Genomic DNA, 57,671 nt, shown 5'->3' with positions numbered 1-57,671 from the left:
CTCCGCCGCGAGGGCCGCGAGCGGGCCGGGCAGCTGCGGCGTCGTGCCGACGCCGAGGACGACGTGGCGCGCGCGGTACGTCTCGACCCCGCCGTCCGCGAGGCGGGCGGTGACCACCAGGTCGCCGGACGTCTCGTCCCGCTCCACCGCGGTGACGTCGCGGCCCCAGCGCAAGGTGCCCAGCCGGTCGGCCGCCCAGCGGCAGTACTCGTCGTACTCGGCCCGCAGCGGGTAGAAGGACTCGCGGATGTAGAACGGGTACAGCCGGCCGACGTCCTTGAGGAAGGCGAGGAACGAGAACGGCGACGTCGGGTCGGCCATGGTCACCAGGTCGGCGAGGAACGGCACCTGGATCGTGGCGCCCTCGAGCATCATGCCGGGGTGCCAGGAGAACCCGTCGCGGCGGTCGAGGAACACCGCGTCGACGTCGTCGAGCGGGTCGGCCAGGGCCGCGAGGCCCAGGTTGAACGGGCCGATGCCCACGCCCAGGACGTCGTACGTGCGGTCGGGGGCGGGAGCGGTGGGGCGGGTCATCGGGACGCCCCCTCGAGCTCGGCGTCGGCCTGCGGGGCCGTGCGCTCCAGCCGCGGGTGCACGCCGCGGCACGGCGGCGCGTCGTCGGCGAGCAGCTCCTGTCCGGCGAGCAGCCCGTGCGCGGTGGCGCGCACCAGGTCCAGCACGCCGCGGACGTCGTCGAGCGTGGCGTCCGGGTTGAGGAGCGTGAGCTTGAGGCAGGGGCGCCCGTCGACCACCGTCTTCGCGACGAGCGCGCGCCCGGAGTCGAACAGCACGCGCCGCACGCGCGGCACGAGGGCGTCCGCCCGTTCGTCGTCGACGCCGTCGGGCTGGTACCGGAACAGCACGGTGGACAGGTCCGTCGGGGCGAGGAGGCGCAGCTCGGGGTCGCCGGCGAGGTCGGCGTGCACGGCCGCGGCGAGGTCACACACGGCGTCGACCATCGCGCCGACCCCGTCGGCGCCCACGGCGCGCAGGGTGGCCCACAGCTTGAGGGCGTCGAACCGGCGCGTGGTCTGCAGCGACCGGTCCACGAGGTTGAGGTCGGGGTTCGGCTCCCCCGACTCCTCGGCGGGGTTGAGGTAGTCCGCGTGCCAGGCGGCGCGCGCCAGGTCCGCGGCCTCGCGGACCACCAGGGCGCTGGACGACACCGGCTGGAAGAACGTCTTGTGGAAGTCGACGGTGACGCTGCGCGCCCGCTCGATGCCGTCCAGCAGGGCGCGGCGCCGGGCGGAGACCAGCAGCCCGCCGCCGTACGCGGCGTCCACGTGCAGCCAGGCGCCGACGGCGTCGCACAGGTCGGCGACCGGGGCGATCGGGTCGACGCAGCCGCGGTCGGTGGTCCCGGCGGTGACGACGACGGCCATGACGACGTCGCCCGACCGCTCGACGTCGACCAGGGCCCGGGCCAGGGCGCCGGGGTCGAGCCGGCCCTCGGCGTCGGTCCCGACGGCGATCACGGCGTCGTCGTCGAGGCCGAGCAGCAGCGCGGAGCGGGCCACGCTGAAGTGCCCGGCGGCCGTGGCCAGCACCCGCAGGCGGCCGAGCCGCTCACGCCGTGCCGCGCCGCCGAGCCGGACGCCGCCGGGCCCGGTGAGCGCGGCCTCCCGCGCCAGCAGCAGCGCCTGCAGGTTGGACTGCGTGCCGCCCGAGGTGAAGACGCCGTCGCTCCCGGCGGGGAACCCGATGCGGCCCGCGGTCCACTCGACCAGCCGCTGCTCCATGAGGGTCGCGACCGTCGACTGGTCGTACGTGTCGACCGACGTGTTGATCGCGGCGAGCATCGCCTCCGCGCCGACGGCCGGCAGCGCCACCGGGCAGTTGAGGTGCGCGGCGTACGCCGGGTGGTGGAACCAGACCGCGTGCGAGGCGTAGAGGTCGGCGGTCTCGCGCAGGGCGTCGGACGTGCCGACCGGCGGTCCGTCGAGGTCGACGGCGTCGACGAGCGCCTGCAGCTCGCGGCGGCTCGCGCCGCAGAACGGCTGCCGGGCGGTCTCGACACGGGCGGCCACGTCGTCCACGACGGCGTGCAGCGCGCCGGCGTAGTCGGCCGCGGTGGCGGCTCCCAGCAGGGCGGAGGACTTCGTCACGGGTCTCCTCGGGATCGGTTCAAAGTGAGGTCAGCCTGGCCTAACTTAGGGTCGCCTCGCCCAGATGCCAACCGCTGCGACGGAGATCACACCGCCCGCGGCGGGCACGTTGCCCGAGCGGGCTCCAGCCGGTACTGTCCACCGGCTCCCACCCACCCCTTTGCCCTGGAGGCCAGCCGTGCCCGCTGTGTCCGACGCCGAGCTCGACCGGGAGCGCGCGCACCTCGAACGGGCGCGCGAGGAGCTCGCCCGGATGCGCGCGCGCACGGCGGGGCTGACCGCTCACGCCGGCGACCGGATCAGCGCCGAGGCGCTGGAGCTCACGTTGGCGCGGCGCCTGGCGCAGCTCGCCGACGACCCCCACGTGCCGCTCTTCTTCGGCCGGCTGGACCACGACGCGCCGTCGGGGGGCGAGGTCTTCCACATCGGGCGGCGGCACGTGTCGGACACGGCCGGCGACCCGCTGGTCGTGGACTGGCGCGCCCCCGTGAGCGCCGCGTTCTACCGCGCCACGCGGGACGACCCGATGGGCGTCGCGTCCCGGCGCCGGTACGGCTTCGCGCGGGGCGTCCTGACCGGTTTCGAGGACGAGGTGCTGTCCGGCGCCACCGTGACCGCCGCGGAGCACTCGGCGATCCTCGAGCAGGAGATCGAGCGCCCGCGCACCGGGCCGATGCGAGACATCGTGGCGACGATCCAGCCCGAGCAGGACGTCATCGTCCGCAGCGGCCTCGAGGGCACCGTCGTCGTGCAGGGCGCGCCGGGCACAGGAAAGACGGCCGTGGGCCTGCACCGCGCGGCCTACCTGCTGTACGCCCACCGGGAGCAGGTCACCCGGCGGGGCATGACCGTCGTCGGGCCGAACTCGAGCTTCCTGCGGTACATCCGGGACGTGCTGCCGGCCCTCGGCGAGGTCGACGCCACGCAGACGACGGTCGAGGAGGTCGTCGCCGTGCACGGCCGCCTGCGGGCGACGGAGCCGGCCGAGGTCGCACGCCTCAAGGGCGACGCCCGGATGGCCCGGGTGCTGCGCCGAGCCGTCTGGTCGCACCTCGGCGAGCCCGCGGAGGCCCTCGTGCTGCCGCGCGGCTCCCGCCGCTGGCGCGTGCCCGCGCACGAGGCCCGCGACGCCGTCGCGCACGTGGTGGGCCGCGACCTGCGCTACGACGCCGGGCGCGAGCAGCTGCGGTACGCGCTGGCGCACCGAATCCTGCAGCAGATCGAGGCGGCCGGCGACGCGCTCGACGAGCGGGCGTGGGACGCCCTGGCGCGCACCAAGCCCGTCAAGGAGTATGCCGCCGCCCTGTGGCCGGCGCTGACCCCCTCCCGGCTGCTCCATCGCCTGCTCGCCGACGCGGCGTTCCTCGCCGAGATGTCCGACGGCATCCTCTCCCCCGCCGAGCAGCGGTCCCTCACGTGGGCGGCCGCGCCGCGGAGCGCGGGCGCCGCCCGGTGGACCCTCGCCGACCTCGTGCTGCTCGACGAGCTCGCCGACCTCCTCGAGCGGGCGCCCTCCGTGGCGCACGTCGTCGTGGACGAGGCCCAGGACCTGTCGCCCATGATGCTGCGCACCCTCGGCCGCCGGGCCCGCACCGGCTCGCTGACCGTGCTCGGCGACCTCGCGCAGGCGACGACGCCGTGGGCCGTGCGCTCCTGGGCGGACGCCCTCGATCACCTCGGCAAGCCCGACGGCCACGTCGAGCAGCTCACGGCCGGCTTCCGTGTTCCCGGCGACGTGATCGAGTTCGCGGCGCGCCTCCTGCCGACGATCGCCCCCGAGCTGGCGCCGCCGGTGGCGGTACGGCGGGCCCGCGGCGAGCTCCTGCTCACCACGGCGCCGACGGAGGACCTGGTGCGGGCCGCGCTCGCCCGCGACGGCTCGGTGGGGCTGATCGTGCCCGACGCCGGCATGGTGGCCGCCCGCGGCCGCCTCGCCGCCGCCGGGCTGGAGTTCGCCGTCGTCGGCGAGGAGGACGCGACGGCGAGCGACGCCGCCGCAGCGCCGGACGCCCCCGGCGACCGGGCCACCGAGTTCGACGCACGGCTCGACCTGGTCCCGGCCTCCCTGGCCAAGGGCCTGGAGTTCGACCACGTCGTCCTCGACGACCCGACGGGGATCGTGGCCGGGGAGGCCGACCGCGAGTCCGGGCTACGCCGTCTGTACGTCTGCCTGACCCGGGCGGTGACGTCGCTCGCGGTGCGCCACGACGACGACCTGCCGGCCGAGCTCGTCGCCTGAGCGCTCCCCCGGCCCGGAGGGGCCGCAGCCCGAGATCCGCAAGGTCGTGACACGCGCCACGGATTCTGGGAAAGTCTTTGCCAACGGGCGGTGGAACCGTCCCCCGCCCCCGTCCCCGGGGAGGGACCCGTGAGAGGCACGGCACGAAGGAGCTGGATGCGAGCGACGACGGCGGCACTGGCGGCCGGGGCGGTGATCGCGCCGACGGCGGGCGCGGCCGGCGCCGCCCCCGCGGACCAGCCGGAGCCGACCGGCAACAAGATCACCACCACGCATTGGCAAGGCATCGACGACCTGCGACAGGGCGAGTGGGAGAACCTGCGCCCCGGGGCGCACGGCACGCTGGGCGTGCGCGACGCCGGGGGCCCGACCACGGCGTACACCGACCCGTTCGGCGACGGCACGGCCGTGGACTACGAGACGGGGACATGGACGTCCCCGGTCGTCGAGACCGGGTACGCCGTCGACGAGTCCCTGACGTCGTGGAACGCCACGACCCCGACCGGCACGTGGGTCGAGGTCGAGTTCCGCGGCCGCAAGGCGGACGGCGCCTGGACCAAGTGGTTCGTCATGGGCCGGTGGGCGTCCGGCGCCGACTTCGCGCCCGCGGACGGGTCGGTGGGCGACATCCACCGCACGTCGGTGGACGGGCAGAACGACGCCGACGCCGCCCTGTACACCGACACGTTCGTGGCGCGCACGGGCCACGAGCCCGAGGCGTTCCAGACGCGCGTGACGCTCTACCGGCCGGCCGGGTCGACGGCGACCCCCCGGCTGTCGGGCGTGACGACGATGACCAACGAGTACCTGCCCGACTCCGCGTACGCCGGCACCAGCGACTTCACGCTGGGGCGGCACGTGGAGCTCGACGTGCCCGGCTACTCCCAGCTGATCCACATCGGCGAGTACCCCGAGTTCGGGGGTGGCGGGCAGGTGTGGTGCTCCCCGACGTCGACCACGATGATCCAGTACTCCTACGGCGCGAAGCACCAGGTGCCGGCGTCGGAGCTCGCGGGCATCGTGGCGCCGCACGGCGACCCGCAGGTCGCCTACGCCGCCATCAACACCTGGGACTACACCTACGAGGGGTCCGGCAACTGGCCGTTCAACACGGCCTACGCGCACCGCTTCGGGCTGGAGTCGTTCGTGACCCGGCTGCGCTCGCTCGCCGAGGCGGAGCGCTTCGTCGCCGCGGGCATCCCGCTGGTCGTGTCGATCAACTTCGCCAAGGAGGAGATGCCCGAGGCGGGGTACGGCACCAACGGGCACCTCGTCACCATCGTGGGCTTCACCGCCGACGGCGACCCGGTCGTCAACGACCCCAACAAGGCGACGGACGCCGACGTGCGGAGCGTCTACACCCGCGAGAACTTCGAGCGCGTGTGGCAGACCTCCACCGACGGCATCGCGTACGTCATCCACCCGCACCAGGTGAAGCTGCCCCGCAACGTCCCGGGCGCCACCCCCAACTGGTGAGGTAGTTCCGATCTCGCCGAGGTAGTTCCGATCTCGCCGAGGTAGTCCGAGCCTCGCCGAGGTAGTGGTCTAGTCCACTACCTCGGCGAGATCGGAACTACCTCGGCACGATGGCGCGGTGCCGACGCGACGGCGTCAGTGCGGGCGCACCGGGCCGACGGCGTCGGACGTGAACGTCGCCGGGGCGTAGCCGGGCGCCGAGACGGTCACCTCGACCGACAGCTCCGCACCGCGGTCCCGCCCAGTGACGTGGTACCGCGTCCCGTCGGCCCCGCGCACGGGCACGCCGTCGCGCAGCCACTGGACCTCGACGTCGACGCCGTCGCCGGGCAGGTACTCCCCCGGGTCGACGGTCAGCTTCGCGCCGATCGTCGGCCGGCCCTCGATGCTCGGACCGGTGACGTCGGTGACCACCGGGTCGTGCAGGGTCACGTCGGCGGCGCGGGTGAACACCTGCCGGTGCGCGTACCAGAGCTGGTAGTACACGTCCTCGCCGCGCACGTCCGTGCGGTCGTCGGGGATCGAGCCGTCGAACGACTTCGCGTTGTAGTAGTCGGTGGTCACCGTGTCGTCGGAGACCACGTAGGCCTGGTCGACGCCGATCGTGTACTCGATCGGGGTGACCGCCTGCTCGGCGATCCCCGGGTACGGCGCGTACGCGGCGCCCTCCGGGTAGGCGCGGCCGTAGATCGCGGCCGCCTCGCCCCCGCTCACCGTCACGGTCTTCCCGGTGCTCGGCACCACGACCGGCCGTTCGGCGGGGTTGTGGAGCCAGGCGAGCGAGCCGGCCCACCACACGCCCAGCCACTCGCCCTGCACCTGCGCGACGACGAGCTTGTGGCCCGAGAGTACGCGCGCGCTGATGTCGCTGGCGTAGGTCGTGCCGTCGGCGCCGTTCGGCTTCCAGCCCGGGTCGCGGGCGTACGGCGCGTCGAGCGAGGGGGCCTGGTACGCGAGGGCGAAGTTCGTCCCCGCGCCCTCGACGCAGTCGCCCGAACCGGGCGACGCCTGCTCGCACCCCGTGATGGGGTTGGCGTTGTCGTCGTAGCCGGCGACCACCTCGACGACGTCGCCGGGCGCGACGTCCGTCGTCGTGTCGAGCCCGCCGCCGATCGGCGCGCCGAGCAGGTCGAAGTAGTGCTCCCAGTCCCAGTACGGGCCCGGGTCCCAGTGCACGTTCTTGGTGGAGCCGGGCAGGATGCCAGGGATCTGGTCGTGCCCGATGACGTGCGCCCGGTCGAGGGGGACGTCGTACCGCTCCGCCAGGTAGCGCACCAGCTCGGCGGACGACTGGTACATCGCCTCGGTGAACCAGCCGGACGTACCGGCCCAGCCCTCGTGCTCCAGGCCGATCGAGTGCATGTTCATGTACCAGTTGCCGGCGTGCCAGCCGACGTCGGCGGGCTCGAGGTGGTTCGCGACGTGCCCGTCGGAGGACCGCAGCGTGTAGTTCCACGCCAGGTAGGTCGGGTCGGTGACCAGGCGGACGCTCGGCTCGTACGCCGTCTCGGTGTCGTGGATGACGATGTAGTCGATCGACGGGCCTCCCTCGCCCGTGCGGTCGGCCTGGTCGTGGTTGCCGTAGTTCCCGGTGTCGTCCGGGAGGTCGGCGCTGCCCTTCTCGTAGGGCGCCGGCAGCCACTCGCAGCCCAGGTCGGGCGGGCAGTCGGCGGCCGGGTCGCTCGCAGCCGCGGTGACCGCGTCGGGCAGGACGGCGTCGGTCCGGGCGGTGAGCGTCACCCGTCCGCCGTCGTCGGTGCTGCGCGCCTGCCCCTGGCGCAGGGTGGCGAACACTCGGTCGGCGAACGCCGGGGAGTCGCTCATCCGCGCGACGGCGGTGCCCCAGGACGCGAGGTCGCCGGCGCCCTGGCCGGCGCTGCGGTGGAAGGAGGCGAGGAGCGCCGCGCCGCCGCAGGTGTTGGCGCCGGCGTCGGACCTCAGGTCCGCGACGGGGAGCCCGGTGAGCGCGGAGGCGCGGTCGAGCTCGCTCACGGCGGCCCGGGGGCCGGCGTCCTTGCCCGCCCCGTCGGGCGCCTCGGCCGCGTGGTCGAGCAGGTTGAACAGACCGTAGCCACCGTCGGCGCTCGGGGCGCCGGCGTGCTGGTCCCAGCGGGACTCCATGTAGGAGACCGCCTTGAGCAGGTCGGCGGGGACGCCGGTCGCGTCGCTCGCGGCCGCGAAGGCCGACTCCCGGTCGGGGGCGGCGACGACGGCGTCGCAGGTCACCTCGGACGTGGGGGCGGCGGACGGCCCGGCCCCCGCGGTGACCGCGGGGATCGTGACCAGGGGGACGAGGAGGCCGGCGGCGGCCAGCCCGGTGGTGCGTCGTCGTACGGATCTCACGGGGAGTGCTCCTCTCGAGGACGGTGTGCGCTCGGGGCGCACCACGTCATCGAACCGTGAAATCCTGTTTCATGGGAAGTGATAGACACAAAAAATCTCGTCGCGCGGGTGCGCGACGAGATCGGGTGCGGACGCCGGGGCGGCCGGGTGGGGTCAGGAGAGGCGGACGGTCGCCTGCGATCGGCCGAGCACCTTGGCGCCGTCGTGGGTGACGGTGAGGTCGACGCGCACCGTGCCGGCGTCGGCGTCGATCGCGCCGACGGCCGCGGAGACCTCGACGACGGCCGTGCCGTCGTGCGGCACCGGGACCGGCTTCGTGAAGCGGGTCTGGTAGGCGATCACGGCGCCCGGGTCCCCCGCCCAGTCGGCGACGACGCCGACGACGGAGCCCATCGTGAGCATGCCGTGGGCGATGACGTCGGGCAGCCCGACCCCGGTGGCGAAGGCCTCGTCCCAGTGGATTCGGTTGAAGTCTCCGCTGGCGCCGGCGTAGCGCACGAGGCGGGCGCGGTCGAGCTCGACCGAACCGGTCGCGACGACGTCGCCGACGGTGAGGTCCGCGAGCACGGGGCGGGTCATCAGGAGCCCTCCCCACGGATGACGAGACTGGAGGAGACCGTCGCGACATGCTCGCGCGCGTCGTCGGCCAGGTCGGCCACGTCACTCCCGGCGGCGAAGATCTCGCAGCGCGTGGTCACCATCGCGATGCCGGCCCGCTCGGTCACGGAGTCCACGTGGAGCACGGTGACCAGCTCGTCGCCCGCGACGATGGGCCGGTGGTGCGTGAACTTCTCGTCCGCGTGCACGACGCGCGAGAAGTCGATCCCGGCATCCGGGTCCTGGACGTACTGCGCCTCGGCCCGCTGTGCGACGACGACGGCGAACGTGGGGGGCGCGACGAGGTCCGGATAGCCGAGACCCCGCGCCGCCACGAGGTCGTGGTGCGCGGGGTGGGCGGCACCGACGGCGGAGGCGAACTCACGGAGCTTCTCGCGCCCCACGGAGTAGGGGGCGGTGGCCGGGTACTCGCGGCCAGCGAAGTCGGGGTTCGCCACGTCGGTGCGGTGATCCGTCGAGAGCTGTGTCAGCGGGTCTCGCGGTGCGACGTGTGCTTGCCGCAGCGCGGGCAGAACTTCGCCAGCTCGAGACGGTCGGGGTCGTTGCGGCGGTTCTTCTTCGTGATGTAGTTCCGCTCCTTGCAGTCCACGCAGGCCAGCGTGATCTTCGGGCGGACGTCCGCGCTCTTGGCAGCCATGGTGTGTCACCTCTCGCGCCCCCGGAAGGCGCCACGTGAATCAAGGAACAGGCCGGTCCGACGCCGGCCGTCGAACCGTGATGGTGTCGGTAGCGAGGGCGGGGCTCGAACCCGCGACCTCACGATTATGAGTCGTGCGCTCTGACCAGCTGAGCTACCCCGCCGCGCGTGACTGGACGCGAGACCGCCGTCCGTTTCCGGATGACGGCCCCGCGCCGTGTCACAGAGCCCCGAAAGGGAATCGAACCCTTGACCTTCTCCTTACCATGGAGACGCTCTGCCGACTGAGCTATCGGGGCAGCGGAGAAGACTCTACACGGCTCGCCGCACCTGGTGAAATCCACGGGATGCCCGTTCGATCACAGCGTGCGACGGGGCCGTGCGGCCCCTCCAGACGTCGGACGAGGCGCCTCCCGAGGGGGGCGCCCCGTCCGTCGCGGTGGCAGGTGAGGGATTCGAACCCCCGAAGGCTGAGCCGTCTGATTTACAGTCAGATCCCTTTGGCCGCTCGGGCAACCTGCCGTGCGGGCTCGCGGACGAGCTCGCGGGTAGAACCATAGCGCCCCGAAGGGCCCCGGCGGAAATCGTCCCGCCGTGGCCCCGGTCACGGCCGCCCACGGCGGGCGCCGGGACCCGCGCCGCCCCTGCGTCGACGCCCCGGAGCTTCTCGCGTCCGCCCCCGGGCCGGATCAGCTCGGGTCCGCTCGGCACTGCTCGGCACTGCTCGGGTCTACCTCGGATCTACATTGAGGCGGTGACGTCGCCCTCCTCCCCCGACCGCTGGGGACTGCCGCTCGGCCTCTCCGCGTTCGTCCTGTGGGGCGCCATGCCCCTGTTCTTCCCGCTGCTCGAGCCCGCCGGCCCCGTCGAGATCATCGCGCACCGCGTGGTGTGGAGCCTCGTGTTCTGCGTGGTGCTCCTGCTCGTCACGCGCACCTTCGGGTCGTTCGTCGCCGTGCTGCGCAACCGGCGCGCCATGGGCGCGCTCGCCGTCGCCTCGGTGCTGATCGTCGCGAACTGGACCACGTACGTGTACGCGGTGCTCTCGGGCCACGTGCTGGACGCCGCCCTCGGGTACTTCATCAACCCGCTGCTGACCGTGCTGCTCGGCGTGCTCGTGCTGCGCGAGCGCCTGCGCGTGGCCCAGTGGGTGGCGCTCGGCTTCGGTGCCGCGGCCGTCGTGGTGATCTCCACCGGCGTGGGCGGGCTGCCGTGGATCGCGCTCGTCCTCGCGGGCGCCTTCGGGCTCTACTCCCTGGTGAAGAACCGGGTGGGGCGCGACGTCGGCGCGCTGCCCGGCCTGGCCGCCGAGACGGCCGTCGCCACCCCGTTCGCCCTGGCCTACCTCGTGGTGCTCGGCGCCACCGGGGCCGGCACCTTCGCCACCGAGGGGGCGGGTCACGCACTCCTGCTCGCCGCGTGCGGCGTCATCACGGGGCTGCCCCTGCTCCTCTTCTCGGCGGCCGCGCGCAGGCTCCCGCTGTCCGTGGTGGGCATGCTGCAGTACCTCACCCCGGTGCTGCAGTTCCTGCTGGGCCTGCTGGTGTTCGGCGAGCACATGCCGCCCACCCGGTGGGCCGGGTTCGTGCTCGTGTGGGTGGCGCTCGTGATCCTCAGCGTCGACGGCACGCGTCAGGCCCGCAGCGCCCGTCTGGCGGCGCGCGCACGGACTACGGTGGTCACCGAACCCTGACCCCTGACCGAAGGAGCCCGTCATGGCCGACTCGTCGTTCGACATCGTCAGCAAGGTGGACCGCCAGGAGGTGGACAACGCCCTCAACCAGGCCGCCAAGGAGATCTCCCAGCGGTACGACTTCAAGGGCGTGGGCGCGTCCATCACGTGGAGCGGCCAGGACACCGTCGTCTTCGAGGCGAACTCCGCCGAGCGCGTGCTCGCCGCCCTCGACGTCTTCCAGACCAAGCTCGTCAAGCGAGGCGTGTCGCTCAAGGCCCTCGACACGGGCGAGAACGAGCCCCAGTCCTCCGGCAAGGTCTACCGGCTCGCCGGCTCGCTCAAGGAGGGCCTCGCCGGCGAGAACGCCAAGAAGGTCACCAAGCTCATCCGGGACGAGGGCCCCAAGGGCGTCAAGACGCAGATCACGGGCGACGAGGTGCGCGTGACGAGCAAGTCCCGCGACGACCTGCAGGCCGTGATCGCGCTCCTCAAGGGCGCGGACCTCGACTTCGCGGTCCAGTTCGTCAACTACCGGTGACGGCGGGGGCGGGCGGCGTGGGCCCCGGGCTGCCGCGGGTCGTGGCCACGGACCTCGACGGCACGCTGCTGCGCTCCGACGGCTCCGTCTCGGCGCGGACCCGTCGCGCGCTGCGGACCGTGGAGGAGGCCGGCACCGAGGTCGTCTTCGTCACCGCCCGCCCGCCCCGCTGGCTGGACGACCTGGCCGACCTGGTCGGCGGTCACGGGCGGGTGATCGCCCTCGGCGGCGCCGCCGTGTGGGACCTGGGCTCGCGCCGCGCGCTGGACGCCTGCGGGTTCGACGAGGACGTGGTGCGCGACCTGGTCGCCGGGCTCCGCGAGGCGGTGCCCGGGGTGGGTCTGGCCGTCGAGACCGTGCGCGGCCCCGCCTTCGACCCCTGGTTCCCGGACGGCGAGCCCGGGCTCGACCGCGGCCTGCGCGCTGCCCCGGTCGAGGACGCGCTGCGCGGCGGGACCGACGCCGTCGCCAAGCTCCTCGCCGTCCGACCCGGCACGCCCACGCAGGGCTTCGGCGTCGTGCAGCGCGGCGCCGTGCGGGACGACGCGCAGGAGGCCTTCTTCGAACGGGTGCGCCGCGTCGTCGGCGGCCGCGCCGAGCTGCACTACTCGGGGGCGGCGGGGCTGGCCGAGCTGCTGCCGCCCGGCGTGACGAAGGACGTCGCGCTCGCGCGGTGGTGCCGCCGTCTCGGTGTCGACGCCCGCGACGTGTGGGCCTTCGGCGACATGCCGAACGACCTGCCGATGCTGCGCTGGGCCGGCCGTGGGCACGCCGTCGCCAACGCGCACCCGGACGTGCTCGGTTGCGCGGACGCCGTCGTGCCCGGCAACGACGACGACGGTGTCGCCGCCGCGCTGGAGGCCGCGCTCGACGTGGCCCGGCCCGCGGACGACTACTCCGCCGAGCCGCTCTCGCCCTGACCCCGCGCACGCTGCCGGTCGGCGACGATCTGGGCGCGCAGCTCCTGCACCTCCGCGACGAGCAGGGCCACCTGGGCCTGGCTGACCATGCCGACGGGCGCCTCCCCCGCGGGGCCTCCCAGGCCGCCGCCCCTCGCGCCCGGAGGGCCGTCCGGCGACGAGGTGTCGGTCACCCGCTCCACCAGCCACGACGACAGCGTGGCCGTCACGACGCCCAGCAGAGCGATGCCACCGAGCATGAGGCAGACGGCGATGACGCGGCCGGTGGGCGAGACCGGCGCGAAGTCGCCGTAGCCGACGGTCGTGATGGTCACCATGGCCCACCAGAAGCCGTCGCCGAGGTTGACGATGTCGGCCCCGGGCACCCCGCGCTCCGCCTGGGTCACGGTCAGCGCGCCCACGGTCACCAGGAGGGCGGTGCCCGCCGCGGCGAACCGCACCACCCGGCCGCGCAGCCGCACGGCGTTGACCCTGTTGAGCCGCACGACCACGGAGACCAGCAGCAGCGGGCGCAGCACGGGCAGCACGACCACGGCGAGCTCGAGCGGGTGCCGGCGGACGTAACGCCACGGGTGCGGGGCCAGCCGGGCACGCACCAGGTAGTCCAGGACGAAGAGCGCCCACGTCACCGCGAGCACGAAGGAGCAGGCGGCCCGGACGTCCGGCGAGACCTCCGGGCGCGCGATCGGGATCGCGTACGCGACCAGGAACAGCAGGGAGATCGCCGTGAGGGGCCACTCGGTGGCTGCCTGCCAGCGGCGCAGGCGCGCGTGACCGGCGTCCGGGTGCGGCGACGGCGGGCGCTCGCGCGGGCCGGGCCCGGCCGCGTCGTCCCGGCCGCCCGGCGAGGGTGCGGTCATCGCAGGTCAGCCTGGCAGACCGGCGTCGCGCACGCCCCCCGAGGGCGACCGGCGAGGGGTCAGTAGCGGGTGATTCCGCCCGGGCCGAAGCCGGTGCCGCCGGCCATCTTCTCCAGGCGCGCGATGCGGTCGGCCATCGGCGGGTGGGTGGCGAACAGCTTGGCCATGCCGGCACCGCGGAACGGGTTGGCGAGCATGAGGTGAGAGACGTTCTGCAGCTCGCGGGTCTGCGGCAGCGGCGCCTTCGCGGTGCCCGACTCCAGCTTGCGCAGCGCCGACGCGAGGGCCATCGGGTCCCCGGTGAGCTTGGCGCCGTCCTCGTCCGCGTCGTACTCGCGGGTCCGCGAGATGGCCATCTGGATCAGCATCGCCGCGAACGGCGCGAGGATCGCCATCGCCAGCGCGGCGAGCGGGTTGCCGCCCTCGCGCCGGTCGCCGCCGCCGAAGATCAGCAAGAACTGCGCCAGCGAGGTGATGACGCCCGCCATCGCGGACGCGACCGACGACGTGAGGATGTCGCGGTTGTACACATGCATGAGCTCGTGCCCGAGCACCCCGCGCAGCTCCCGCTCGTCGAGCAGCCGCAGGATGCCCTCGGTGCAGCACACCGCCGCGTTCTTCGGGTTGCGCCCGGTCGCGAAGGCGTTCGGCGCCTGGGTGGGCGAGATGAACAGGCGCGGCATGGGCTGGCGGGCCTCGGTGGAGAGCTCCCGGACGATGCGGTACATCTCCGGGGCCTCGAGCTCCGTCACCGGGTACGCGTGCATGGCGCGGATCGCGATCTTGTCGGAGTTCCAGTAGCCGACGAAGGTCGTGATCAGCCCGATCCCGACGAAGACGACGAGCATGCCCGCGCTGCCGCGGAAGAACAGCGCCCACAGGCCGAGGACCACGGCCCACATGACGCCGAAGAGCGCCGCCGTCTTGAGACCGTTGAAGTGCTGGTGGCCCATGTGTTCTGCCGTCTCCTTCCGTGCGCCCTGCCCGCGCAGGTGCGCCGGCAGGATCCCACGGGGTGAACGCACCGAGGGCCCGGGCGGTTCCCGCCCGGGCCCTCGTGCCGAATCCGTCAGGAGGACGCGCGCCCCTTGGCGATGTCGAGCATCTCGTCGCGCGGCACGACCTTGATCCGCTCGCGGCCGTGCGGCTCGCCCAGCGCCTTCTCGTGCTCGTCCAGGAGCACGAAGTCGTCCCACTCGACGACGTCGACGCCGCGGTCCGCGAGGAAGTCGAGCACGGCCTGCGGGTCGGACTGCGTGGCGGTGCGCCCGCCAGCGAGGTCGCCGGTGGCGACGTCGCCGCCGTCACCGACGCCCGTGACGTCCTCCACGAGGTGGCGGATCGTCTCCGACGCGTCCGACTTGGTGTGCCCGATGAGGCCCACGGGGCCGCGCTTGATCCAGCCGGTGGCGTACACGCCGGGCAGGTGCTCGCCGTCGAGGTCGACGACGCGGCCCTCACGGTTGGAGATGACGCCCTTGAGCTCGTCGAACGGGATCTCCGGCAGCGGCGACCCGAAGTAGCCGACCGCGCGGTAGACGGCCTGCACGGGCCAGTCGTGGAGCTCGCCGGTGCCCTTGACCGTGCCGTCGCCCTGGAGGGCGGTGCGCTCGGTGCGCAGCGCGACGACCTTGCCGTCCTCACCCACGAGCTCCGCCGGGGCGTGCAGGAAGTGCAGGTGCAGGCGACGCGACGCCTTCTGCGTCGAGGGGTCGACGAGCGTCCAGTCGGTGAGCGTCTTGACGACCTGCTTCGTCTGGTTGGACGACTCGACGGCGGCCATCGAGCCCTCGTCGAAGTCGTAGTCCTCGGGGTAGACGACGATGTCGACGTCCGGCACGTGGCCGAGCTCGCGGAGCTCGAGCGGCGAGAACTTCACCTGGGCGGGGCCGCGGCGGGCGAAGACGTGCACGTCGGTGACGGGCGACGCCTTGAGGGTGTCGTAGACGTTGGCCGGGATCTCGGTGGGCAGCAGGTCGTCCGCGTGCTTGGCGAGGATGCGGGCCACGTCGAGGGCGACGTTCCCGGCGCCGAGCACGGCGACCTCCTTGGCCTCGAGCGGCCAGGTGCGCGGCACGTCGGGGTGGCCGTCGTACCAGGAGACGAAGTCGGCGGCGCCGTAGGAGCCCTCGAGGTCGATGCCGGGCACCGGCAGCGCGGAGTCCTTGATCGCGCCGGTGGAGAAGATCACGGCGTCGTAGAACTGGCGCAGGTCGTCGAGCTTGAGGTCGACGCCGTAGTCCACGTTGGCCAGCAGCCGGACGTCGCCGCGGCTCAGCACGCGGTGCAGGGCCGTGATGATCTGCTTGATGCGCGGGTGGTCCGGGGCGACGCCGTAGCGGACGAGACCGAACGGCGCGGGCAGGCGCTCGAAGAGGTCGATGCTCACGTCGAGGTCGGTCTTCGACAGGATGTCCGCGGCGTAGATGCCGGCGGGGCCTGCGCCGACGATCGCGACGCGCAGAGGTCGGATGCTGCTCACTGCGGGGTACGCCTTCCGGATCGGGGATGCGTGGCGTTCGATTCTAGGAGGATTCTCCTGGGAACGGGTGAGGCTTACCTCACCTGTCAGGGTCCAGCCTTACCCAGGATGCCACAAGCGTCTCACGCTGCGAACGAGTTGTCTCACACACCGGTCTTTGGTGCCTCGGACACCAGTTTTGGCCGTCACGCCGATGTCTCAGGGCGCCAAGGACACCTCACGCACCGCGTGCGCCACGTCGTCCCGCGCCAGACCACCCGCCGCCCGCAGCGGGTGGTACGCGGGCACCACGGTCACCGTCGCACCGCCGTCGGCCACCCGCAGCGCCGGCGTCTCGCGCGTGCCGTAGACGGCCCCGACCTGCGTCGTCCCGCCCGGCGCCCGCCGCACCGCCCAGCGCGGGCCCGGCTCGCGACGCACCCACACCTCGACCCGGTCGCCGACGACGGCGAGGGCCGCCGGGCTGCCGCCCATCGGGGCGATCCCCCGCGTGGACGCGCCGGCGGCCCGCGCCTCGTCGAGCGTCTCCGACGTGGTGAACGCCGGGACGACGACGGCACCCGGCCGCTGCCGCGCGACGTGGCCGGCCACCGCCCCCGCGCGGCGCACGACCACCGCGAGCGTGACGACGACGACCAGCGCCACCACCAGCAGCGCGATCCACAGCGTGGCGTCCTCGACGCCGTCGCGCTGGATCGTGCGCGCGAGGCGCACCGCCGAGAGCGCGAAGAACAGCACGAGCACCGCGGTGTAGAGCCAGCGACGGGAGCGGGCGTTCATCTCAGCCTCCGGTTCGAGTGACGGATCTGACGACGGACCGGCGCCGGGCCGGCAGACGTCGAGGGGCGGCCCGGAAGACCCGGACCGCCCCTCGACCCTGCCTGGACCGGGCTGAATCAGCCGCGGATACCCTGCGCCAGCTGCGAGTCCGCGTCCGACAGCGTCTGCGCCGCCTGCTCCAGGAACGACGCCATACCCTCCAGACCCTCGATGGCCTGCGTCGTACCCGTCGTGAACTCCTCGTACGACGTCTGGAACGCACCCGACGCCTGATCGGTCACGAAGCCCGACGACACCAGGTTGTTCACCTGCGTCTGCAGGTTGTGCAGGATGTCCGTCAGCTGCTGCTGACCGTTACGCAGCTGACCCGCCTGCGACCGCAGCTCGTCGTACGTGACGTTCATGTTCGCCATGAGAAGCTCCTCGACTCATCAATGGTCGGCCGGCCCCCTAGCGGCCGATCCGTCGTCCGGTGACGACCCTAGCGGGCGCCCCGAGCAGCGGTCGATGGGGACTCCTCCCCATCCGCCCGAGCCGTCGTCAGCGGCGGCCGCGGCGCAGGCGGGCGCGCCGCTCCTTCTCGACCCGCGCCCGCCGGGCACGGCGCTCGTCGGCGGAGAGTGCGGAGAGCGGCGTCTCCCCCGCCGAGGATGCAGCGCCCTCGGGGCCGAACCGGCGGCGGAAGGCCTGCCGCCCCAGCACGGCCGACGTGACGAGCAGGGCGACCGCGAGCACCCCCGCGACCACGTGCGCCGCGCCCGAGACGCCCGGGACCAGCGCCGCGACGGCCAGCGGCCAGGCCAGCCCGGCCGGCAGCATCGCGAGGATCGTCCGACCGTCCAACGTCCATCCCGCCACGTACCACCGCAGGACCCGGTCGGTGAACGGGGTCGAGCGCACGGGCTGGAGCGACAACGCCACGCCGCTCACCGTCGGCGGCCCGAACGTGCTGCCCCGGGGCGCACGCGCGGTGAACGAGAGCCTCTCACCGGCGTAGCTCCGGGAGAGCGCGCGCCCGGCGTAGACGAACGAGAGCACGGCCAACGGCCACGAGGCCGTCAGCACGTGCCAGCCGCCCGGCCCGATGGCCAGCGCCAGCACCGGCAGCGCCACCAGCACGAAGGCGATCGCCTCGACAGGGTTGGCGAACCGCTCTCCGACGCCGCTCACGAGGTCGGACGAGTCGACATAGGCGAGATAGGGCACCGAGCCCACGAGGAGCAGCACCGCCACGAGCCAGATCACCGACCACACCACGCCGATCAGGAGGTAGCCCGCGGGCCGGAGCGCGAGCGCTACCCGCCCCGGCGCCTCGTCCTGTCCCCCCGGCAGCTCCATCGCCCGGCCGCAGCGGTCCTGGCGCGGAAGGTCGCCGAGCTGGAGGCCGACGTCCGGCGGTCCCAGGCCGGCGACAAGGCTTGACGAGCGCCTCCCTCCCACTCGGACGAGCGCAGGGGGTCTGCGGCGTGCCCTCGAGGAGGGGCTGCGTCCAGGAGCGAGCCACAGCCTGCCCCAAGCGGCGCGGCCGGTCGGCGAACCACGTAGGGTGCGAGCGTCGTCGCCCACGACGACTGTCGCCGGCAGAACGAGGAGAAGCGCTCATGCCCACGCCCACCCACGGGTCGAACCCCGTGCGCAGGAAGAAGATCGAGACCCCGATCCTCGTCGCGATGTTCGTCTGCCTGATCCTCGTGTGCCTCGGAGCGTTCGCCGGGTTCGAGGTGCTCGGCGGGCTCGGGCCCGTCCCGGTCCTCGTCGTCGTGATCGTGGCCGTCTTCGTCGTCGGCGCCGTCATGACCGCGCGGCGGATCGGCGCCCTCCGGGCGGCGTCCACCGGCGGTGCGAAGAGCTGAGACGCTCAGCCCCGGGAGGACCGGCGCTGCCGCGCCTCGCGACGTGAGTTCAGCTCGGCGAGCCGCGCCCGACGCTCGCCCGGGCTCAGGTCACTGACCGACCCCGCCCTCGCGGGCGCCGTCGCGCCGTCGAACCGGCGCCGCCAGGCGCGCCGCCCCAGGACGACGCTCCACACGACGAGCGCCGCCGCCGCGACCAGGAGGGCCACCCGGGCCGGACCCGGGACGTCGCGCGCCAGTCCCACGACGGCGAGCAACCAGCCGCCCCCTGCCGGCAGCATCGCCAGGAACATGTGCCCGTCAGGCAGCCAGCCCGACACGTAGAACCGCATCAGGAAGCGCGTGAGCGCGGTGTCGCGCACGGGTTGGAGCGACAACGCGACCCCGCCGACGGTCGGCAGACCGATCGTCCGTCCCCGCCCGACCCGCGTCGTGCGGGACAACCGCTCTCCCGCGTACGCCGGGTTCAGGGACCGGGCGACGTACACGAAGGACAGCAGCGCCAGCGGCCAGCTCGCGGACGGCAGGTACCACAGCACCCCCGGCCCCCAGAGCACCACGAGCAGCGGGACGACCAGGCAGAAGGCGACCATCTCCGACGGTTGCGCCACCAGGTCGGCCCAGATCCCGCCCAGCTCCATCGTGCCGTCGACCGCGAGGTACACGAGGATCCCGGGCCCGAGCCCGAGGACCACCAGGGCGAGGGCCGTCCACACCAGGCCCACCAGGAGGTATCCGACGGGCCGCAGAGCGCGCGCCACCGGGCTCGGCGGGCGTGTCGTCGTCCGTTCCGTCTGCGGGCTCGAGGTCAACGCGCGGCCTGTTCCGACGACGCCCCGTCGGGCGTCGCCTCGCTCGTCCCGACCCGCACCGCGGTCGGGTCCTCCTCGGCCGCCTCCATGAAGGTCAGCGAGTCGAGGATCTCGTCGAACAACGTGGCGAAAGGCTCGGCCGACGGGATCCCCGGGACGTTCACCCGTGCCAGCAGGAGCCTCGAGCCGTCCGGGTAGGGGATGTGGTACTCGAGCCGCATGGTCAGCACCGTGTCGCCCTCGTCGGTCTTTCCCTGGGTCATCTCCACGACGCGGGCCACCGGCCCGTTGCGCTGCGGCTCCACCTCACCGGTCGGGAATCCGGCGCGCAGCGCCTCCGCGACGTCCCCTGCGGCCCGTGCCTCCGCCGACGCCGCGGGCCACTCCTCGTCGAGGGCCAGGATCACCGCCGGGAACGGAACGCCGGGCAACAGCTCGAGGGACACCAGGTACGTGTGGACACCGGCGGCCATCGCGGCCCGCACGTTCCCCACGACCTCTTGGGTCGCCTCCCGGCGGGCGCGAGCCAGCCGGTCGGCCTTGCCGACCTGACGGCGGACCAGCCGGCGGACGTGCTCGACCGCGGTCTCCTCGTCGTCCAGCGGGATGTTGGCCCACGTCCCCGGGAGGACGATCCGCATCTGCCCCTCGCGGAACCTCACGCTGCGCGTCATGCCTTCGTCTCCAGCTCCACCGTCAGGCCACCGAGAAGGTCGACGACCTCCTGCGGCATGTCGTCGAAGACCGAGACGCCGTTCGAGATCACGGTCACCTCGAGCATGTCCGGGCTGCCGGGCGGGAAGACCCCGAGCGCCACCCGCTCCTCCAGGTGCGCGACGCCGTCGCCGAGGTCGGGGTCGAGGTGCCCGATCATCAGGTGTGCGCCGCGGACCTCGCCCGCCGCGACCGTCGCGTCGATCGCCTGGGCGTACACGTGCGGCGGGTCGTCCGACGCCGCGACCAGGCGCTCGAGGTCGGCGGCGAACTCCTCCGCGGTGAGCCCGGACTGCGCCACCACGGTCAGCATGGCGTCGACGTCGCCCAGCGCCGGCCGTCGGACCAGGAACGCCACGGCGAGAGCGTCGATCCCGCTGTCCGACGCCGACCGGGCCACGTCGGCGATCCGGCCCGCGAGCGACTCCACCGGGTCGCCTGCCGCATCGCCCGCGCCGTCGAGAGCGGGCACGGCGCGCTCGGCCTCCGCCTCGGCCTGGGCCGCCCCCGGCGGGACGAGCGCGACCGCGACCTCGCGCGCCCAGGCGTCGACGTCCTCCAGCCCGTCGGGCACGAGGACCCACCCCTCGTCGAGGCCCAGCTCGTACCCGGCCACCCTGCGTGTCACGTGCTCGGTCTCCTTGGTCGTTGCTGAGAACAGCGTCCCATCCTAGGTGGGCCGGTCCCGGGTCCCGCACGTCAGCCGGGGTTGGGGACCCCGCCGGCAAGGCTGATGCCGTTGCCGATGATGCTGCCGTAGGGGCCGCCCATCCCGGAGGTGCCGAGGCTGACCCCGGGGGTCACCGCGTCGCCGAAGTCCCCGACACCCATCTCGTTGGCGAACGAGATGCCGTTCCGCATCCCGTTGAACGTGGTGATGCCGTAGCCGCCGACGGTGGCGATCGACGACGTCACGGAGCTGACGTTGTCGAAGTGGATGGTGCCGATCGACCCCGGGAGCCGGCTGTCGATCTTGCCCATCACCGACATCATGTCGGTCACGTCGTCGTTGCCGAAGATCGTCCGCATCCCCGACGCGGTGAAGGGGTTCGGAAACATCTTCGACAGCCCCTGCCCGATGTTGCCGCTCTTGAACAGGCCCGCGATCTGCTTGTCGCCGGCCGACCGGATGAACGGCGACTTGAGGACCTCCGTGACCCGCTGGCCGTTGGTCTGCGCGAAGATCTTGCGCGTGCTCTTGAGCGTCGCCGCGCCGAAGACGCTCTTGGCGTTCTGGGGCGACATTCGAGAGGCCGTCTGGACGACCATGCGCGCCTTGGCGTACTTCGCGACGACGCTGATGGCCTTGCCACCGAAGAGCGTGAGCGCAGCCATGCCCGCGGCACCCAGGACGCCCCACCAGGAGCCCTTGCCCCTGGCTGCCTTGAACACGGCGTCCACGACGGCGAGGACCGCACCGACCGCCGCCAGCACGAGCAGGACCTGACCGAGGATCGGCACCCAGGAGAGGAAGATGGCCAGGATGCCGGCGACATCGCAGATGACCTTGACGACCTTGTAGATGCTGTCCCAGACCTCGCCGGCCTTGTCCCAGAAGCCGTCCTCGAGCCCGTGCACCTTGTCCCCGGTCACGACCTCGTCGATCTTGTTCCTCGCCGTGGTCGCGGCGGTGTTCTTGTCACCGTGGGCGTCGTTCCAGCGGCCCTGCCAGAAGCTGAGGTCGCCCTCAAGGCTCGTCACCCGGGAGTTCGCCGTCGTCACCGCGCTGTTGGCGCCGTCGAGGTCCCCCTGTGGTGCGTCGCTCGGCAGGTCGTCGACGTCCTGCTGCGCGTGGTGCGCCGTCGTGCGCGCGGAGGCCAGGTCCTCCTCGATGGTCGCGATCTGGGTCGCCGCGGTCTCCGACTCGGAGATCGCCGTGTCGAGGGCCGACGCGTACGTGACGAGCGCGTCACCCGTGTACCGGTAGCGCTCCGTCGCCTTGGCGATGTCCTCCTTGACGTCGGACGCCAGGGTCTTCGTCTCGTCCATCGACTTCGCGGTGGTGCTGGCGTCCTCGACGATCTTGTCGAGCGTGGCGGTGGCCCGCGCGATGGCGTCGGCGATGTCCTGGTACTTCTTGCCCTTGGTCCGTACGAGGTCGGCGTCCCCGTCGAGCTTCTGCCACTGAGTGTCGGCCATGACCGTCGTTCCCCCTACTTCGCCTTCTCGGCGGCGTCTTCGAGTGCCTTGGCCAACTCCGTGTCGATCTCCGAGAACGTGTCGACGATCTGCTGGATGATGCCCTGGAGCTTGACGACGTTCTCGGTCATCTCCTCGCGCTTGATGCGCCACTTGTCCGCGAAGTCGTTGACCTTGTCGCGGAGGTCGTCGTGGCCGGTCGCGTTCGCGGCGTCCTCGGCACGGTCGTCCGCACCCTCGAACTCTTCCTTGATCGTCTTCAGGTCCTCGGCAAGAGTGCGCAACTCTTCCATGTCGATGGACAGGTCGTACCCGGCCACAGCTCCCCCTCGTCGTCACGCAGCTCGTCGTCTCGCCGCCGGGCAGCACCGTAGCCGAGGGCGACGACGCCGGTCGATGGGGAGGACTGCCCATCCCGGCGGGCCCGTCGTACGGCACCTCGCCCGCCCCTCGACCGCAGACGTCGAGAGGCGGCCCGGAAGACCCGGACCGCCCCTCGACCCTGCCGGGACCGGGCTGAATCAGCCGCGGATACCCTGCGCCAGCTGCGAGTCCGCGTCCGACAGCGTCTGCGCCGCCTGCTCCAGGAACGACGCCATACCCTCCAGACCCTCGATGGCCTGCGTCGTACCCGTCGTGAACTCCTCGTACGACGTCTGGAACGCACCCGACGCCTGATCGGTCACGAAGCCCGACGACACCAGGTTGTTCACCTGCGTCTGCAGGTTGTGCAGGATGTCCGTCAGCTGCTGCTGACCGTTACGCAGCTGACCCGCCTGCGACCGCAGCTCGTCGTACGTGACGTTCATGTTCGCCATGAGAAGCTCCTCGACTCATCAATGGTCGGCCGGCCCCCTAGCGGCCGATCCGTCGTCCGGTGACGACCCTAGCGGGCGCCCCGAGCAGCGGTCGATGGGGAGGCCTCCCCATGTCGGCCGCCCCGACGATCGATCCGGGTCACCGCCCACGGCCGGAACGCCCACGACGGTCAGCCGTCGGCGCACCCCGCCACTGGGCGACCACCGTCCACGCGAGCGACAGCACGACGAGGGAGAGGCCGACGACCCCGCACACGACGTTCGTCGTCCGGGAGACGTCGACCGCGATCGCCGGGTAAAGCAGCAGCCAGCCGACACCCGCCAGCAGCATCGGGAGGAACGCTCGACCCCGGGGCTGCCAGCCGGCGGCGTAGAACCGCATGAGGAACCGCGTCAGTGCCGAGCCACGGACCGGCTGCAGCGACAGCGCGACGTTCGACGTCGTCGGCGGCCCGAGGCTGCTTCCTCGCGCCCCGTAGGCCGTGAACGAGAGCTTCTCGCGGCCGTAGGAGGGACGCAACGACCGCACCACGTAGACGGCCGACAGCGTGGCCAACGGCCAGATGCAGCACGGGATCCACCACAGCAGGACCGGGCCGGCGACGGCGGCGACCAAGGGCGCCGCGAGGAGCACCATCCCGATGAACCCGCCCACGGACGAGGTCGCGGGTTCCGTGAACTCGGCCATGGTCAGCTCCCCGGAGACGACGCCGCAGACGAGGATGCCCCACGCCAGCGCGACGACGAGGGCCCAGATCGCGAGCCACACCAGCCCGATCAGGAGGTACCCGAGCGGGCGCAGGGTGCGCGCCCACGGCCGCGGCGGAGTCGTTCTCCGCGTGGTGCTCCCGCGATCACCGACGACGACGTCCCCCATGAGTTCCTCCCCAAGCATCGGCTGGTGGACCGACCGCACACGGTAGGGCCGCACGGGACCGCGGTACGCCGTTCCGTGCCGCGCCCTTGCCCCGGGCTAGGGTCATCCCGGCCCGCCCCCATCCAAGGAGCCCAGGACCATGAGCGACAACGACAGCAACGACGACCCGCAGGCCGCAGCGGCCGCGGACGCCCGCACCCGGGCCGCCGGTCGGCCCCTCGGCGTGGGACTGGCGATCGTCGTCGTGGTCGCCGCCGCCGCCGGGGTCCTCTCCGCGACCGCGCCCGACGCGTTCGCGACGGTCGGTGGTTGGGTCACGGCGATCGTGCTCATGGTGCTCACGGTCGCCCTCGTGTCGACGCTCATGGTGCTGAGGATCAACCAGCACAACCGCTGACGGGCAGCCTCAGTCCGTGGGCCCGACGTCGTCCGGAGCGCCGTCCGACGTGTCCCGCTCCAGGAACCGGATCGAGTCGAGGATCTCGTCGAACAGCAGCGCGAACGGCTCCGCCGACGGGATGTTCGGGACGTTGGGTCACCTTCGCCGTGGTCGTCGTGGCGATCTCGGTCTGGGCGGGTCTCGCCATGGTGCGCCGCACCCGCCGGAACGCGGCCCGCGACGAACCGGGCGCCGACCGTTGACGGCGCCCCCGTGACCTCCCCGCGGATCCCGGTCTCTGCGACCCCGTAGGACGCCCGAACGACGTTCGTGCGAGGAGCGCGCACGGGCACTCAGTCGTCGAGGACCAGCGGCAGCTGCACCCTCGTCTGCTTGCCCCGCGCGATCCAGGCCCCGCGACCGACAGGGAACTCCCCCTTGGCGGAGCGCGGCAGCGACGTCTTGAGGATCGTGTCGCCGTCGAGGTTCTCCGGCTGCAGGATGAGGCCCCGGCGCCCGTTCTTCACCTCGCCGAGCAGCGGCCAGGTGGCCGACCAGCCGGAGGTCTCCGCCTCGGCCACCAGCAGGTGGTCGCTGCTGCGGATCGCCTTGGTGAGGTCCTGGATCGGCTTGTCCGCCGGCGACTGCAGGTACTCGTTGATGCCCTCGATCAGCACGACGATGCCGGGGTCGACGTCCTCGTCCTGGACGGCGGCGAGCAGGTCGGTGGCGAGCGCCTTGACCTTCTCCACGCCTGTGGCGACCTCGGTCCACGGCAGCTTGTCGGCGATCGCCGAGCGGCCCTGCGCGAACAGGTACATCCGCGCGTCGGGGTTCGCCCGGAGCACGGCGCGGGCGATCGCGACGAGCGCGTTGCTGCGCCCGGACCCGGGCGGGCCGGCGACGACCATCGTGCCGGTGGGCTCGAACGGCACCGGCCCGAGGGTGATGCCGTCGAGGCCGAGCACGGGCTGGCCGTCCACCTGCGGCGGCAGCTCGCCCGCCCCGTACTCGGTGGGCAGCACCCGCACCTCGGGCGCCGGGCGCACGCCCGCCGACAGCATCGACTGGCCCAGCTTCTCCGTCGCCGCCGCCTGCGCGGACACGGACGTCGTCCCGCCGATGACCGCGACCTGGACCTCGAGCCCGTCGATGAGCGCGCGGCCGTTGGGCGAGTCCGACGTGATCACGTCGCGGGGCGCGTTGAACGCCAGGTAGCCGTCGTCGGTCATGCGCAGCAGCAGGTTGCGCTGCACCATCGAGCGCACGTAGGTGGGCACCGCGCCCGAGCGGTCGGCGGTGAACACGACGTGCATGCCGAGGGCCCGCCCGTCGTTGAGGATGTCGCGGAAGACGTCGAACCACTCGGCCCGGCCCGCGCCCACCTCGAAGTCGTCCCGGAAGCCGGGGAACCCATCGACCAGCAGCAGGATGCGGGGCACGTCCGGGCGTCCGGACAGCTGCCGGTACTCGGTGACGCTCGACGCCGACACCGCGGCGAAGGCCTCCCCGCGGCGCTGCAGCTCGCCCCGCAGCATCCGCATCAGCCCGACGACGCGCTCGACGTCGTCCCCACGTGCGATCGTCCCCACGTGCGGCAGGGAGGACAGCATCCGCAGCGCCCCGGCCGCGAAGTCCAGGCCGTACACGTGCACGGGGCCGCCGCGGGGCGTGATGCCCGCCGCCGCCGCGAGCGTGCGCAGGGCCGTGCTCTTGCCGGCGCCGCCCGTGCCGTACACGCCCAGGTGGCCGTCGACGTCCGGCACGAAGTACACCGGGCGCTGGGCCTGCTGCTCCGGGATGTCGGCGACGCCGAGCAGCAGCTCGGTGTCGGTGCGCTGGTGCAGGCGCGTGAGGTCGTACGCGTCGGCCATCGAGTCCAGCCAGGGACGGCGCGGCGCGGGCAGGCGCGCGGCCGCGAACGCCTCGCCGACCCGCGCGACCAGCCGCTGCTGGTCGTTGGGGCCGAGGTCCACGTCCTCCTCGACGGACGCCGCCGGGTCGGCGGGCTCCTCCCACCGCTCCTCGCGGCCGAAGTGCAGGCCGGCGACCTCGATCGCGGCACGCTCCGGGTCACGGGTGCTCCACGCGCCCGCGTACCCGGACTGGAACGCCTGCAGGCGGCCCGGCCCGGTCTTCACCACGCCGCGCCCGGGAATGGCCGGGTCGATGTGCGCGGCGTCCTTGATGTCGACGACGTCGCTGGAGTCGGACTCGTCGGCCATGCGCAGCGCGACGCGCAGGTTCGTGTTCGCCCGCAGGTTGTCCTTGATGACGCCCGCCGGGCGCTGCGTGGCCATGATCAGGTGGATGCCGAGCGACCGGCCACGCTGGGCGACGTCCACGACCCCGTCGACGAACTCCGGCACGTCGCCCACCAGGGCCGCGAACTCGTCGATGACGATGACGAGGGCCGGCGGCGTCTCGGGGTCGCCCCGCTTCTCGAGCTCGAGCAGGTCCTTGACCTTCTTGCGGTTGAACAGGTGCTCGCGGTGGTGCAGCTCGGCGCGCAGCGAGGTGAGCGCCCGCAGCACGAGGTGCTGCGACAGGTCGGTGACCAGACCCACGCAGTGCGGCAGCTGCACGCAGTCCGCGAACGCCGACCCGCCCTTGTAGTCCACGAACAGGAACGTCACGCGGTCCGGGCTGTACTCCGCCGCCATCGCGAGCACCCAGGCCTGGAGGAACTCCGACTTGCCGGCACCCGTGGTGCCGCCCACCAGGGCGTGCGGGCCCTGCGAGCGCAGGTCGAGGTGCTGGGCGTCCAGGCCGGCGGAGCCGACGATGGCGCGCAGGGTGCCGGCACGCTTGCGGGGCACGGCCTGGGTGCGGTCGTAGACCGACAGGTTCTGCCGCCAACGCTCCAGCACCGCGTTCGCGTCCTCGAACAGGTCGTGGCCGAGCAGCGCGGGCATGGTCACCGAGCGCGGCAGGTCGGACGAGTCCGCCACGATCGCCCCGGCGTCGAACACGGGGGCGAGCCGGCGCCCGTAGTCGAGCGCCGTGGTGGCGTCGACCTCCTCGAGCTCGACGTCGTCGACCCAGCGCCCCAGGCGCACCATGCCCACGCGGGGGCCGTGCTCGCCGAGGTCGACGAAGGTCCGGCAGGCGGCCGGCAGGTACGCCGTGTCCGCCGAGATCCACAGCGGGTAGACACCCGCGTCCGGCCCCTGCTCGGCGAGCTGCACCAGGCGGGCCCGCTCCACGTCGATGTCGTCGGAGATCACGACGACGACGGCGGGGACGGGCGACTTCGTGCCGGCCTCGGCCTTCTTGCCGCCCACCTCGGCGCCCCGCTCGAGGGCGGCGTCGTCCTCGTCGATGGCGCCACGCCGCTGCGCGCCGCCGCGGGCCGCCCGCAGCCGGGTGGTCACCAGCTCCTCGAGCTCCGCGACGAGGCGGGCCGCGCCGCTGGCCGAGTCCGCGAGGTGGTGCCCCTCGACCGGGCTCTGCGGCGAGGAGGTGTGCGGGATCCACGTGAGCCACTGCAGGTGCCGGGTCCACACCGGGCTCACCATGCCGGTGACCACCAGCTCCGACGGGGAGTGCAGCCCCGTGAGCTGCAGCAGCACGGCGTTGAGGCTGCCGGCCACCGCGGCGGGCGGGCCGGCGAAGCCGAGCGCGCCGGCGTCGTAGAGGTTCTCCACCACGGGCACGCCCGACACGGTCGCGTGCCGGTCGACGACGGCGTCCAGACGCTCCTGGTACTCCTTGATGAGCGCGCCCTTGGCCGTGTCCTTCACCGTGTTGCGCGACGGCATCGTGCCGATGCCGAAGCGCACGTTGAGGAAGCTCCAGTGCTCCGGACGGCGCGTCCACAGCATCGGACCGTGCCGCATCGCCTCGGCGAAGACGTGCTGCGTGGCCGGCGCCTCGCGCAGCCGCACCGAGCGCTCCGTCTCCTCCTCGCCGGCGAGCGCGTCGCGCAGCGCGTCGAGGCGCTCCTCGAACCGGGCGATGTCGCGCTCCTTGCGCTTCTTGGTCTGCCGGTTCCGGGTGAGGTAGTTGCCGGCCAGCATGATCGGCGACAGCGCGATGAACACCAGGGAGATCAGCCCTCGCCCCATGGCGAGCATGAACCCGCCCATGAGCACGGGCGCCAGCATGGCCAGCAGCGGGAACGGCTGCGGCTCGGTCTCGCTCGGCACCTCCGGCGAGTCGAACTCCTCGCCCTTGTAGCGCGCCTCGACCCGCGGCGACCGGGTGAACGGCACCGGTCCCGCCTTCGGCGCGACGCCCGAGAGGGTCTGGGGGCGACGCCGCTCGATCGTCATCACCGTGTCGCCCACGGTGACCCGCTGGCTCCCCTCCACGCGCAGCCGCTGCACGTGGGCGCCGTCCACCAGCAGGCCGTTGGCCGAGCCCAGGTCCACGACGTCGACGACGTCCGAGACGTCGAGGCGCAGGTGCTGCTTCGACACGAGGGCGTCGCTCAGGACGACGTCGCAGCCCGGGGCGCGCCCGAGCGTCCAGCTGCCCTCGGGCAGGTCGATCGCGCTGCCGTCGGCGAACCGCAGGGTGGCGCGCACGTCCCGGGAGGTCTGGTAGTCGAAGCCCGGGCGGTCGAGCTCGACGAGGGCCACCTCCGCGCCCGAGCCGATCCACGCCTCACCGAGGGCGGCGTCCGCCGGCAGCCGGGTCGGCCGGTCCTGGCCGGGCAGCCGCGCCTCGATGGTCCGCCGGCCGCCGCCGACGCCCGACCCGCGCGGGTCGACGCGCGCCAGGGTCGACGCCACCTCGCCGATGGTCGCCCCCGCGTCCGCGGTGATGACGACGTCGTCCTGCGTGGTGTCGGGGCGCCGGAGCGTCACCTTGACGCGCATCGCTCTCCTCGGGTCGTTCGGTCGGTCGGGTCAGGTCTCGTGGTGCGGGGCAGGCTCAGCGCCGCCGGCGCGTCACTGCGAGGACGAGCGCCGTCACGGCGGCCCCCGCCAGCGCGCTCAGGCCGATGATGCGCCAGTTGCCGACGTCGGTGAGCTCGCGGCCGATCGCCCGCCAGTAGTCGAGCGGGTCGCCCGTGCCCACGCCGTCGCTCAGCGCACCGGCCGTCATGAGGATCACGAAGGCGATCGCCGCGGCGCCGACGGCGACCACGACGACCAGCTGCCACGGCTCCGGCCGGGTGGGGCGGGTCATTCGCCGTCCCTCCCCTCGTCGTCGGCGACGTCGAGCAGCGGCAGGTCGTCCGCGGTGACGAGCCGGGACGCGACGGCGTACTCCACCAGCCGCGCGCGCCGGTTGGTCGCGAGCGTGCCGGAACCGCCGCGCAGGCCCTTCACGCCCACGCGGTCGAGCTTCTCGCACACGTTGTCGAGCTTGCGGTTGAACCGCGTGGACGTCCACCCGAGGCGCGCGGCCGCCTCGGCGGACGACGGGATCTCCGACAGCCCCGTGCCGTCGCGGCGCAGCATCGGCTCGCACAGGGAGACGATGAGCTGCCGCTGGCTCACCGTGAACGGGATCATCCCGATCGTGGTGGCGCCGCCCTCCGGGTCCTCCGTGCGGATCTCCGCGTACGGGGCGGGGCTGAGCCGGGCCAGGACCTCGTACGTCGTCGGGCCGGCGGTGAAGACGATCGACGTCGACGGGAAGACGATCGGCAGGGACGTGCCGGGCGAGAGCCAGGACTGCACGCCGCCGGCCGCGTCGCACACGGTGGCCGACAGGCGGTTGCCCACGTTGCCCAGCCACCACAGCCCCGCGCTGTGCGTCACCTGGAGGAAGCGCCGGTGCAGGTACGGGTTGTCGTCGAGGGCGAGGTCCCCCTCGCGCCCGATCTCGAAGACGCCCTCGGGGTCGGCCCGGAACCACTCCCCCGCGAACTCCATGGCCAGGTCGCTCATCCGACGCACACCCCCTTCGGGTCGACCGAGAAGGCGCCCGAGCGGACGATGACGACCTCGATGCAGGTCTCCTCGCCCTCGGTGCGGTCCACCGTGACGGTGGTGGAGTCGACCTGCGTGTACGCGACGTCCTCGAGGCGCTCGGCCGTGCGCCAGCCGTACGTGTCGCCCTCGACCGGGTCCGGGTTGGTCCAGGTGAAGACCACCTCGTCGCCCTGCGCCTCGCCCTCGAGCTCCGTGACCGACGGCACGAGCCCGCTGAGGTTGTCCGCGGGCGGTGCCCCCGCGTCGACCGCGCCGGTGGCCGAGGGGCTGACCGGGTCGTCGTCCGCCGGGGCGTCCGAGCCGTCGGGCCAGAGCACCACCGCCAGGACGCCGAGCAGCACCACGAGCCCGGCCACCAGCCCCGCCACGAGGCCGCGCCGCGGGGCGGGGGCCGGCGCCGGCTCCGCCTGCGGCTCGGCGGCGGGCGCGGGCGGGGCCGCGGTGCTCATCGAGCGGTGCACCGTGTCGCCCAGGTCGTCCGCGAGCACGGCCGCGGGGCGGGCGCCCGCGCCCGTCGTCCCGGCCTCCGCCGTGGGGGCGGGCGAGCCCCAGGGCCGCGCGGGCGCGGGGGCCGGCGGCGCCACGGGCGCGAGCGTCCCGGCGGCGGGACCGCGCGGGTCGACGGACACGACCTCGCGCAGGCGCGTGCCGACCTCGTCCTCGTCCGGCGCCTCCGGCGCGTCGTCGCGCACCTGGCCGCGGTCGTCCAGCAGGTCGATGGGCGTGACCGCGAACGACAGCTCCGTCTGCACGGCCTGGAGCGCGCGGGCGAAGTCCAGCGCGGTGGCGTACCGGGCCTGCGGGTTCTTGGCCATCGCCGTGCCGAGCACCCGCTCGAGGGAGGCCGGCACGTCGCTGCGGCCCGTGGGCTGCAGCGACGCGGACTCGATGCGGGCCACCAGGTCGGCGCTCGAGTTGGCGCCGCCCGGCACCTCGAAGGGCGTGCGCGAGGCGAGCAGCGAGTACGTCGTGGCGGCGAGCCCCCACACGTCCGTGCCCACGCTGGTGCGCGGCGGCTCCGCGAACGACTCCGGCGGGGACCACGGGATCGACATGCCCTCCGCGCGGCCCGCGTCGTCCAGCGTCGACGAGATGCCGAAGTCCGTCAGCGCGGGGTGCCCGTACTCGGTGACGAGGATGTTCGCGGGCTTGATGTCGCGGTGCAGGATGCCGGCCCGGTGCGCCGTCTCAACGGCGCCCGCGATCTGCACGGCGATGCGCAGCACGTCGGGCACGCTGAGCCGCTCGCTGCGGTACCGCGCACCCAGGTTGGGGCGCGAGCAGAACTCCATCGCGAGGTAGGGGCGCCCGTCGGCCGAGACGTCCGCCTCGTACATGGTGACGATCGACGGGTGGGTCGAGAGGGTCGCCATGAGGTCGGCCTCGGCGTCGAAGGCCTCGCGCTGGCCCTCGTTGGTCCACTCGTGCAGCAGGACCTTGACCGCCACGCGGCGGCGGGGGCGGCGCTGCTGGTAGAGGAAGACGTCGGAGAAGCCTCCCGAGCCGATGATCGAGACGTACTCGAACCCGGCGATCTCCGGAGGGGGCGACGGCGGACGCTTGCGGCTCATGGGGTCAGAGGATCCCTTCGAAGGTGAGGGTCACGCCGTCGCCGAGGTCGACGACGTCCTGCGCGACGACGAGCACCGGCTCCCCCGGGTGCAGGCGCAGCGGAGGCTGGCCCGCGCGCAGCAGGGTGGTGCCGTTCGTGGTGCTCATGTCGCTCACCAGCACGTGCCAGCCCTCGAGGCGCACCTCGACGTGGGAGCGGGAGATGTCCTGCTGCGGGCTGGGCACCGTCACGAGGCGGGGCAGGTCGTCACCGCCGGCCCGCGTGGAGCGGGGGCGGCGCCCGACGACGACGGGGCGGTCGAGCGTGACGCGGGGGCCGCCGGAGACGGCCATGACGCCGAGCACCGGGCGGGGCACCTGCCGCGCCTCGCCCACGAGCGACTGCCCGCAGGTCGCGCAGTCGTCGCGCTGGGGCGGGTTCGGGTGCCCCGCGGTGCAGGAGCGCGCCAGGATGGTCGGCCTGCCGGGCAGCGCGGACGGCGCGAAGGCGGGGCCGGGCGGGGGCGGCGCCGCGCCCTCGGCGGCCGGCGTGGCCGCCGCGGCGCGCAGGTCGGCGATCGCCGACGACATCACCGTGCTGCCCTCGACCTCGTCCTCCCCCGCGGGCCCGGGCAGGTCGGCGGCCGGCAGGACGCCGGTCTCCCGGGAGGTGGCGGGCTCATCGTCCACCGGGGCGGCGGGCGGGGCGGGCACCGGGGCGGGCACCGCGTCCGGCAGCGGCGCGGACGCGGGGGACGCCGTCGAGGGGGCCGGAGGTGCCGGGTCTGGCGCCTCGTCGTCCTCCTCGGGCGGGCGCACCGCGGCCGCCTCCACCGCGCGGTGCACGGTGGAGCCCCACAGGTGGCCGAACCCGGTGGTCTCCTCGACCGGCGGGTCGACGTCCGCCGCACCGGGGGCGTCGAACACCGGCACCGCCGCGGAGCCCGCCCCGGGGGCCGGTGCCAGGGCCGGTCCCGGCGCGGCGACGCCGCCGGCGTCCCCGCGCGGCACGTCGTCGCCGGTGATCGTCAGGGCGGGGGCCAGCGTGGCCTCGGGCGCGATGGTCGCCTCCGGGGCGATCGTCGCCTCGAAGGCGGACGCCGGTTCGCGGGCGGCGGGCGGCTGCTCGGGAGCTTCCGGAGCGGGCGCGGGCGGCAGCGGGTCCGCCGTGGCGTCCTCCTCGTGGTCCTCCGGCTCGGGGAGCATCCACGGCTCGGGGGCGGGCGCCGGGCGCTCGGCACGCGCGGCCGGCGCGGCGTCCTCGGTGAGCCGCGCGCCGACGGACGCGACGAGCACCACCCCGGCGTCGAGCGGCAGCGCGCGGGCGTCCACGAGCTCGTCCGCCGGCTCCGCCACCCCGACCTGGACGGCCAGGTCGACGACGTCCTCGAACGTGCGCTCGGCCCAGGTGGTGACCCCCTCGCCGGACACGTGGTCCCAGCCGTCCGCGCGCGCCACCGTCACCGACGTGGCACCGCGGGCCGCGACCTGCACGCGGCGTCCCTCCGCCACGGCCATCGCGAACGGCGGCAGCGACGCGAGGCTCGCGCCGAAGGCTCCGGTGAGGACCTCCAGCACCGGCACGACACCGGCCCGCTCCCCGAGCACGGTCCACAGCTCGTCGACGAGCTCGGGACTGACCTTCTCCGGCAGCACGACGACGGCGCCGCCGCGCACCACCGCGTACGCGGGTCCGATCACATAGCGCACCGTCACGTCAGGGCCCCCTTCCACGGCGACCGCCGGGGCACCGTGTCCTCGTCGTCCTCGTGGTCCGGCCGCCCGTCCCGGGGTGCCGTGCGCTCCAGGGCGTCCGTCAGCCCCGTGGCGTCCACCACGATGACGGTGATGTTATCCCGGCCCCCCGCCGCCAGGGCCTCGCGGACCAGGCGGTCCGCCGCGACCTGCGGGTCCGGCTCGACGAGGAGGATCTGCGCGATGCGCGGGTCCCCCACCTCGGTCGTCAGCCCGTCCGAGCACACCAGCAGCCGGTCGCCGGCGTGCACGGGCAGGAACCAGAAGTCCGCCTCCGGGTCCTCGGGCGCCCCGAGGGCCCGGGTCACGACGTGCCGGCGCGGGTGCGTCGCCGCCTCCTCGCGCGTGAGGGCACCGGCGTCGACCATCTCCTGCACCTCCGAGTGGTCGACGCTCACCTGCTCCAGCTCGCCGTCGGCCAGCCGGTAGGTGCGCGAGTCGCCGAGGTTCACGACCAGCCAGTACGGCTCGCCGCCCTGGTGGGTGAGGGCGACGCCGGTGAGCGTCGTCCCGGCGCCGCGGCCGGGGCTGGTCTCGATGGCGCGGACGGTGTCGTGCGCCAGGCGCACCCGGCACCGCACGTCGTCGACGCCGACGACCTCGGAGCCGACCAGCGGGCGCAGCGCCGCGACGGCGGAGGCGCTGGCGACCTCGCCGGCGTCGTGCCCGCCCATGCCGTCCGCGACGAAGAAGACGGGCCCGCCTGCCAGGTACGAGTCCTCGTTGAGCTTGCGGCGCGCGCCCTGGTGCGTCGTCGCGCCCCAGAGCAGCCCGAGGGCGACCGGGACGCTCATGCGCCCGCGTCCTGCCCGACCACCGTGAGGCGGCGCGCGCCCGCCTGGACCACCCAGCCGGCCGTGACCGTCACCGGCGACCCCGCGACGAGCTCCTGCACCGCTCCCCCGGGCGTGATGACGGCGCTGCCGTTGGTGCTGCCGAGGTCCGTGACCCGCAGCCCGTCGGGCGACGGCGCGAGCTCCAGGTGCGTCTTGGACACCGACCGGCTCGGGTCGTCGACGCGCAGCAGCACCGCGGGCGCGCCGTCGTCCTGCTGCGGGTTGCGGCCCACCAGCGTGCGGGACGCCACCGTGACGCGGTGCCCGGCGTCGACCTCGACGACGATCCGCGGGGGCGCGGTGCCGTCGCCGGTGCTGCGCCGCGAGGACACGCTGAACCGGGTGGCCTCGAGGTCCTCGAGCTCGTCGGCGCCCGGGGCGGCGGCGCCGCCGAGGACGGCGTCCGCGGGCGCGACGGGCGACGGGGCCGGGGCGGGCGGCGCCGCGGGCACGACCGGCGCGGGCACGGCCGGCGCCTGCGACGGCGGCTCGGGCGAGGGCGGGCTCTGCGGGGCGGGCTGCGCGGTCGAGGTCCCCGCGGCCGGCGCGGTCACCGTGCCGAGCCGGGTGTCGGCGAGCGAGGGCGTCGCGGGGTCCTCGGCCGGTGCCTGGGGGGCCTGGGCCGGCTGCGCCGCGGCGGCCGGGCCGGAGCCGGGGATGCCCGTGATGATGCCGCCCTGCTCGCGCCCGCCGGCGGGGAACGCCCACGGGTCGGCGTCGGGGGCGCCCCCGCCCACGACGGTGGCCGGCGGGGCCCCGGGGACGTGCGGCGACGGCACCCCGGAGACGCCGGACGCGGGGGCGAAGCTGCGCGGGGCCACGCCGCGCACGTCGCGCACCACGCTGCGGGCGGCCTTGTCGTGCCAGCCCTGCCGGCGGCCCGAGGAGTCGAACGTGGGCGAGACCAGCACGAGCACCGTGCCCACGAGCGGCAGCACCCCGCACGCGGCGAGCACGAGCCAGCGCAGCAGGTCGCGGCCGACGCCCACCGGTCCACCGCCGTCAGCGGCGACCGTGCGGATGCCGAGCAGGCTGTTGCCCACCGTGCGGCCCGTGGTGCCCTCCCAGGCGGCGAGGCCGACCCAGCCGAGCAGGCTGACGAGGCCCACCACCCCGTAGACGGGCAGCAGGGCGGCCACCACCTCCGCCGCGGCCGCCTGCGCACCCATCGCGGTCGTGGCCTCGGCGGCGCCCGCCATCGCGTCGGGCACCCCCGTGGCGACCGCCACGACACCGCCGACGATGCCGGCGAGGACCGAGAGGGTCACGACGTCCAGCACGTACGCGGCCGCGCGGCGACCGACGCCCGCGAGCGGCGGCTGCGACTCGTCACCGGGCCGGGACGCCGCGGAGGCGGCCCGCAGCATCTCCGCGGACGCGCGCCGGGTGCTCTCCCGCATCTCCGGCTCGGTCGTGACCTCGAGCCGGGCCCGCACGTCCTCCGGGGCCTGGTAGGCGGAGGCCACGGTCGGCGTCCCGCAGACGGCGCAGAACGCGCCGGACTGCTGCGAGGCGCCGCACGCGGTGCACGTCGTCGTCATCGGTCCTCCTGCCGCCGGGTCCGGCGGTCGCGCCGCCCCCGGGTCGTGGTGTCGGCGAGCGCGCGCCAGGCCGCGCGCGCCCCTCGTCCGATCGCGGCCGGCACGGCGGCCGCCCCGCCGCGCACGACGGCGCGCACCGGTGGGGCGTCCGCGCCGCGCACGGAGCGCAGCGAGAGCCGGGCGGCGACGCGCTTGCGCCACGGCAGGCCCGCGCGCATCGACCCGACCAGCGAGTCGACCTCGCTCCAGTACTCCTCGACGTCCTGCTCCGTGGGCTCGCCGGCCCCGAACACAGTCGCGTCCGCGCGGTGCGCGAGCGTCGCCGTCGCGGGCGTCGCCGCGCTGGGGACCTGGTCGGCCAGCAGCCGGGCCCCTTCCCGGCGGGTCGCCCCGCGGGGCACGCCCGCGCCGAGGTCCGTGGCCGCGTCGACGACCTCGCGCCACCCGCCGCTGACCCGGTCGACCACCACGGGGGCGGTGCGCCGGCGGCCGCGGCGGCGCGCCTTGAACCCGAGGATGAGCAGCACGGGCAGGGCCAGGATCGCCAGCGGCACCGCGACGGCGATCGCGATCATCGCGACCTGCCGCCAGTCGATGTTCGAGGCGTCCTCGTCGTCCTTGTCCTCGTCCTCGACGTCGCCCGCCTCCGCCTGCGGCGGCTCCTCCGGCGACTCCGGGTCCTCGAGCACCGGCGGCTTCGGCACCTGCTTGGAGCGCGGCAGCGGCTCGACCTTGTTGTCCTCGTCCGGGATGACGTCGAACGGCACCCAGCCGTACCCCTCGAAGGGCACCTCGACCCAGGCGTGCACGTCCGCACCGGTGACGGTGTACGGCTCGCCCGCCTCCCAGGCGTCCTCCTCGGGGTAGAACCCCATGGCCACGCGGGCCGGGACGCCGGCGCGCTGCGCCATGAGGGCGGCCGCGACCGCGAACTGCTCGTCGTCGCCGACCATCTCCTCCTGGGCCAGGAGGGCGTCGATGCGGGCCGCGGAGTGGCCGGGGCGGGACGGCGGCTGGTTGTCCAGGCCGCTGGAGTAGACGCCGGTCGCCACGAGGGTGTCGAGGATGTTCGTCAGCTTCTCGAACGGCTCGGTGGCGTCGGCCGCGAACTGCGCCGCCTTGGCGTCCACGGCGTCGGCGACGTCCTTCGGCTGCGGCAGGTCGGCCTGGGCGATCGGCGTCGTCTCGAGCGACTCGTCGTCCGGCCGCGGCGCGACGATCGCGTCGAGCTCGTACGAGTCGCCGGGCCGCAGGCCGGCCGTCACCAGCCCGGTGCCCGACGTCGCGTTGTAGTAGGTCGAGGCGGCCAGCTCGTCCGCCCGCTCGCCCGTGAAGGTGAGACCGCCGAGCTCGCCGACGTCGGGCAGCCAGAACCCGGTGTAGCCCGTCACCGTCACCTCGACCGGCGCGCGCGTGCCCGTGGCGGTCGTGTCGATGACCTCGCCCGCCCGGTTGAACACGCCCGCGTCGCCGCCGCTGGAGGCGTCGTACACGGTGCCGGCGTAGGTGTCGAGGGTCGCGAGCCGCACCCGGGCGCCCTCCGGCATCCCGGTGACGGTGAACAGCTCGGTCTCCGCGAGGTCCTTGGTGTACGTGCGGAAGCCGACCAGGGGGCTCGTGTACTGGTGCAGGTCGAGCGGCGGGGTGACGATCTCGCGCAGCGCCACGCGCCCGTCGGCGGCGACCTGGGGCGCGACGAGCACCGCGGCCGCCCCACCGACGACCAGCATGATCGCGCCGCCCCGCACGCGCTGCGCGCGCAGGCGACGGGTCGCGGACCGGCTCGCGTCCGAGAGGAGCCGGTTGGCGCCCATGCGCGTCTCGGCCGCACGCCACGACGCCCACAGCAGCCCGGCGACGGCCACGACGAGGCCCTGGACCAGCGGCAGCGCGGGCAGGATCGTGCCCAGCAGCGCGACCCCGGCCAGCGCCACGACGACCGGCAGCAGCGCCCACGCCGCGACGCGGGAGCGCCACGCGATCGTGCCCGCGAGGACGCCCGTCACCAGCAGGAGGAGGTAGGGCACCACGGCGAGCTCGGGGAACGAGGCCAGCGGGGGGACGGTCGTGACGAACGACTTCCACCCGTGCACCGCACCGGTGGCGAGCTCGTTCAGCGTGTCGAGCGAGGGCACGACGCCGCCGATGGCGGTGCCCGGCAGGGCGAGCACGCCGCCGAGCAGGAAGTAGCCGAGCACGGCCGCGCCCGCCACGAGCAGCACGGACCAGCGCTGCCAGGCGCCCAGCCAGGCGACGAGGAGCCCCAGGACGGCGCCGCCGAGCGCGGGCAGCAGGTAGCCGGTGGTGCCCCAGGCGGGGCCGAAGCCGACCGCCACGGCCCCGAGCAGGGCGAGGAGCACGACGCCGTCCACGGCGCCCGCCCACGTGAGCGCGCGCGGGCCGTCGCCGCGGCGGCGCTGGGCCCGGGTCGTGCCGGCGCGCACCGACGTGCGCGACGTGCCGCCGGTGCGCCCCGTGCTGCCGGTGTGCCCCTCGGGCGCCCGGGTCGACGCGTCAGTCATGCATCCTCCGCAGCGCGTGGGGCAGGTCGGCCAGCTCGCCGATGGTGAGCACCTGCATGTCGGCCACCCGGCCCCGGCTGACCGACGCGCCGGGCGCCGACCGCAGCGCCACGAGACGCGCGTCGACGGGCAGCCGGACGGCGGCGGCGCGCAGGTCGGTCGGGCTCACGCGGGTGCCGACCGCCAGCACGACGACGGACGCGTCGGAGACCGTCGCCGAGGCCACGCGGGCGATCTCGGCCAGGCTGGTGCGCGCGGGCGCGAGCTCGAGGCGGGTGAGGTCGTCGAGCAGGCGGGTGCGGTGGTCGCCGCGCACCCGGCCCTGCGGGACGAGGACGGCGAGGCCGCCGTCCTCGCGGATGGCCTGCAGCCCGAGGGACCCGCACGCGGAGACGGCGAGCTCGAACTCGTCGGGGTCGGCGTAGTCCTCGGCGCGGGTCGAGAGGATGACGGCGAGGCGGGAGCGACGCGTCTCCTCGAACTGGCGGACCATGAGCTGGCCGGTGCGGGCCGTGGACTTCCAGTGGATGTGCCGGCGGTCGTCGCCCGGCACGTAGTCGCGCAGGGCGTGGAACGACACGTCCGAGTCGGAGATGTCGGGGGTGACCCGCCCCTCGAGGTCGTGCAGCAGCCCGGTCGACGAGCCGGACAGCGGCAGGGTGCGCGGGTGCACGAACAGCTCCTCGGGCTCCGTCCAGACCAGCTCGCGGCGCAGCAGCCCGAGCGGGTCGGCACGCACCGAGCGGACCGGCCCCAGGGGGATGACGGCCCGGCGGTGGGTCGGGACGGCGAAGATCTCCTCGTGCTCCGCCTCCGGGCGCAGGCGCGGCACGGGGAACGAGGCGATGCCCTCGCCGACCTGCAGCTCCATGACGGCGGGCAGCATCGGGCGCGGCGAGTCGTTGCGCACCAGGAGGCGCCCGACGGCGCGGTCCCCGACGACGACGCGGCGCGACGCGACGTCGAGCGTCACGGCGTAGCGCAGCCGGCCCAGGACGAAGGCGACGGCGGCCAGGAGCGCGACGGAGACCGTGACGGCGACGACCGCCCACTCCTCCCAGCGCAGCGCCAGCGTGGCCACCCACGCCGTCGCGGTGAGGAGGAGCACGACCCAGCCGAACGGCGAGATCACGCCCAGCACCGGGGCGACCCGCGTCCACGCGCGGGACAGCACCGCACCCGTGGCACGGCCCGCCGCGGCGAGGCCGCCGGACGCGCCGGCGAGGAGGGAGGAGGCCCGGGCGCGGGCACCCGGGCGCGCCGGCGCGCCCTCGTCGGGCGCGTCGGGGGCCGGGTCGGGGCCGGACGCCGCGACCTCCTCGGCCGCGACCTCCCGCTCGGTCGTCGTCGTCATGGGACTCCTGCTCTCGCGCTCAGGCCGTGCGGCGTTCCTGCGGCGCGGGGACGTCCGCCAGCAGGCGGGAGACCGTCCCCTGCGCGGTCGCGCCGCCGAACTCGGCCTCCGGGTCCAGCACCAGGCGGTGCGCCCAGACGGGCTGGACGAGGTCCTTGACGTCGTCGGGCAGCACGTAGTTGCGGCCGTGCGCGGCCGCCCACACCTTCATGCAGCGCACCAGGGCGAGCGCGCCACGCACGGAGACGCCCACGTGCACGTCGGCGGCGTTGCGGGACTCCTCGGCCAGGCGGGAGACGTACTCCAGCACGGCCGGGTCGACGTGCGTCGTCGCGGCCAGGGCCGCCATGTCGACGACGGCCTTGCCGGTGATGACGGGCTCCAGGGCGGCGCTCCGGTCGCGCACGGCCGAGCCCGCCAGGATCTCCACCGTCGAGGCGAGGTCGGGGTAGCCGATCGACGTCTTCATGAGGAAGCGGTCGAGCTGGGCCTCGGGCAGCCGGTACGTGCCCGCCTGCTCGACCGGGTTCTGCGTCGCGACGACCATGAACGGGCTGCCGACCTCGTGGCGCACGCCGTCGACCGTGACCCGGCCCTCCTCCATGACCTCGAGCAGCGCCGACTGCGTCTTCGGCGAGGCACGGTTGATCTCGTCCGCGAGCACGATGTTCGCGAAGATCGGCCCCTCGTGGAAGTCGAACTTCCCCGTCTTCTGGTCGTAGATCGTCACGCCCGTGACGTCCGACGGCAGCAGGTCCGGCGTGAACTGGATGCGGTGGTGGCTGCCCTGCACGCTGGCGGCCATCGCGCGGGCCATCATCGTCTTGCCCGTGCCCGGGGCGTCCTCGAGGAGCAGGTGGCCCTCGGCCAGCATGCACGTCATCGCGAGCCGGATCTGGTCGTCCTTGCCGAGCACGGCCTGCGCGACGTTGCCGACGATGCGGTCGAACGTCTGGGCGAACCAGGCCGCCTGCTCGGGGGTCATGGTGCTCATCGGTGGGTTCTCCAGATCATGGTGCTCGGTCGGTTGAGGAGGTCGGGGGCGGCGCTCATCGCGGCCACGCCCGGCGCTCGAAGGTCCAGTCCTTGCCGTCGACGGTGACCCAGACGTCGGCCCCGTGGAGGATGCCGGCCACGCAGTACAGGTCGGCGTATCCACCCGCCTGGAGGTACGCCGTCTGCGTCGAGAAGTTCCGCGCCCCGCCGTTGTTGTGCCAGCAGTGGAAGCTGTAGGTGCCGGTCGGGAAGTCGGCGTTGGCGTTGACCCGCAGCTTGGTGCAGTTGTTCGTGTTGCAACCGTCCACCTTGTAGATGACCCCCGAGTCAGTCACCCACACCTTGGGCTGCGGGGGCGCGTCCGTGCTGCCGCTGGCCGACCCCCCGGGCGTCGTCCCCGCGTTGTTCGCGGCGGACGTCGTGACCTTGTAGGACTTGCCGTAGCCGCCGCTGACGGCGACCCGGCCGGTGCCGGTGCCGCTCTTGGTGCCGTCCGAGCCGGTCAGCGTCCACGACACCGTGCCGGTGTCCCCGTTCCAGGAGGACGGGCCGGTCACCGTGAAGTAGCCGTCCGTGGCCGAGGTCTTGGTCCACGTCACGTTCGGGGCCGTCGGCGCGCTGTACGCCTTGACGCCGTTGGACGGGCCGCTCGGGTCGCCCGCACCGGCCGCGTTGTGCGCTGTGACCGTGAAGGTGTACGTCGTCCCAGCTACAAGACCCGTGAACGACGTACTGGTGCTCGTGCCTGCCACCGACTTCGAGGTCTGCTTACCTCCACCTGACGCCGTGACGGTGTAGCTGATCAGGGGCGAGCCGTTCGGGTCCGCGGCTCCCCACGAGACCTGCGGGACGCCCCGGGCGTCGGCGGCCTTGACCCCCGTCGGCACGCCCGGGGTGCCGTACGGCGTCACTGCGTTGGACTGCGGGCTCGTCTCTCCCTTGCCGGCCTTGTTCTCCGCGGTCACGGCGACCGTGTAGCTCGACTTGGTGTCGAGACCCTGGAACGACGACTCCGTCGAGCCATCCTCGACCCTATTGGTTCGGACCTTGGACCCACCCTGGAAAAGGTCCACGTGGTACACCTTCACGGCGTCGCCGTTGTCGGCGGGCGCCCCCCACGACACGGCGATCTCGCCGCCCAGCGCGGTGTTGACGCGGGACGCCGACGGGGCGGCCGGGGCGTCCGGCGGGCCCGCGGGGATCTCGGTGGCCGACCAGGCGCCCCACTCCGAGGGGTCGGGCGCGAGGTTCACGGCCTGGACCCGGACCTTGTAGGACGTGCCGTTGGTGAGGCCCTCCCACACGATCCGCTGGCCGGTCACGCCCACCTTCTGGACCTGACCGTTCGCCGGGGCCGGGGAGATCTCGAGGTTGACCGACTGGATCGGAGACCGGTCGGTGTAGCTCGCGTTCTGCCACGTCACGGTGAGCGACTCGTCGCCGAACTCCAGCGTCGGGGCGGCCGGCGGGTCCGGCTTCTCGTCCGGCCGGGCCTCGGCGGACGCCGGCGACGGGTCGGACTCCCCCACCTCGTTGGTGGCGGTCACGGTGAACGTGTAGGTGACGTCGTTCGTCAGCCCCTCCAGGGTGCAGGTGGTGGTCGAGCACTCGAAGGTGTCGCCCTGGCTCGAGGTCACCGTGTAGCCGGTGATCTCCGCGCCGTTGTTCTGCGGCGGCGTCCACGACAGCACGACGGTCTGCGAGCGGACCTCCTCGACGGCCGGCGTCGAGGGCGCCTCGGGCACCCCGAGCACGTTGAGCGTGACGCGCCCTTCGACCTCACGGTCCGGGTCCTTGGTCGCGTCCTGGACGCGGTACACGGCGACCATGGTGCCGACGAAGTCGTCCGCGGGCGTGATCACCACGTTCTCGCCGTCCGAGACGACGTCGCCGCTGCCCGTCTCCCTGCTCGCTCCGAGCAGCTGGAGCCCCTGCGGGGCGAACGGGTCGCTGTCGTTGGCCAGCACCGGGACCGAGACGGCCTTGCCCTGGTGGGCGTCGTCGACCGTGTCGTCGACGGCGCGGGCGAGCGGGCGCGTGGAGGCCACGACCTCGACGGTCATCGTGCCGTCGACCGGCGGGTGCTCGTCGTCCGTCACCGTGAACGGCACGGTGAGCGTGTTCCCCTTCGGCACGTCCGGGGACGCCTCGAGGGTGACCCGCGAACCGGACATCGTGGCGCCCAGCCCCTGGGGCAGCCCGCCGAGCTCGAACCTCAGGTCGTCCTCGTCGGGGTCCGTGGCGAAGCGGCCCAGGTCGACCGTGCTCTCCTCGCCGGCGGCCACCTGGCCCGACGGCGAGCCGGGCTCGGGCGGCAGGTTCTCCGGCGGCAGCACGGTGATGGGCAGGGTGAGCAGCGCGACCGCGCCCTCCGGGTCGTCCACCGAGGTCCCGTCCGTGACCTCGAACGTCACGGACGCGGGCCCGTCGTACTCGTCCCGCGGCGTGTAGGTCATGGTGGTCGTGCCCGTCACCGAGACGGTCCCCTCGGTCGCCTTGACCTGCTTCTCCGTGGTCAGGCGCGGGCTGCGCCCCTCGACGACGAGCACGTGCTCGGTGATGTCGATGTCGAGGGTCTCGCCCGACAGCACCTCGAGCGGCGCCTGGCCGGGCTTGAGGATCGGCTGCGCCGCCTCCATGCCGGGGACCACGACGAACGCCTTCGACGTCAGCCCGTCGACGTCCGTCACGGTGTAGGTGATGACCTGCCGGGAGCGGTCGAGCGCGATCTCCAGCTCGCCGTCCGGCGTGACCGTCACGGCCTCGTCGTCGACGGTCACGGTGAGGTCGTCCGCGGCGCCGTCCGGGTCCTCGTCGTTGTCGAGGACGGGGACGGTGACTGACGTCTTGCCGAGGATCTCGGCGACGGGCACGGAGTCGTCGCGCGCGATCGGGGCGAGCAGCGGGGCGTCCGCCGCGACGGTGACGCTCACCGACGCCGAGGCGCGGGCCGCGTAGGTGTCCTCGATCGCGTAGAAGAAGGTGTAGGTGCCCTCCTCGGCCGGTGTCTGCACGACGATGCGGTCCTCGGACACCTCCGGGTCGAGCTCCTCGCCGCCCTCGAGGGCGCCCGGCACCAGGCCGATGACGTCGCCGTCGGGGTCGGCGTCGTTCGCCAGCGCGGGCACGGCGACGCGCCGCTCCGGGCGCACCGTGACCTCGTCGTCGGCCGCGACCGGCGGCTGGTTCGTCTCGGGCGGCTGGGCGATGCCGACGCGGACGAGGCCCGTGGCGACCTCGCCGCGCGCGTCCTGGACCGTGTAGCGGAAGGAGTCGCTGCCCTTGGCGTTCTTGCCGGCCTCGTAGTCGACGTAGCCGTCGGTCACCTCGGCGCGCCCCTGCGCCGGGCCGGTGGCCAGGCCGGTGAGCTGCACGGAGTCGCCGTCGGGGTCGATCCCGTCCAGCGGGATCGGCACGCGGGTGGTGCCGCCCGCGAGCACGCGGGCGTCCACGTCGTGCGGCACCGGGGCCGCGTTCTCCTTGCCGCCGCGGATGTGGATCGTGACCTGGGCGGAGTCCTCCTGCCCGTTCGGGTCGCGCACCTTGTAGATGGCGTACGCGGTGCCCTGCTCCGGGCCGGCCTTGAAGCGCAGCCGCCCCTCCGAGACGAACAGGTCGCCCTGCCCGGCGTCGACCGTCTGCTCCAGCTCCGGGTCGAGGGTCAGCTCGAGCCCGTCCGGGTGCGTGTCGTTGTCCAGGACGTCGATGTTCACGTAGTCGCCCACGCGCACGGTCACCTCGTCGGGGGCCGCGTTCGGCGGCTGGAGCCGGTCCGGCGGCGGCACCGGCAGCACCCGCACCTCGCCCGTGGAGGTCTCCGTCCCGTTGGACACCGTGTACTCCAGGACGACCGCCTCGTCCAGGCGCCGCGTCTCGGTGACGCGCAGCATCTGGTGGCTGAGGACGGCCACGCTCAGCCCGGAGTCGTCCGGGACCTTGACCGACTGCACGACGAGCACGCCGCCCGCGGGGTCGGTGTCGTTGGCCAGGACGTCCACCAGCGTGGAGCCGCCCGCCGGCAGCAGGGCCGTGTCGGACACGACGACGGGGGCGCCCGCGGCGGCCTCCGGGTCCAGCACGTCGACGCGCACCACGCCCGTGGTGGACGACGGCCCGTCGGTCACCTGGTAGAGCACGTCGTAGGACTTCGGCTCGTGGGCCAGGAACGTGAAGGTGCCCGCGTCGTAGTTGCGCGTGATCTCGGCCGGGGCGGCGTCGCCCACCTTCGCGAGGCGCAGCTCGTCGCCGTTGGGGTCGCTGTCGTTCTTCAGCGGCTCGATGGTCACGGGCTGGCCGGCGGTGACGACGACGTGGTCGCCCACCGCGACCGGCGGCTCCTCGCTCGTGAGGACGTCCACCCACAGGGTGCCCTCGACCACGCCGCCCTGGCCGTCCCCGACCGTGACCGTGACCTTCTTGCGCCCGGTGGCCGAGCCGCCGTCGCGGAACTCGACCGTGCCGTCGGGGTATGCGCGCACCTCGTCGCCCTGGACGGTGGGCGCCGCCGTCGCGAGGTAGATGTCGTCGCCGTCGGGGTCGCGGAAGTAGGGCAGCACCTTGATCTGGGCGCTCTTGCCCTGCTGCACCCGCAGCACCGGCTCCCCGGTCTGCTCCGGGTCCTCGTTCTGGTCGGGCGGGACGATCTTCACCCTGACGTTGGCCTGGTCGTGGCCGCCGCGGCCGTCCGAGACGTCGTAGGTGAACCGGACCGACCCGGTGGCGTCCGACGGCACGACCGCCTGCAGGGCCTTGCCCCCCATGACCCGCTCGATGCGCACCGGCTCGGGCTGGTCGCCCTCCAGCGTGGCGGTGATGACGTCACCGTCCGGGTCGAGGTCGTTCGCCAGGACGTCGAGCACCGTGGTGCGGCCGGGCCGCACGCCGAACGAGTCGTCCTCGGCGACCGGCGGGTCCTGCTTCTCGCGGTCGACGACCGTCTGGTCGACGAGCTCCGGCTTCGCGTCCTCCGCGTCCTCGTCCTCGCCCTTCTCCTGCTCGGGGAGCTGGACGTCCCAGTCGTCGACCTTCTCGTACTCGTCCAGCGCCATCCACAGGATGCCCGCGGTGAGGTCGTTGAGGACCACGTTGTTGCGGTTCTGGCGGTACTCCAGCCGCGTCGACTGGTCGATGCCCTCGAGCACCTTGTCGACGTCGCGGTCCGTGCCCTCGCAGTCGCGCACGATCTGGCCCGTGCCGGACCAGGCGCCGTAGAGGCAGCCGCCGAGCTCGACCGGCGCCGCCGGCGAGCCGGACGCCTTCCGGCTGGTGGCCGGGCCCCCGTCGAGCGGCTGGCGCACCAGGGCGGAGGACGTCGCGTAGGCGACCGTCGCGGACTCCGGACCGGCCTGCTGGAGCCGGGCGCCCTGGGCGTCGGTGACCTGCACGACGTCGCCGCTCGGCAGGCGCAGGCGGCCGCTCGTGCGGTCGAGGAGCACGAGGTCGTCGCCGACGGTGGTGAGCACGACGTCGTCGTCCGTGGACAGGAGCCCCTCGAGCTTCGTCGTCTCCGGCTCCTCGCGGGGCTCGACCGTGTACAGGACGTCCCGGGAGGGCACGACCGCGTAGACGGTGCCCTCCGCGGAGACCGTCACCTCGCCCGCGCCGTGGAGCTCGACCGTCGGGTCGTCCTCCTCCGTGTTGAGACCGGGCAGCCGCTCGACGGTGGTGACCCACAGGAGGCCCGCCTCGTCGTCGACGACGGCCACACGGCCCCCGCCCATCGCGACCTGGGCGCCCGCGGGCAGCTTGGTCGTGGACGCGAACTTCGAGCGCGCGACGTCGACCACGCTCGCCTGGCTGTTCCCGTCGTCCGCGACGAGCACCTGCCCGGCCTGCTGGTCGACGTCGAACGCCGAGCTCCCGGCCAGCAGCGTCGTGTCCAGCGCCTTGGCCTCGGTGTTGAACCGCCCCACCAGGCCCGCCGACTGCTTCGTGACCCAGACCCCGGAGTCGTCGAGGTCCACGTCCGCCGTCGCCTCGCCGTCGTACAGCACGGCGGCGGCGACGACCGACGCCGACAGCGCGAGCACGACCGTCGTCGAGATGCCGGTACGACGATCCGTGCGCAGGCGCGAGAACACGCTCACATTTCCCCCGAAGTGTTGGCGACGGCTGGCAGACCCCCGACGTCGGCCGCGCGTATCGCCCGCACAGAATAGCCAGTGGCGACCCGTCCGGGGCAACGGATCCCGCCCCTCGGGCATGGGGAGAGGTGCCCATGCCGGGCATTCCGGTACACCGTTCAGCGCGCGAGCCGCTCCACGACCGCCCCGTACAGCCACGGCGCGCGGGCGGCCGCCGGCACCACCCCCGCGCGCAGCGGGGAGGCCGCCGCCGAGACGAGCCCCGTCGTCAGGACGCGGTAGTCGCGCGTGACGCGGGACCAGGCGCGCTCGTAGGCGGTGGGGTCGTCCAGGTGCGCGACGGCGGCGCGCGCCTGCGCGAGGCCGACCCGCAGCCCCTCCCCCGTCAGGGCGTCGACGTAGCCGGAGGCGTCGCCCACGAGGCGCACCGGCCCGGCCGTCCGGCGTCGCGTGCGGACCCGGAGGGGACCGGCCCCGCGCACGGGCCCCGCGGTCGCGCCCGCCAAGCGGTCCGCCAGGCCGGGCAGCGTCGCGAGCTCGGCGTCGAAGTCCACGCCGGGCGGCCCCAGCAGCGCGACCCCCACGAGTCCGTCGTCGACCGGGGTCACGTAGGCCTCCACCCGCGGGCCCCAGTGCACCTCGACGAGGTCGGTCCACGGCGCCACCGCGTAGTGGCGGCGCAGCCCGAACCGTCGGCCGCCGCCGCGCCGGCGCCACGGCGCCGCCGGCGCGGGGCGCTCCAGCCCCACCTCCCGCCGCACGCGCGAGTGCAGCCCGTCGCACGCCAGCAGCCACCGCGCCCGCAGGCCCGCGACGAGCACGCCCGCGCCGTCGGGTGCCACGCTCGTGACGCGGCGCGCCACGACGTCGGCGCCGGCGTCCACGGCCGCGGCGTGCAGGGCCGCGTGCAGGGTCGTGCGCCGCACGCCGCGGCCCGGCCCGGCGGCGAACCGGTGGTCGGCGACGACGTCCCCCTGCCGGTACGAGATGCCGGCCAGCGCACGCCCGGGCGGGTCGACGCCGAGGCGGTGCACGGCCGCCAGCGTGCCCGGCATCAGCCCCTCGCCGCAGGCCTTGTCGACGGGCGCGGGCCGCGGCTCGAGGACGACGACGCCGAGGCCCGCCCGGCGCGCCTCGACCGCGGCCGCCAGGCCCACCGGCCCGCCCCCGGCGACGACGACGTCCACGTCCGGGCGCACGGCGACCCTCAGCGCGCCCCGTCGCCGGCGGCGAGCCGCAGGGCGCGCTCCTCGGCCGGGACGCGGAAGCCGAGGAGCAGCCAGGCGTTGAGCACCGTGAACGCCAGCGCCGTCACCCACGCGGTGTGCACGAGGGGCAGCGCGATCCCCTCGACGACGACGGCCACGTAGTTGGGGTGCCGGAACCACCGGTAGGGCCCACGGTCCACCAGCGGCAGCCCGGGCACGACGATGACGCGGGTGTTCCACCGCGGGCCGAGGGTCGCGATGCACCACCACCGCAGGCCCTGGCCCGCGAGCACGAGCGCCAGCATCGGCCACCCCAGCCACGGCAGGAACGGCCGGTCCGCGACCACGACCTCGACGACGCACGCCACCAGCAGGGCCGTGTGCAGCGCGACCATCGCGGGGAAGTGGCCGCGCCCCGACTCCACCCCGCCCCGTGCGAACGACCAGCGCGCGTTGCGGGCCGAGACGACGAGCTCGGCGAGGCGCTCCAGGCCGGTCGCGAGCACCAGCGCGGCGTAGAGGGCGACGCTCACGCGGCCTCCCCCTCCCCCGGGTGGGCGGCCCGCCCGCGCAGGAGCACCAGCTCGACGCCCACGCCGGGACCGAAGGCCATCAGGACGGCCCACCCGCCGGGCGGGGGCGCGCCGTCGTCGAGGGTGGCGGCGAGCACGTGCAGCACCGACGACGACGACAGGTTGCCCTCCGCCGCCAGGGTCGCCCTGGTGCGCACCAGCGCCTCCTCCGGCAGGTCGAGGGCGTCGCGCACGGCGTCGACGATCTTCGGCCCGCCCGCGTGCACCACCCACGTGCCGACGTCCGCCGGCTCCAGCCCGTGCGCCGCGAGCAGGTCCTTGACGTCGCCGGCGAGGTGCGCCCGCAGCAGCTGCGGCAGCTCGGCCGACAGCACGATGCCGAACCCGGTGTCCCGCACCTCCCAGCCCAGGTGCTCCGCCGTCCCGGGGTAGAGCCGGCTGCGTGTCCCGACGACGGACAGCGAGGGCCGGCCCGCCGGCGCCGGGACGGCGTCCCCCGCGACGACGACGGCGCTCGCCCCGTCGCCGAAGAGTCCGGAGGAGACGAGGTTGGCGGTCGAGCCGTCGTCGCGCTGGAACGTGAGCGAGCACAGCTCGACCGACACGAGCAGCGCGACCTGGTCCGGGTGGCCCACCAGGTACTCGTGCAGGTGCGCCAGCCCGGCGGCTCCCCCGGCGCACCCCAGGCCGAACGACGGCATGCGGCGCACGTCGGGCCGCAGGCCGAGGTGCCCCACGAGGGCCGCGTCGAGCGACGGCGCACCGAGCCCGGTGACGGTGGTGAAGAGCACGAGGTCCACGTCCGCCGGGGTCACGCCCGCGGCCCCGAGCGCCGCCCGGCACGCGTCCTGCGCGAGCTCGGTCCCGACGCGCGCGAAGTGCGCGTTGGCCTCCGCGAAGCCCGCCAGCCCGGCGTACCCGTCCAGCGGGAGCGCCAGGTGCCGGGTGCGCACCCCGGAGCCGAGGTGCAGCCGCCGGGCCAGCTCTCGGCGCGGACCGGGCGGCGCGAGGAGCGGGGCGACGACGTCGGCGATCCGCCCTTGCGGGTGCGCCGGCCCCGGCAGGACGGGGGCGACGGCGAGGACTCGCGACATGCTCTGCATCGTGGCACCGGCGTCGTTCGCCCGCGCGGCGGGCTGCGGCGCACCGGCGTAGGTTGCGCACGTGGGCGGCGACACGACCGGGACGACGACGCCCGGGGCGCGGGTGCGCGGGATGCTGCTCGCGACCCACCCGGCACCCGCCGCGGTGGTCACCGCCCTGGCCCTCGTGTTCGCGGTGGGCGTCGGCCTGCCCGCCCCGCGCGCCCTGCTCGTCACGGCGGCCGTGGCCGCCGGGCAGCTCTCGGTGGGGTGGAGCAACGACTGGCTGGACGCGGCGCGCGACCGGCGCGTCGGGCGCACCGACAAGCCCACCGTCACCGGCGCCGTCTCGCCCGCGGCGCTGCGCTCGGCGGCCCTGGCCGCCCTCGCCGTGTGCGTCGCCCTGTCGTTCGCGACCGGGCTCGTGCCGGGCCTGCTGCACCTCGCCGCGGTCGGCGGCGCCTGGTCCTACAACGTCTGGCTCAAGGCGACGCCCCTGTCGTGGCTGCCCTACGCCGTGAGCTTCGGCCTGCTGCCCGCGTTCGTCGTAGCCGCGGCCGGCGACGGGCGCGTCGTGGCCGGCTGGACCGTCGCGGCGGCCGCGCTGCTCGGCGTCGGCGCCCACCTCGCCAACGTGCTCCCCGACCTCGAGGACGACGACGCCACCGGCGTCCGTGGGCTGCCGCACCGCCTCGGCCGGCGGGGGGCGAGCCTGCTGGCGCCCCTGGTCCTGGCGGGGGGCAGCGTGGTGATCCTCCTCGGCCCGCCGGGACTGCCCGCCGCCGCGTCCGCGGTGCTCACCAGCCTGGCGGTCGTGCTGGCCGTGCTCGCCGGGAGCGTCGGTCTCCTCCGGCCGCACAGCCGCGCGCCGTTCCTGCTCAGCCTGGCTGTCGCGGTCGTGTGCGTCGCGCAGCTCGTGCTCGCGGCGGACGCCGTGGCGCTGCCGCGCTGAGCGCCCGACGGCGCCCGGTCACGCCGTGCGGTCGGCCAGTGCCTCCGCGAGGTCGCCGAGCGCCTGCTTCACCGGGCCGTCGGGCAGCGGCGCCAGCTCGGCGGCGGCCTCGCGCGCCCAGCGGTCCGCGAGGGCGCGGGTCTCGGCCAGCACGTCGTGCGCGCGCAGCTCCGCCACGACCGCGGCGAGGGCGTCGTCGCCGTCGAGGTCGCCGTCGAGGCGGGCGACCAGCTCGGCGTCCGCCGCGGACCCCTCGCCCCGCGAGACGCGCTGGCGCAGCAGCAGCACCGGCATGGTCGGGACGTGCTCGCGCAGGTCGGTCCCGGGCGTCTTGCCGGACTCGTCGCCCGAGGACGCGATGTCGAGGACGTCGTCGGCGAGCTGGAACGCGACGCCCACCTTCTCGCCGTACGCGCCCACCGCCTCGACGACCGCCGGCTCGCAGCCGCCGAACATCGCCCCGAGACGCGCCGACGTGGCGAGCAGGGACGCCGTCTTGTCGCTGAGCACCTGCAGGTAGTGCTCCACCGGGTCGTCGTCGGCCCCGGGCCCCATCGTCTCGTGCAGCTGGCCGAGGCACATCCGCTCGAACGTGCGCGACTGCAGCACGACCGCCTCCGGGCCGAGACCCGCGACGAGCGCCGACGCGCGGGCGAACAGGAGGTCGCCCACCAGGATCGCGACCGAGTTCCCCCACACGGTGTGCGCCGCGGGAGCCCCGCGGCGCAGCGGCGCCGAGTCCATGACGTCGTCGTGGTACAGCGACGCGACCTGCGTGAGCTCCACGACGACGGCCGCGTCGACGAGCTCGGGGCGCGACCCGTCGCCCAGCTCGCCCGCGAGCAGGGTCAGCAGCGGGCGGAACCGCTTGCCGCCGGCGGCGACCAGGTGCCGCGACGCGTCGTCGGCCAGGGCGTCCGTCGAGGCCACGGCCTCGTCGAGCGCCGCGTCCACGCGCGTCATGCGCTCGGCGAGCCGGTCGGCGAGCGCCGGGTCGGACAGCGGGATCGCCGGCGGTGCCGGGGGCGACGTGGGCCCGGGCCGGGAAGCCGAGGCGGAAGGTGCGCGAGTCACTGTCCGAACCTATCCGGCCGAGCCCCCGAACACCGCACCGAGACGGCCCTCGGCCGCGTCAGGTCGGACACCCCCGCACGCGCGCCAGGGCGGCACGATGCCCCCTGGCGGGCACGACGGTGTGCCGACCCGGGGACGGACCACGCGACGGGGCCTCTCAGGGCCGGAACTGGGCTGCCTGGCCGGCGAGGTCCAGCGCGCCCGCCGGCAGGATGCCGAGCAGCAGCACGCCGACCGCGCAGACGGCGATCGCGAAGGCCGCCGGCCCGCGCGAGCCGACCACCGTCACGACCGTGCGCGAGACCAGCGTGCGCGTCGCCGCGCCGGTGACCGTGGCCGTGCCGCCGACGCCGCCCACGGGCTCGTCGTCGCCTGCCGCGGGGGCCTGCCCCCGACCCGGTCGCTCCCGGTCGGACGGCGGGGTGAGGACCATGAGCACGATGACCCGGACGTAGAAGAAGACGGAGACGGCGGACGCGAGCACGCCGAGCAGCGCGAGGGGCCACGCCCCCGCCTCGACGGCGGCCGAGAACACGCCGAACTTCGCCACGAACCCTGCGGTCAGCGGGATCCCCGCCATCGACAGGAGGAACAGCGAGAACGCCGCGGTGAGCCACGGCGCCTTGCGGCCCAGGCCCGCCCACTGCGCCAGCCGGGTGGCCTCGCCCAGCACCACGCCGTCGTCGGGGACCGGACCGGCGGCCGGGACGGCGTCGTCGTCGCCCGACACGGTGCGCTCGCGCACCAGCGTGACGACGGCGAAGGCCCCGATCGACGCCAGGCCGTAGGCGAGCAGGTAGAACAGGACCGCCCGTGAGCCCGCCTCGTCCATCCCGACGACGCCGACCAGGAGGAACCCGGCGTGCGCGATCGCCGAGTACGCGAGCAGCCGCTTGACGTCGGTCTGCACCGCCCCGACCACGGTGCCGACGAGCATCGTGAGGATGGCGACGGCCCAGAGCGCGACCTCGACGTCGTGCCGCACCTCGGCGTTCAGCCCGTTCGCCAGGGTGAACAGCACCCGCACGAGCGCACCCATAGCGGCGGCCTTGGTGCACGCCGCCATGAAGCCCGTGATCGGCGTGGGGGCGCCCTGGTACACGTCCGGGGTCCAGGCGTGCAGCGGCGCGGCACCGATCTTGAACAGCAGGCCGCTGAGCACCAGCACCAGGCCGACCACCACCAGGGCCGTCATCGAACCCAGCGGCGAGGTCGCCGGGTCCGCGAGCACCTGCACCACGCCCTGCAGCCGGACGGTCCCGGCGAAGCCGTAGACCAGCGCGATGCCGAACACGAACAGCGCCGACGCGAACGCGCCCAGCACGAAGTACTTGAACGCCGCCTCCTGGCTCAGCAGCCGCCGGCGGCGCGCCGTCGCGCACAGCACGTACAGCGGCAGCGACAGCACCTCGAGCGCGACGAACATGACGATGAGGTCGTCGGTGGCCGGGAAGAGCAGCATGCCGCCCGTGGAGAACAGCAGCAGCGGGTAGATCTCGGTCTGCTGCAGGCCGGCGCGCCGGGTCTCGTCCTCGTACGCCGTGCCCGGCACGGCCGCCGCGGCCGGCGCGAACGCGTCCTGCCCGGTGGTCGTGCGCTCCGCGACGACGAGCACGCCCAGCAGCGCGCACACGCCGATCACGGCCTGCACGCCGAGCCCGAACGGCGTCAGCAGGTACGACCCGCCGACCACGGACACGGCCCCCGCCTGCACCCGGTCCCACAGCAGCCCGACCGCCACGAGCGAGCCCGCGAGCGCCGCCAGGGTGAGCGTGAGCTGCGTCGTGCGGCGTGCCTTCGCGGGCACGAACGCCTCCAGCAGCACGCCGAGCACGCCCGCCGCGAGCACGATCAGCACGGGCGAGACGGCGGCCCAGTCGATGGACGGGGCGACGAAGTCGTTCACAGCTGGCTCCCCTCGGCGGCGGCGTCCTGCGCCGACGGCTGGATCACGGGCGGCGGATCCGTCTCGCCGACCTGCTCGACGGCGACCTCCCCGGGCGCGCGCACGTAGTCGAGCACCGGCCCGGGCACGAGGCCGAGCACGAGCAGCGCACCGACGAGCACGCCGGCCACGGTCTTCTCCCGCCCGTCGAGGTCGCGCGCGGACGCGAGCTCGGGCGTCGTCTGCCCCGTGAACATGCGCTGGTAGGTGAGCAGCACGTAGACGGCGGCGAGCACGACGGCGGGCACGGCCACGAGAACCGCGGCGGGCCAGCGGGCGAACGAGCCGAGGAAGACCATGATCTCGGAGACGAACGTCGCGAGGCCGGGCAGCGCGGCCGCGGACAGGCCCGCGACGAGGAACGTGCCGCCCAGGACCGGCGCGACCCGGCGCAGCCCGCCGTAGTCGCCGATGAGCTGGCTCTGGCGCGGGTGCCGCGCGATCGCGAACCCGGCGACGAGGAACAGCGCCCCCGTGGAGATCCCGTGGTTGAGCATCATCAGCCCGGAGCCCGCGGTGCCCAGCGAGGTGAACGTGAAGATGCCCAGGATGATGAACCCGAAGTGGGACACGGACGTGTAGCCGATGAGCCGCAGCACGTCGCTCTGGCCGATCGCGAGGATCGCGCCGTACAGGATCGAGATCACCGCGAGCACGATGACGAACGGCGCCGCCCAGCGGCTCGCCGCGGGGAACAGCGGCAGGCACAGGGTGAGCATCCCGAAGGTGCCCACCTTGTCGAGCACGCAGATCAGCAGCGTCGACGTGCCCGGCGTCGAGTGCTGCGTGACGTCGGGCAGCCACGAGTGCACGGGGAACATCGGCGCCTTGATCGCGAACGCGAGGAAGAAGGCGCAGAACATGAGCTTCTCGGCCGTCGGGTCGAGCGTCAGGCCGGTGAGGTTGTCGGTGAGGAAGGTCTGCGGGCCGCGGTCCGCGGCCGGCACCTGGAGGTAGAGCGCGATGACGCCCACCAGCATGACCAGGCCGCCGGCCAGCGAGAACAGCAGGAACTTCACCGCCGCGTACCGGCGCTGCGGCCCCTGCCCGAACCCGCCGATGAGGAAGTAGGCGGGGATCAGCATGGCCTCGAACACCACGTAGAAGAGGAACACGTCACGGGCGACGAAGACCGTCACCATGAACGCCTCGAGCAGCAGCACGGTGGCGAGGTAGCGGCGCAGCCGCACGTGGTCGCCGCCCTGCTCGCGCCAGGCCGCGAGGATCACCAGCGGCACCAGCCCCACCGACAGCGCGACGAGGAGCAGGCCCACGCCGTCGACGCCGACGGCGTAGCTGGCCCCGATCGGCGGGATCCAGGAGTACGTCTCGGTGAGCTGGTGGGTGCCCGCGTCGGCGGTGTCGAAGGCCGCGAAGGCCCCGACCAGCAGCAGCACCTCGACCAGCGCGCCGACCAGCGCGACCGTGCGGGCGGCGGCCGCCCCGAACCGGCCCCCGGTGACCGGGCCGGCGGCGGGGCGGCCCCGGCCCAAGCCCGTGAGGGCCGTCGCGGCCGCGGCCACCAGCGGCCACACGATGAGGACCGTGAGCCAGGGGAACCCTGTGGACATCGTCATGCTTCCCCGTCCTTCGTCTTCGACGTCGTGACCGGCGTCAAGCTCGGCATCACGTGCGGCGTCATCGCCATCGCTCCCGACATCCCGCTCAGCTCGCCAGGACCCAGACGACCAGCCCGACGACACCCAGGCCGCCGAGCATCGTCGCCGCGTACGACCGCACGTAGCCGTTCTGCATCCGCCGCAGCCGGGCGCCGAGGCGGCCGATGCCGCCTGCCAGGCCCAGCCAGCCGCCGTCGACCGCGGTGCGGTCCGAGTACACGAGCGCCCGGGTGAGGTACTGCCCCGGCCGCATCACCAGCGACTCGTTGACGGCGTCCTGGTACAGGTCCACCCGCGCCGCGCGCACGACGGCGGGCGCCGGCGGCGGCTCCACCGGCACCGCGGCGACGACGTACTGCCGCCAGGCCAGCAGGATGCCGAGGGCCACGAGCAGCAGCGTGAGCGTGATCAGCAGCCACACCGGCAGCACCGGCTCGTGGTGCTCCGCGTGCCCCGTGACCGGCTCCAGCCAGGTCACGAAACGGTCGCCCAGGGCCAGGAACCCGCCGAGGAAGACCGACCCCGCGGCCAGGATGATCATCGGCCACGTCATGAGGCGCGGGGACTCGTGCGGGTGCCGTACGGGGGCACCGTCCGGCCCGGACGCGTCGTCCGGACGCCACCGGCGCCGGCCCAGGAACGTCATGAAGAACAGCCGCGACATGTAGTACGCGGTGATCCCGGCGCCGAGCAGCGCCGCCGTCCCGAAGACCCACGGCCGCCAGCCCTCGCCCACGAACGCGGCCTCGATGATCTTGTCCTTGGAGAAGAAGCCGGAGAACGGCGGCACCCCGAGGATCGCCAACCAGCCCAGGCCCATCGTGATCGCCGTGACCGGCAGCAGCCGGAAGAGCCCGCCGAAGCGGCGCATGTTCACGTCGTCGTCCATCCCGTGCATCACGGACCCGGCGCCGAGGAACAGCCCCGCCTTGAAGAAGCCGTGGGTGAGCAGGTGGAAGATCGCGAACGCGTACCCGACCGGCCCCAGGCCGGCGGCGAGCATCATGTAGCCGATCTGCGACATCGTCGACGCCGCGAGCGCCTTCTTGATGTCGTCCTTGGCGGTACCGACGATCGCCCCGAACAGCAGGGTCAGCGCGCCGACGATCGCGACGACGAGCTGCGCGTCCGGCGCGGCCTCGAGGATCGGGCCGGACCGCACCAGCAGGTACACGCCGGCGGTCACCATCGTGGCCGCGTGGATGAGCGCGGACACCGGCGTCGGGCCGGCCATCGCGTCGCCGAGCCACGCCTGCAGCGGCAGCTGGGCGGACTTGCCGCACGCCGCCAGCAGCAGCATGAGGCCGATGGCCGTCATGGTGCCCTGACCGGCGGCCGTCGCCCCCTCGCCCGCCGCCGGCAGCACCGTCGCGAAGTCCACGGCGCCGAAGGTCGCGAGCAGGAGCATCATCGCGACGATGAGCCCCATGTCGCCGACGCGGTTCATGACGAACGCCTTCTTGCCCGCGACGGCGTTCTCGCGCCTGCCGTCCCAGAACCCGATGAGCAGGAACGACGCCAGGCCCACGCCCTCCCAGCCGACGAAGAGCAGCAGGTAGGAGTTCGCCAGGACCAGCAGGAGCATCGCGGCGACGAACAGGTTGAGGTACCCGAAGAACCGGCGCCGGTCGACGTCGTGGTCCATGTAGGCCACCGAGTACACGTGGATCAGCGTGCCGACGAACGTCACGAGCATCACGAACGTCATCGACAGCGGATCCACCTGGAACCCGACGTCCACGTGCAGCGGCCCGGAGTCGATCCAGGCGCCCACGGTGTGCGTGCCCACCCGCTGGTCGGCGGGGGTGCGGAGCATGTCGAGCAGCATCACCAGCCCGACGACGAACGTCGCCGCGCTGGCCAGCACGCCCAGCCAGTGCCCCCACCTGTCGGTGCGCCGACCGCCGACCAGCAGCACCAGCGCGCCGATCATCGGGATCGCTACCAGCCACGGGGCCAGGGAGAGAGTCTGCATCGTCGTCTGCGTGTCCACAGGTCGCCTCTCAGCTGTGCAGCAGGTTGACGTCGTCGACCGAGGCCGACCTACGGGAACGGAAGATCGTGACGATGATCGCGAGCCCCACCACGACCTCGGCCGCGGCGACCACCATGACGAAGAACGCGAGCACCTGGCCCGTCACGTCGCCGTGGATGCGCGCGAACGTCACGAACGCGAGGTTCGTGGCGTTGAGCATGAGCTCCACGCCCATGAACACCACGATCGCGTTGCGCCGCAGCAGCACCGTGGCCGCCCCGATCGCGAAGAGGATCGCGGCCAGCCCCAGGTAGTTGGTGATCTCCATCAGCGCACCTCCCCGTCCTCGTCGTCACGAGCCTCGTCGCGGACCTCGTCGCGCGCCGCTGACGCGCCCGTCGCGACGGGGTCGCCCGCCTGCTCGACCGTGGTGTCCGCCGCGGGGCCGACCCCGAGGAGGCGCAGGTCGTCGCGCGGGACGAGCGTCTCCTC

At 74.1% G+C, this 57,671-nt stretch carries 47 protein-coding genes and 3 tRNA genes (2 of these 50 cut by a window edge); 8 read left to right on the top strand and 42 right to left on the bottom strand.

Annotated features, from left to right (window positions below; translation table 11 throughout):
* Together ACH436_RS10230 and ACH436_RS10225 are read right to left on the bottom strand one after the other, a co-directional pair.
* Positions 1-534, bottom strand: partial view of a lysine N(6)-hydroxylase/L-ornithine N(5)-oxygenase family protein gene (locus ACH436_RS10230; protein WP_430560092.1) — the 5' portion only. The gene continues 861 nt to the left of window position 1, outside the view; the window shows 534 of its 1,395 coding nt (coding positions 1-534); it begins with the start codon at positions 532-534; its stop codon lies beyond the left edge, outside the window.
* Positions 531-2,105, bottom strand: a complete 1,575-nt coding sequence (locus ACH436_RS10225) for a pyridoxal phosphate-dependent decarboxylase family protein (protein ID WP_430560091.1) — start codon at positions 2,103-2,105, stop codon at positions 531-533. The genes ACH436_RS10230 and ACH436_RS10225 overlap by 4 nt, the downstream gene beginning before the upstream one ends.
* 178 nt (positions 2,106-2,283) lie before the next feature.
* Between ACH436_RS10225 and ACH436_RS10220 the strand changes: the two genes are divergently transcribed.
* Entirely contained in the window at positions 2,284-4,344 is a 2,061-nt protein-coding gene (locus ACH436_RS10220; protein ID WP_430560090.1) for a HelD family protein, read from the top strand.
* A gap of 156 nt (positions 4,345-4,500) precedes the next feature.
* Positions 4,501-5,820 carry a C39 family peptidase gene (locus tag ACH436_RS10215; RefSeq protein ID WP_430560089.1) on the top strand — a complete coding sequence of 440 codons (1,320 nt, stop codon included), beginning with the start codon at positions 4,501-4,503 and terminating at the stop codon, positions 5,818-5,820.
* Between the two features lie 135 nt (positions 5,821-5,955).
* On the opposite strand, the gene ACH436_RS10210 is transcribed toward ACH436_RS10215, so the two are convergent.
* The 7 genes from ACH436_RS10210 to ACH436_RS10180 form a co-directional block, all read right to left on the bottom strand.
* Positions 5,956-8,163, bottom strand: a complete 2,208-nt coding sequence (locus ACH436_RS10210; RefSeq protein ID WP_430560088.1) for an N-acetylmuramoyl-L-alanine amidase — start codon at positions 8,161-8,163, stop codon at positions 5,956-5,958.
* Between the two features lie 153 nt (positions 8,164-8,316).
* Positions 8,317-8,742 (bottom strand): MaoC family dehydratase, encoded by a 426-nt coding sequence (locus ACH436_RS10205; protein WP_430560087.1) that lies wholly within the window; start codon positions 8,740-8,742, stop codon positions 8,317-8,319.
* Positions 8,742-9,218, bottom strand: a complete 477-nt coding sequence (locus ACH436_RS10200) for a MaoC family dehydratase N-terminal domain-containing protein (protein WP_430560086.1) — start codon at positions 9,216-9,218, stop codon at positions 8,742-8,744. Before ACH436_RS10200 ends, ACH436_RS10205 begins: the two co-directional genes overlap by 1 nt.
* 29 nt (positions 9,219-9,247) lie before the next feature.
* Complete coding sequence (rpmG, locus tag ACH436_RS10195; protein WP_079572326.1) at positions 9,248-9,418, bottom strand: 50S ribosomal protein L33; 171 nt, start codon at positions 9,416-9,418, stop codon at positions 9,248-9,250.
* A 90-nt stretch (positions 9,419-9,508) separates the two neighbouring features.
* Positions 9,509-9,582, bottom strand: a tRNA-Met gene (locus ACH436_RS10190).
* Between the two features lie 62 nt (positions 9,583-9,644).
* A tRNA-Thr gene (locus tag ACH436_RS10185) sits at positions 9,645-9,717 on the bottom strand.
* Positions 9,718-9,858: 141 nt separating this feature from the next.
* Positions 9,859-9,940, bottom strand: a tRNA-Tyr gene (locus tag ACH436_RS10180).
* Between the two features lie 232 nt (positions 9,941-10,172).
* Between ACH436_RS10180 and rarD the strand changes: the two genes are divergently transcribed.
* From rarD to ACH436_RS10165, 3 genes are read left to right on the top strand one after another with little or no spacing between them, the layout of a single operon-like run.
* The gene (gene rarD / locus ACH436_RS10175; protein ID WP_430560085.1) at positions 10,173-11,111 is read left to right on the top strand and encodes an EamA family transporter RarD; all 939 of its coding nucleotides are present in this window, start codon (positions 10,173-10,175) and stop codon (positions 11,109-11,111) included.
* 22 nt (positions 11,112-11,133) lie between these two features.
* Positions 11,134-11,631, top strand: coding sequence for a YajQ family cyclic di-GMP-binding protein (locus ACH436_RS10170; RefSeq protein ID WP_430560084.1), 498 nt, complete (start codon positions 11,134-11,136; stop codon positions 11,629-11,631).
* Positions 11,628-12,551, top strand: a complete 924-nt coding sequence (locus tag ACH436_RS10165; protein WP_430560083.1) for an HAD family hydrolase — start codon at positions 11,628-11,630, stop codon at positions 12,549-12,551. Before ACH436_RS10170 ends, ACH436_RS10165 begins: the two co-directional genes overlap by 4 nt.
* Here the strand turns inward: ACH436_RS10165 and ACH436_RS10160 are convergent.
* The 6 genes from ACH436_RS10160 to ACH436_RS10135 form a co-directional block, all read right to left on the bottom strand.
* Positions 12,524-13,411, bottom strand: coding sequence for a potassium channel family protein (locus ACH436_RS10160; RefSeq protein ID WP_430560082.1), 888 nt, complete (start codon positions 13,409-13,411; stop codon positions 12,524-12,526). The two genes, ACH436_RS10165 and ACH436_RS10160, sit on opposite strands and share 28 nt — an antisense overlap.
* A gap of 59 nt (positions 13,412-13,470) precedes the next feature.
* Complete coding sequence (gene htpX / locus ACH436_RS10155; RefSeq protein ID WP_430560081.1) at positions 13,471-14,364, bottom strand: zinc metalloprotease HtpX; 894 nt, start codon at positions 14,362-14,364, stop codon at positions 13,471-13,473.
* 116 nt (positions 14,365-14,480) lie between these two features.
* Positions 14,481-15,893, bottom strand: coding sequence for an FAD-dependent oxidoreductase (locus tag ACH436_RS10150; RefSeq protein ID WP_430560080.1), 1,413 nt, complete (start codon positions 15,891-15,893; stop codon positions 14,481-14,483).
* Between the two features lie 198 nt (positions 15,894-16,091).
* On the bottom strand, positions 16,092-16,673 hold the full coding sequence (locus ACH436_RS10145; RefSeq protein ID WP_430560079.1) for a hypothetical protein: 582 nt from the start codon (positions 16,671-16,673) through the stop codon (positions 16,092-16,094).
* Between the two features lie 116 nt (positions 16,674-16,789).
* Positions 16,790-17,086 (bottom strand): WXG100 family type VII secretion target, encoded by a 297-nt coding sequence (locus ACH436_RS10140; protein WP_430560071.1) that lies wholly within the window; start codon positions 17,084-17,086, stop codon positions 16,790-16,792.
* Between the two features lie 127 nt (positions 17,087-17,213).
* Positions 17,214-18,011 carry a hypothetical protein gene (locus ACH436_RS10135; RefSeq protein ID WP_430560078.1) on the bottom strand — a complete coding sequence of 266 codons (798 nt, stop codon included), beginning with the start codon at positions 18,009-18,011 and terminating at the stop codon, positions 17,214-17,216.
* Between the two features lie 263 nt (positions 18,012-18,274).
* Here ACH436_RS10135 and ACH436_RS10130 point away from each other — a divergent pair, with 263 nt between their 5' ends.
* A complete protein-coding gene (locus ACH436_RS10130; protein ID WP_430560077.1) occupies positions 18,275-18,526 on the top strand; it encodes a hypothetical protein in 252 nt (83 codons plus the stop codon).
* A gap of 5 nt (positions 18,527-18,531) precedes the next feature.
* On the opposite strand, the gene ACH436_RS10125 is transcribed toward ACH436_RS10130, so the two are convergent.
* The 7 genes from ACH436_RS10125 to ACH436_RS10095 form a co-directional block, all read right to left on the bottom strand.
* On the bottom strand, positions 18,532-19,287 hold the full coding sequence (locus ACH436_RS10125) for a hypothetical protein (RefSeq protein WP_430560076.1): 756 nt from the start codon (positions 19,285-19,287) through the stop codon (positions 18,532-18,534).
* A 47-nt stretch (positions 19,288-19,334) separates the two neighbouring features.
* Positions 19,335-20,012, bottom strand: a complete 678-nt coding sequence (locus ACH436_RS10120; RefSeq protein ID WP_430560075.1) for a hypothetical protein — start codon at positions 20,010-20,012, stop codon at positions 19,335-19,337.
* On the bottom strand, positions 20,009-20,680 hold the full coding sequence (locus tag ACH436_RS10115; protein WP_430560074.1) for a hypothetical protein: 672 nt from the start codon (positions 20,678-20,680) through the stop codon (positions 20,009-20,011). The genes ACH436_RS10120 and ACH436_RS10115 overlap by 4 nt, the downstream gene beginning before the upstream one ends.
* 71 nt (positions 20,681-20,751) lie before the next feature.
* On the bottom strand, positions 20,752-22,191 hold the full coding sequence (locus ACH436_RS10110) for a hypothetical protein (protein ID WP_430560073.1): 1,440 nt from the start codon (positions 22,189-22,191) through the stop codon (positions 20,752-20,754).
* Positions 22,192-22,205: 14 nt separating this feature from the next.
* The gene (locus ACH436_RS10105) at positions 22,206-22,511 is read right to left on the bottom strand and encodes a hypothetical protein (protein WP_430560072.1); all 306 of its coding nucleotides are present in this window, start codon (positions 22,509-22,511) and stop codon (positions 22,206-22,208) included.
* Between the two features lie 201 nt (positions 22,512-22,712).
* Entirely contained in the window at positions 22,713-23,009 is a 297-nt protein-coding gene (locus ACH436_RS10100; RefSeq protein WP_430560071.1) for a WXG100 family type VII secretion target, read from the bottom strand.
* A 139-nt stretch (positions 23,010-23,148) separates the two neighbouring features.
* Positions 23,149-23,886, bottom strand: coding sequence for a hypothetical protein (locus tag ACH436_RS10095; RefSeq protein ID WP_430560070.1), 738 nt, complete (start codon positions 23,884-23,886; stop codon positions 23,149-23,151).
* A 139-nt stretch (positions 23,887-24,025) separates the two neighbouring features.
* On the opposite strand from ACH436_RS10095, the gene ACH436_RS10090 reads away from it, so the two are divergent.
* Positions 24,026-24,283, top strand: coding sequence for a hypothetical protein (locus ACH436_RS10090; protein ID WP_430560069.1), 258 nt, complete (start codon positions 24,026-24,028; stop codon positions 24,281-24,283).
* Between the two features lie 335 nt (positions 24,284-24,618).
* Here the strand turns inward: ACH436_RS10090 and ACH436_RS10085 are convergent, their stop codons facing one another.
* From ACH436_RS10085 to ACH436_RS10020, 14 genes are all read right to left on the bottom strand, one after another.
* Positions 24,619-29,088 carry an FtsK/SpoIIIE domain-containing protein gene (locus ACH436_RS10085; RefSeq protein WP_430560068.1) on the bottom strand — a complete coding sequence of 1,490 codons (4,470 nt, stop codon included), beginning with the start codon at positions 29,086-29,088 and terminating at the stop codon, positions 24,619-24,621.
* Positions 29,089-29,143: 55 nt separating this feature from the next.
* The gene (locus tag ACH436_RS10080) at positions 29,144-29,401 is read right to left on the bottom strand and encodes a hypothetical protein (protein ID WP_430560067.1); all 258 of its coding nucleotides are present in this window, start codon (positions 29,399-29,401) and stop codon (positions 29,144-29,146) included.
* Positions 29,398-30,108, bottom strand: a complete 711-nt coding sequence (locus ACH436_RS10075; protein ID WP_430560066.1) for a hypothetical protein — start codon at positions 30,106-30,108, stop codon at positions 29,398-29,400. Before ACH436_RS10075 ends, ACH436_RS10080 begins: the two co-directional genes overlap by 4 nt.
* Positions 30,105-31,724, bottom strand: a complete 1,620-nt coding sequence (locus tag ACH436_RS10070; protein WP_430560065.1) for a serine/threonine-protein kinase — start codon at positions 31,722-31,724, stop codon at positions 30,105-30,107. Before ACH436_RS10070 ends, ACH436_RS10075 begins: the two co-directional genes overlap by 4 nt.
* Positions 31,725-31,728: 4 nt before the next feature.
* Positions 31,729-33,420 carry an FHA domain-containing protein gene (locus tag ACH436_RS10065; RefSeq protein WP_430560064.1) on the bottom strand — a complete coding sequence of 564 codons (1,692 nt, stop codon included), beginning with the start codon at positions 33,418-33,420 and terminating at the stop codon, positions 31,729-31,731.
* On the bottom strand, positions 33,417-34,253 hold the full coding sequence (locus tag ACH436_RS10060) for a PP2C family protein-serine/threonine phosphatase (protein WP_430560063.1): 837 nt from the start codon (positions 34,251-34,253) through the stop codon (positions 33,417-33,419). The genes ACH436_RS10065 and ACH436_RS10060 overlap by 4 nt, the downstream gene beginning before the upstream one ends.
* Complete coding sequence (locus tag ACH436_RS10055) at positions 34,250-35,836, bottom strand: RDD family protein (RefSeq protein WP_430560062.1); 1,587 nt, start codon at positions 35,834-35,836, stop codon at positions 34,250-34,252. The genes ACH436_RS10060 and ACH436_RS10055 overlap by 4 nt, the downstream gene beginning before the upstream one ends.
* A complete protein-coding gene (locus ACH436_RS10050) occupies positions 35,833-38,358 on the bottom strand; it encodes a transglutaminase family protein (protein ID WP_430560061.1) in 2,526 nt (841 codons plus the stop codon). The genes ACH436_RS10055 and ACH436_RS10050 overlap by 4 nt, the downstream gene beginning before the upstream one ends.
* Positions 38,351-39,712: a DUF58 domain-containing protein gene (locus ACH436_RS10045; RefSeq protein WP_430560060.1), complete on the bottom strand. Its 1,362-nt coding sequence runs from the start codon at positions 39,710-39,712 to the stop codon at positions 38,351-38,353. Before ACH436_RS10045 ends, ACH436_RS10050 begins: the two co-directional genes overlap by 8 nt.
* Positions 39,713-39,731: 19 nt before the next feature.
* Positions 39,732-40,706, bottom strand: coding sequence for an AAA family ATPase (locus ACH436_RS10040; RefSeq protein WP_430560059.1), 975 nt, complete (start codon positions 40,704-40,706; stop codon positions 39,732-39,734).
* Positions 40,707-40,761: 55 nt separating this feature from the next.
* Positions 40,762-46,794 carry an Ig-like domain-containing protein gene (locus tag ACH436_RS10035; RefSeq protein ID WP_430560058.1) on the bottom strand — a complete coding sequence of 2,011 codons (6,033 nt, stop codon included), beginning with the start codon at positions 46,792-46,794 and terminating at the stop codon, positions 40,762-40,764.
* Positions 46,795-46,949: 155 nt separating this feature from the next.
* The gene (locus tag ACH436_RS10030; protein WP_430560057.1) at positions 46,950-47,990 is read right to left on the bottom strand and encodes an NAD(P)/FAD-dependent oxidoreductase; all 1,041 of its coding nucleotides are present in this window, start codon (positions 47,988-47,990) and stop codon (positions 46,950-46,952) included.
* 8 nt (positions 47,991-47,998) lie between these two features.
* The gene (locus tag ACH436_RS10025) at positions 47,999-48,532 is read right to left on the bottom strand and encodes an isoprenylcysteine carboxyl methyltransferase family protein (protein WP_430560056.1); all 534 of its coding nucleotides are present in this window, start codon (positions 48,530-48,532) and stop codon (positions 47,999-48,001) included.
* On the bottom strand, positions 48,529-49,626 hold the full coding sequence (locus ACH436_RS10020) for a type III polyketide synthase (protein WP_430560055.1): 1,098 nt from the start codon (positions 49,624-49,626) through the stop codon (positions 48,529-48,531). Before ACH436_RS10020 ends, ACH436_RS10025 begins: the two co-directional genes overlap by 4 nt.
* Before the next feature lie 70 nt (positions 49,627-49,696).
* On the opposite strand from ACH436_RS10020, the gene ACH436_RS10015 reads away from it, so the two are divergent.
* The gene (locus tag ACH436_RS10015) at positions 49,697-50,566 is read left to right on the top strand and encodes a UbiA family prenyltransferase (RefSeq protein ID WP_430560054.1); all 870 of its coding nucleotides are present in this window, start codon (positions 49,697-49,699) and stop codon (positions 50,564-50,566) included.
* A gap of 18 nt (positions 50,567-50,584) precedes the next feature.
* Here ACH436_RS10015 and ACH436_RS10010 read toward each other — a convergent pair whose 3' ends face one another.
* The 6 genes from ACH436_RS10010 to ACH436_RS09985 form a co-directional block, all read right to left on the bottom strand.
* A complete protein-coding gene (locus ACH436_RS10010; protein ID WP_430560525.1) occupies positions 50,585-51,529 on the bottom strand; it encodes a polyprenyl synthetase family protein in 945 nt (314 codons plus the stop codon).
* A gap of 268 nt (positions 51,530-51,797) precedes the next feature.
* Entirely contained in the window at positions 51,798-53,546 is a 1,749-nt protein-coding gene (nuoN, locus tag ACH436_RS10005) for an NADH-quinone oxidoreductase subunit NuoN (RefSeq protein ID WP_430560053.1), read from the bottom strand.
* Complete coding sequence (locus ACH436_RS10000; protein ID WP_430560524.1) at positions 53,543-55,156, bottom strand: NADH-quinone oxidoreductase subunit M; 1,614 nt, start codon at positions 55,154-55,156, stop codon at positions 53,543-53,545. The genes nuoN and ACH436_RS10000 overlap by 4 nt, the downstream gene beginning before the upstream one ends.
* 94 nt (positions 55,157-55,250) lie before the next feature.
* A complete protein-coding gene (gene nuoL, locus ACH436_RS09995) occupies positions 55,251-57,179 on the bottom strand; it encodes an NADH-quinone oxidoreductase subunit L (RefSeq protein WP_430560052.1) in 1,929 nt (642 codons plus the stop codon).
* Between the two features lie 28 nt (positions 57,180-57,207).
* Positions 57,208-57,507: an NADH-quinone oxidoreductase subunit NuoK gene (gene nuoK / locus ACH436_RS09990; RefSeq protein WP_430560051.1), complete on the bottom strand. Its 300-nt coding sequence runs from the start codon at positions 57,505-57,507 to the stop codon at positions 57,208-57,210.
* Positions 57,507-57,671 carry the final stretch of an NADH-quinone oxidoreductase subunit J gene (locus ACH436_RS09985; protein WP_430560050.1) on the bottom strand. It continues 735 nt past the right edge of the window, so 165 of the gene's 900 nt are visible here — the last part of the coding sequence; its start codon lies beyond the right edge, outside the window; its stop codon occupies positions 57,507-57,509. The genes nuoK and ACH436_RS09985 overlap by 1 nt, the downstream gene beginning before the upstream one ends.

Origin of the sequence: Isoptericola sp. NPDC019693 (genome assembly GCF_044389085.1) — a bacterium.
Taxonomy (GTDB): Bacteria; Actinomycetota; Actinomycetes; order Actinomycetales; family Cellulomonadaceae; genus Isoptericola.
The sequence above is the reverse complement of the archived record's forward strand: the minus strand, read 5'-3'. Positions and strand labels throughout refer to the sequence as shown.

What these genes read in the sequence shown, in the direction of transcription:
- ACH436_RS10060 (WP_430560063.1), bottom strand. Translation starts at nt 34,253, where the DNA reads ATGAGCGTCCCGGTCGCCCTCGGGCTGCTCTGGGGCGCGACGACGCAC.
- ACH436_RS10070 (WP_430560065.1), bottom strand. Translation starts at nt 31,724, where the DNA reads ATGAGCCGCAAGCGTCCGCCGTCGCCCCCTCCGGAGATCGCCGGGTTC.
- ACH436_RS10160 (WP_430560082.1), bottom strand. Translation starts at nt 13,411, where the DNA reads ATGACCGCACCCTCGCCGGGCGGCCGGGACGACGCGGCCGGGCCCGGC.
- ACH436_RS10215 (WP_430560089.1), top strand. Translation starts at nt 4,501, where the DNA reads ATGCGAGCGACGACGGCGGCACTGGCGGCCGGGGCGGTGATCGCGCCG.
- ACH436_RS10020 (WP_430560055.1), bottom strand. Translation starts at nt 49,626, where the DNA reads ATGTCGCGAGTCCTCGCCGTCGCCCCCGTCCTGCCGGGGCCGGCGCAC.
- rpmG (WP_079572326.1), bottom strand. Translation starts at nt 9,418, where the DNA reads ATGGCTGCCAAGAGCGCGGACGTCCGCCCGAAGATCACGCTGGCCTGC.
- ACH436_RS10040 (WP_430560059.1), bottom strand. Translation starts at nt 40,706, where the DNA reads ATGAGCACCATGACCCCCGAGCAGGCGGCCTGGTTCGCCCAGACGTTC.
- ACH436_RS10145 (WP_430560079.1), bottom strand. Translation starts at nt 16,673, where the DNA reads ATGAACGCCCGCTCCCGTCGCTGGCTCTACACCGCGGTGCTCGTGCTG.
- ACH436_RS10075 (WP_430560066.1), bottom strand. Translation starts at nt 30,108, where the DNA reads ATGAGCGACCTGGCCATGGAGTTCGCGGGGGAGTGGTTCCGGGCCGAC.
- ACH436_RS10080 (WP_430560067.1), bottom strand. Translation starts at nt 29,401, where the DNA reads ATGACCCGCCCCACCCGGCCGGAGCCGTGGCAGCTGGTCGTCGTGGTC.
- ACH436_RS10095 (WP_430560070.1), bottom strand. Translation starts at nt 23,886, where the DNA reads ATGGGGGACGTCGTCGTCGGTGATCGCGGGAGCACCACGCGGAGAACG.
- ACH436_RS10050 (WP_430560061.1), bottom strand. Translation starts at nt 38,358, where the DNA reads ATGACTGACGCGTCGACCCGGGCGCCCGAGGGGCACACCGGCAGCACG.
- ACH436_RS10120 (WP_430560075.1), bottom strand. Translation starts at nt 20,012, where the DNA reads ATGACGCGCAGCGTGAGGTTCCGCGAGGGGCAGATGCGGATCGTCCTC.
- ACH436_RS10090 (WP_430560069.1), top strand. Translation starts at nt 24,026, where the DNA reads ATGAGCGACAACGACAGCAACGACGACCCGCAGGCCGCAGCGGCCGCG.
- ACH436_RS10085 (WP_430560068.1), bottom strand. Translation starts at nt 29,088, where the DNA reads ATGCGCGTCAAGGTGACGCTCCGGCGCCCCGACACCACGCAGGACGAC.
- ACH436_RS10140 (WP_430560071.1), bottom strand. Translation starts at nt 17,086, where the DNA reads ATGGCGAACATGAACGTCACGTACGACGAGCTGCGGTCGCAGGCGGGT.
- ACH436_RS10135 (WP_430560078.1), bottom strand. Translation starts at nt 18,011, where the DNA reads ATGGAGCTGCCGGGGGGACAGGACGAGGCGCCGGGGCGGGTAGCGCTC.
- nuoK (WP_430560051.1), bottom strand. Translation starts at nt 57,507, where the DNA reads ATGGAGATCACCAACTACCTGGGGCTGGCCGCGATCCTCTTCGCGATC.
- ACH436_RS10205 (WP_430560087.1), bottom strand. Translation starts at nt 8,742, where the DNA reads ATGACCCGCCCCGTGCTCGCGGACCTCACCGTCGGCGACGTCGTCGCG.
- ACH436_RS10100 (WP_430560071.1), bottom strand. Translation starts at nt 23,009, where the DNA reads ATGGCGAACATGAACGTCACGTACGACGAGCTGCGGTCGCAGGCGGGT.
- ACH436_RS10130 (WP_430560077.1), top strand. Translation starts at nt 18,275, where the DNA reads ATGCCCACGCCCACCCACGGGTCGAACCCCGTGCGCAGGAAGAAGATC.
- ACH436_RS10055 (WP_430560062.1), bottom strand. Translation starts at nt 35,836, where the DNA reads ATGACGACGACGTGCACCGCGTGCGGCGCCTCGCAGCAGTCCGGCGCG.
- ACH436_RS10000 (WP_430560524.1), bottom strand. Translation starts at nt 55,156, where the DNA reads ATGTCCACAGGGTTCCCCTGGCTCACGGTCCTCATCGTGTGGCCGCTG.
- ACH436_RS10010 (WP_430560525.1), bottom strand. Translation starts at nt 51,529, where the DNA reads ATGACGCGCGTGGACGCGGCGCTCGACGAGGCCGTGGCCTCGACGGAC.
- ACH436_RS10110 (WP_430560073.1), bottom strand. Translation starts at nt 22,191, where the DNA reads ATGGCCGACACTCAGTGGCAGAAGCTCGACGGGGACGCCGACCTCGTA.
- ACH436_RS10170 (WP_430560084.1), top strand. Translation starts at nt 11,134, where the DNA reads ATGGCCGACTCGTCGTTCGACATCGTCAGCAAGGTGGACCGCCAGGAG.
- htpX (WP_430560081.1), bottom strand. Translation starts at nt 14,364, where the DNA reads ATGGGCCACCAGCACTTCAACGGTCTCAAGACGGCGGCGCTCTTCGGC.
- ACH436_RS10045 (WP_430560060.1), bottom strand. Translation starts at nt 39,712, where the DNA reads ATGACGACGACGACCGAGCGGGAGGTCGCGGCCGAGGAGGTCGCGGCG.
- nuoL (WP_430560052.1), bottom strand. Translation starts at nt 57,179, where the DNA reads ATGCAGACTCTCTCCCTGGCCCCGTGGCTGGTAGCGATCCCGATGATC.